The following is a 57671-nucleotide window of genomic DNA, read 5'->3' as shown; positions in this document are numbered from 1 at the left end:
GTTAAAAATAGTGCAGCACCTTTTTCTGGTTCATCTACGAACATATGCGTTACAGCTCCGGCAAATTTACCATTTTGAATAACTGGACTTCCACTCATCCCTTGTAATATGCCTCCAGTCTTTTCTAATAAACCTGTATCGGTTAATGTGAAGAGAAACTGATCCTGTTCAATATTTGTAATTTGAATTGAGAAAGATTCGACTTTTGTCCCTTTAACGGTCGTATAAATCTCAGCCTCACCGATACTAACTTTTGCTGGTTGCATAATTTCAAGTGGTTCAGTCAACACTTCTGAATAAGTGTTGTTCCATTTGCCAAAAATTCCGTAGATGCCATTTTCGTTAATTGTTCCCAAGACTCGATCGTCCTTTAAAATTGTTGAAATCTTATACCCAGGGTTCCCAGGCATACTTTTTCTAATTTGATCAATTTCTGAAAGATGAATCGAACCAGCTCTAAAAGACGGTGGTGAATTAAAGGAACTGTCAATAATTTGGTGACCTAGCGCGCCGTACTTTTTTGTTAACGGATCAACATACGTTAGCGTACCTGTTCCCTCTGTACTGTCTTTTAAGAAAGGTAGCAGTTTTTTTATTGCTTCATACGGTGATTGTACTTGAAACGTTGCACCGTCACGCAGGATGCTTAATCTGATTTCATCTTGATCCGTGCTACTTGAAAGTATTCCGTTCAAATCTTCAAGTTTCGAAACCACAATATCGTTTACACTTTGGATCTGATCACCACCGTTTAGCCAGTTGTCATCATAAAGCAATACTTCATTCGTAATGAAAACACCAGTTAAATCCATTTTTATGCCGATTGAATGACCCATCGGAATTAGCATTTTGTCATTAAGCGGAGCTGCACCCGCCATAATCGGCATAAACAGCAAGGCCACAGAAAGCGATACAATCAACTTAAGCTGTTTACGCCATTCCATGTTTCACCTCCTCATTTGTAGATGGTATTGGTATGTCCTTTTAGGGAGATGTTATGAAAGGGTAAATAAAACAGTCATAAAAAAGCAATCGTTAAGAATGCTTTTTATGACTGTCAGCGAAATGTTTTTTTTCGTTCGGCAGCGAGTGTTAAGAGTTCTTCAGCATGTTTCATCGTTAAAGGTGTTGTTTCTGCACCAGAAAGCATCCTAGATAATTCACTCGTCCGTTCAATATTATTTACATTTTCAATTTTAGTTGTCGTTCTGTCATTTTTTATTTCTTTTTTAATTAAATAATGATGATCAGCCATCGCTGCAACTTGTGGTAAATGTGAAATACAGAGAACTTGTGAATGAGTTGCAATCATAGCAATTTTTTCTGCAATTGCTTGTGCTACACGACCACTAACACCAGTATCCACTTCATCAAAAATGATGGATGTAATGCCTTGATGTTTTGAAAAAATTGTTTTCAACGCAAGCATTAAACGGGATAGTTCTCCACCAGAAGCTACCTCGACAAGTGGTTTTAAAGGTTCTCCGATATTCGTAGAAATATGAAATGCGACATTGTCATGGCCATTGATATCAAAATTTTCCCCTTCTTTACGATTAATCATAACCTTAAAAGAGGCCTTTCCCATATGCAATTGCTCCAACTGCTCCATAATTGCTACTTCTAAGTTCGTCGCAGTAGATCGTCTAATAATCGATAACTCTTCGGCTTCGACATCCAAGTCCTTAACTAATTGTACTAATTTTTCCTGCTCCGCAATAAGTCTTTCATCACGATTAAGAAGTTGATCGAGTTCATCGGTTATTTTATCACGATAAATCAATATATCTTCGATTGTATGCCCATATTTCCGTTTTAACGAAATGAATAATGCAATTCTTTCCTCTACAAATTCTAACCTCGCTGGGTCAAATTCCATATTCTCCAAAACAGTTTTCACTTCATGTGCAGTATCTTGCAAAGAATAAAAACTTGTTGCAACAGTTTCAAAATATGGCTTTAAAGACTCGTCCACATCACCGGCATCCTCTAAATCACTCATAGCAGAACCAACCCAGTCAAGCGCGCGTGAATCCCCACTAATCGATTCATAGGCCGTATTTAATCGTTCAAAAAGTCGATTAAAGTTCTGAAGTTTCCTTCTTTCACCATCTAAACCTTCTTCTTCACCAATTTCCAGTGCAGCAGCATTTATTTCTTTTAATTGAAATGAATACAAATCAATTCTCTGCGCAACTTGTTGTTCGTTATCATTTGCTGTTTCAAGTTTTTTCTTTAATCTTCTATATTGATTATAGACTTCTAAATAACTACTATAAGCATGCTCCATTTTACGACCAGCAAATTGATCTAATAAATAAATATGTCTTCGCTCATGCATGAGTTCCTGATTTTCGTGTTGACCGTGTATATCGATAATTCGCGAGCCGACTTCTCGCATCATCGCAATCGTTACAAGTTTTCCATTAATCCTACAAACATTTTTTCCATTCAAATTAATGGTGCGTCTTAAAATAACTGCGCCATCTTCTGCACCAATTCCAAATTCATCCAGCATATGAATGACTGGATGTTTTGGGTCGTCTATGATAAAAAGTCCTTCAAGTTCAGTACTTTTGGCTCCGTGTCGAATGAAACTTTGTGAACCTCTTCCACCTGACAATAACTGAACTGCATCGATAATAATAGATTTTCCCGCTCCGGTTTCCCCTGTTAAAACGGTCAGCCCTTCTTGAAAATTCACGTCAAGTTGTTCAATGATTGCAAAGTTTTTAATTGAAATTTCATTTAACATTTTCGCTCACCATCTTTCAAAGCATTGCGAGTAACCTTTCACTTACATCAGTTGTAAAGGATTCCTCTTTACAGATGATTAAACATGTATCATCACCACAGATTGTTCCAAGCATTTCTGGCCAGTTAAGGTTATCCAATAATGAGCCAATTGCTTGAGCATTCCCCGGCACAGTTTTAAGCACTAAAAAATGACTTGCACTGTCGATACTCACAAATGCATCCGTTAAAGCTCTATGTAATTTTACCTCGGTATTATATTTATGAACAGGAGGCAAATTGTATTTATAATTTCCATTTGAAAGCGGTACTTTTATTAAGTGCATTTCTTTAATATCACGGGAGACAGTTGCCTGTGTCACATCAACGCCTGATTCCTTTAAACTTTGAACAAGTTGATCCTGCGTTTCTATTTCATTATTCGTGATTATATCACGAATTCGAATATGTCTATGACCTTTATTCAAATCAACCACTCCCCCTGCTGAATATTTTATAAAATAAACATTCGTTACACTTTACAAAAGCTCCTTGTAGGCTTCGTCTATAAGTTCATTAAATACTAATTCACTATAATTTTTCTCTGGCTTAACATCTGCTGTTAAGTGAAACAAAAACTCTATGTTCCCTTCACCACCTGTAACAGGTGAAAAAGAAAAATTACGCAGACTATATCCCTCACGAAGCGATGCATCCGCTATCTTCATTAATACTTCATGATGAATTGCTCGTTCTCTCACAACGCCTTTTTTCCCAACTTTACCTTTACCAGCCTCAAATTGCGGTTTCACAAGTGCAATGACGTCGCCGCCGTCTACAATTATTTTTTTTAGCGCAGGTAAGATTAGCGAAAGCGAAATAAAGGATACGTCAATTGTTGCGAACTGTGGCTTACCGACTGTAAACTCTGCTGGAGTCGAATGTCTAAAATTCGTTCTCTCCATCACAGTTACCCGTGGATCCTGTCTAATCTTCCAAGCAAGCTGATTATAACCAACATCTAACGCATAACAGTGTAGCGCCCCGTTTTGGAGCGCACAGTCTGTAAATCCACCTGTTGATGAACCAATATCAAGAAGTATCTTATCCTTCACATCAACCTCAAAGACTTCAAGCGCTTTTTCTAATTTCAAGCCACCACGACTCACGTATTTCAAAGGGTTTCCTTTTACGAGTAATGGAGCATCCTCAAATATTTTTTCGCCCGGCTTATCGAGTCTGGTTTCATTTGAGAAAACAATCCCAGCCATAATAGAACGCTTTGCTTGCTCTCTCGTTTCAAAGAGACCTTTTTTAACGAGCAAAACGTCTACCCGTTCTTTTTGCCGTCGCTCTGTCATACAATCCCTCTTTTAGATGCTTTTTCTTCAATTAATAATTCTATATTATGTGCAAGATGTGTTACAGTCATGCCTATTTCTTCAAGTAATTCATTGGTATTACCCTGTTCAATAAACTTATCAGGAATTCCCATTCGATGAATTGTGGCTTCAGTATAAACATGGTCATGCGCATATTCTAAAACCGCACTACCAAATCCACCCGCCAAAACCGCCTCTTCGACAGTCATCAATGGAATATTATGACGCAACAATTCGGTAAGCATAACCTCGTCAAGCGGCTTAATAAATCGGGCATTAATGACTGAAACTGAAAGCCCTTTTCCGTCAAGTAATTCCGCAGCTTCAAGCGCCATTGGAATAGACGTACCAAACGTTAAAATCGCAGCATCAGTTCCCGCACGTAAAACTTCCCATGTACCAATCGGGATAGTTTTCAACTCATCATCTAGTGGGACGCCTATTCCATTACCACGTGGATAACGCATCGCAATAGGTCCTTCATTATATTCAATTGCCGTTTTCACCATATGTTGGCCTTCATTTTCATCTTTTGGCATCATAATAACTACATTTGGCATATGTCTTAAAAAAGCAATATCATAAATTCCTTGATGCGTTTCTCCATCGCCGCCTACAAGACCGGATCTATCAATGCCAATAAATACATTTAAATTTTGTCTTGAAACATCATGAAGCATTTGATCATATGCTCTTTGTAAGAAAGTTGAATAAATTGATAGGAACGGTTTCATTCCTTGTGTTGCAAGTCCTGCAGCCATTGTTGTCGCATGTTGTTCAGCGATTCCCACGTCGAAAAAGCGATCAGGAAATTCCGTTGCGAAAGATTCTAGTTTTGAGCCCACTGGCATTGCAGGCGTTATTGCAACAATACGTTTATCAGTACGGGCGAGTGTTCGTACAGTTTCAGCTACCAAACCACTCCATGATGGAGCCTTAGAAGTTGATTTCACAAAATCACCAGTCTCAATTTTATAAGGACCAGTTCCGTGCCAATTCCCAATTTTATCATCTTCAGCTGGACGATAACCTTTACCTTTTTTCGTAATTACATGAAGTAGGACAGGTCCATCAACTTTTTTCGCATATTGAAGATTACGTTCTAAATCCGCAAAATCGTGACCGTCAATTGGTCCTAGATAAGTAAAACCTAGTTCCTCGAAAAAGATGCCAGAAACGAGTAAATATTTCAAGCTATCTTTTACGCGTTCCGCGGCAGCTGCTAATTTTCCACCAACTGCTGGAATCTTTTTCAAGATATATTCTAATTCATCTTTTGCGGAATTATATTTACCCGCCGTCCGAAGTTTTCCAAGTATTGCATGAAGTGCACCAACATTTGGCGCAATAGACATTTCATTATCATTCAAGATGACAAGAATATTCGTTTTTTTATGGCCGATATGATTGAGTGCTTCAAGTGCCATTCCACCTGTAAGAGCGCCATCTCCAATAACGGGTATCACGTAATTTTTTTCACCTTTAATATCGCGGGCTACCGCCATGCCCATCGCAGCAGATAAAGAAGTCGAGCTATGTCCAGCTTCCCAAACATCATGCTCGCTCTCGCTCATTTTTGGAAATCCGCATAGACCTTTATATTGTCTCAATGTATCAAACTGGTCCGCACGACCCGTCAGGATTTTGTGAACATACGCCTGGTGACCTACATCCCATAAAAGTTTATCTTGAGGACTGTCGAATACTTTATGCAGCATTATTGTAAGCTCGACAACACCAAGATTCGGTCCAATATGTCCACCCGTAACAGATAATTTCTCAATAAGAAACGAACGAATATCTTCAGCCAATAGCTCTAGCTGAACCTTATCGAGCTGTTTTATAAAAGATGGATTAGTAATTTTAGTTAGATCCATCATTATCACACACCTTCACAAATTAATTACAATGTTCATTCATATACTTGATAACATTATATCAGTAAGCACGCCCAGTACAAGAGACTTGCACGGGAAGCAGTTACTTTATTTGTTAAAGGATTCATCCATCCCTATAAGTAATGGTGAATTCCTAAGAATATCTCTAATTAAGTTAATGACTCTTTATAGCTAGATTCTCTATGACGTACCCGGAATTAGTTTCATTTAAACTGCATGATTTCAGTACTTGCTTAACTATATTTAGTCGACATATGTATGAATTAGAAAGCTTCTAGCAAATCAATAATTTAAAACTCACGCTCAATTATATAGTCCGCTATTAGTGCCAGTAATGATTGTTCATCGTTTAAAAATTCTAGTGACTCTTTAGCGATTTTGTGATGATGTGCAAGTCTTTGTCTAGCAACATCTAAACCAAGCAATGACGGATAGGTCGTCTTATCGCTCGTTTCATCACTTCCCGCATTTTTACCAAGCATTTCCGTAGTCGATGTTACATCTAAAATGTCGTCTTGAATTTGAAATGCAAGTCCAATATTTCGTGCAAATACTTTAAGCTTTTGCATCTTATCCACATCTAGATCAGCCATAACCGCTCCTGCTTCAATACAAAACGACAGCAAAGCACCCGTTTTGTTCAAATGAATGGCTTCAAGTTGTGCGAGTGTAAGCGACTTACCTTCTCCTTCAATATCAAGGATTTGTCCACCAACCATACCGTTTGCACCTGAAGAATCTGCGAGTAAACGAATCAGTTCAATTACAGCAGGGCTTGGCGTATTTTGGAGACTAGCTAAAACACTAAATGCTAATGCTTGCAGTGCATCACCTGCTAAAACAGCGACAGCTTCACCATATACTTTATGGTTAGTCAATTTCCCACGTCTAAAATCATCATCATCCATACACGGTAAATCATCATGGATTAGTGAATATGTATGAACTAATTCAACCGCACAAGCAACCTTGAAACCATCATCTGACTTAAAGCCAAGATCTTCAAGTGTAGCAAGTACGAGTAATGGTCGAATTCTTTTTCCACCTGCATTTACAGAATAGGCCATAGAGGATTTTAATGACTCGGGGATATCATTTTCGATAAGTAACTCATCAAGTAGTTCGGTCACTTTAGGTAATTTTTCATCAATAAATGATTCAAGTTTTTCATGCATCAGTATCAGCACCTTGCGTAGGATCAAAGACAGATTTATTTCCATCCTTGTCAATAATTGAAATTAATTGTTTTTCTGCGTCTTGCAATTTATCGTGACAAAATGCAGATAGCTCCATCCCTTTTTTGTACAAATTAATGGCATCCTCTAGAGGTACTTCACCAGTCTCCAGTTTTTGAACAACTTCCTCTAGCTGTACAATCGCTTCTTCAAAACGGATTGCTTCTTTTCCCAATTAGTTTTCCTCCCTATCCTTCATAGTTATTGCACGGACAGTTGCATCGGCTGTTCCATCCGCCAAGTGAATTTTTATTTCCGCGCCGTCTGATAAGGCTGTTACAGAATTTGCTATTTCTCCATCTTTATAAACAATGGAATAACCTCTCTCCATAATATTTAATGGATTTAGAGCCTTTAACATTCGTAAAGACGTCGCAAAACGATCTGCTCTCATACGCTTATCATGCATTGCTGTGCGCATCAAACGGTCTGTTAATACTGCAACATTTCGTGTTTCTTCTTTTATGCGTTGAATAGGTGAATGATAATTAAGCATTGTCCTAAGACGCGTCAAATCAGTTTTACCGCGTGTTGGTATATTTTGACCACTTCTTACTAGCCGATCTTCAATTCCGCTTAACTTTTCAGTAAAAGGACGATACAATCGTTCAGGATATTGAAGTGGATAAGATGATTGAGCTGCTTCTAACCGTCGTTGCTCACTTTTAATTTTTGTCGACATTGCTCTATAGATTGAACGCTTTCTTGATAACAATCTATCATACAATTCATCCCTTGCCGGCACAGCAAGTTCAGCACCCGCAGTAGGTGTTGGCGCCCTTCTGTCAGAAACAAAATCAGCTATCGTCGTATCTGTCTCATGCCCAACAGCACTAATAATCGGGATTTTGCTTGAAAATATGGCCCGTGCTACTTCTTCTTCGTTAAAAGCCCATAAATCTTCAATTGAACCTCCACCACGACCGACTATTAGTACGTCTATGGATGTATCCATTCCAGCTTGTTCTATTGATTTAACAATTGAGGGAGCTGCTTGTGCACCTTGAACAACAGTCGGGAATAGGACAATCTCGGCCAAAGGATAGCGCCTTCCAATCGTTGTACATATATCCTGAATTGCCGCACCCGTTTGTGCAGTTACAACACCAATCTTTTGTGGAAATAAAGGAAGTGCCCTTTTCCATTTCGCTTGGAACAAGCCTTCCTTTTCAAGTTTTTCTTTTAATTGTTCGAACGCAAGGTATAAAGCGCCTATTCCGTCCGGTTGCATCGTTTGTGCATAGAGCTGATACTGTCCACTTGATTCGTAAACTGACACATCCCCTGTTATTAGGACATTCATGCCATTTTCAGGTCTGAACTTTAAATTCGCAGCACTTGAGCGAAACATTGCCGAACGTATACGACTTCCTTCGTCTTTCAATGTAAAGTAAATATGTCCGCTTGGATGATTTGTAACGTTTGAAATCTCACCTTTTACGTAGACATTTCGCAAATGAGGATCTGCATCAAATTTCCGCTTAATATACTTCGTTAATGACTGGACAGATAAGTAGGGATTCCCTGTCAAAGTTCCTTCCTCCTAATCCATAACAAACCGAAACGCAATCTCTAACGAAACCGACATTTCAATTTATTTCTTAATATCCGCTTTTATTTACATTGACCATTAGCAAATGCTTGTTCCGCACTGTAAAGTGTGTTTTTCAAAAGCATCGTAATTGTCATTGGTCCTACGCCGCCAGGAACCGGTGTAATCAATGAAGCAACTTCTTTAACTTCATCAAAAGCAACATCTCCGCATAGCTTTCCATTTTCATCACGATTCATGCCAACATCAATGACGACAGCGCCGTCTTTCACGTAATCAGCAGTAATAAATTTTGCTTTCCCCATTGCTACAATTAAAATATCAGCTTGTTTTGTAATAGAAGCTAAATCCTTCGTATGCGAGTGACAGTAAGTAACGGTTGCATCACGCTGTAATAATAGCTGTCCCATTGGCTTTCCAACAATATTACTACGTCCAACAATTACAGCGTGTTGACCATCAATCAATGTGTTCGAACGTTCGAGTAATTTGATGATGCCATACGGCGTACACGATAAAAATGCTCGTTGGCCAATAATTACCTTGCCTACGTTCACTGGGTGAAATCCGTCAACATCTTTAGAAGGATTAATCGCTACGATAATTTTGTCTTCATCAATATGTTCCGGTAAAGGAAGTTGTACAAGAATACCGTTAATTGAATCGTCATTATTTAGCTTTTGTATTTCGTTTAGAAGATTTTCTTCAGAAACTGTATCGGGCAGTTTAATCAATATAGACTTCATACCTGCTTCTATACTTGATTTCTCTTTATTTCTCACATATGTGTGAGAAGCTTGATCATCGCCAACAAGAATAACAGCTAGGCCAGGTGTACAGCCTTTTTCTTTTAAAACCGATACTTTTTCTTTGATTTCCGCACGGATTACTTTACCAATTGCAACCCCGTCAATCAATTTGCTACTCAATTGTCTTACCTCCATTCTTTTCTTTATTTTCAGCAAATTTTGATAGAACACCATTCACAAAGCGTCCTGATTTTTCATCACCAAATACTTTACAAAGTTCAATCGCTTCATTCAGTACAACTCTCTCTGGAACTTCATCGCTATATCTCAATTCAAAAATTGCTAGACGAAGTACAGTTCGCTCTATTTTCGGCAATCGTTCTAAGGACCAATTCGATAAATTCTCTTTTAGTGCCTGATCAATCTCTTCTTTATTTTCAATTGTACCCCTAACAAGCTTTTCGTAAAACGAGTTTTCTTGTTCGTCCATTATATACGTGATAGCCTCGTCCACTGATAGTTCTATATTATCTAGCTGAAATAGTGTCTGTATAGCTTTCTCTCTTGCTTCTCTTCGTTTCATTAAATAGTCTCCTCTACTGTAACTTTCACATATTATCATAGCATATTACAGTAAGTTTCTTCGCTTCAAGTTGAAAAGCATCATCCGTGGGGACGATGCTTTTAAAATGATGAGCCTGTTTCTGTCTCTGCTTCGAACTCGATACCAGTTATATGTACATTCACTTCATTCGTTTCAAGTAAAGTCATATGATAGATCGCATGTCGAATTTGTTTTTGAACATTTAATGCAACATCTCGAACAGAAAATCCTTTTTGTATCTTACAATAGACGTTCACAATAAGTCCATTTTCAGACCATATCGTTTTAACGCCTTTACCGTACATCACTTTGCCAAACTTCTCAGCAACTCCTGAAGCAAAATTCCCTCTTGTATTCGCAACGCCGTCAACTTCTGTTGTAGCTATGCCAATTATTACTTCTAAAACTTCAGGAGCAAGCTGGACACGTCCTAATGTGTCCACACCTGATGCCATTGTCTCAACAAATGAAGGGTTTGTCTTCTCAGCCATTTCCAAATTCCTCCCTGTTAATTCATAATGTCATATTTCTCAAGAAATTTCGTATCGAAATCTCCTGATTTAAACACATCGTTAGCCATTAGTTTTGAGTGGAAAGGAATTGTCGTTTCGACACCTTCAATAATAAACTCATCAAGTGCACGTTTCATTCTTGAAACTGCTTCCTCGCGTGTATCAGCGTGAACAATTAATTTCGCCACCATTGAATCATAAAAAGGTGGGATTGAATAACCTGTATACATTGCTGAATCTACACGAACACCGAAGCCACCTGGAGGCATATACATTGTTACTTTACCTGGAGAAGGCATAAAATTTTTCGATGGGTTTTCTGCATTGATACGACACTCAATTGACCAACCATTAATTTTAATATCTTCTTGTTTATAAGCAAGTACCTCACCAGATGCGATTTTCAATTGCTGCTGAACCAAATCAATACCCGTCACCATTTCAGTTATAGTGTGTTCCACCTGGATTCTTGTATTCATTTCCATGAAATAGAATTTCTGATTAATATGGTCAAAAATAAATTCCACAGTACCAGCACCACGGTAATTAACAGACTGTGCAGCTTTTACTGCCGCTTCACCCATTTCTTTGCGCAGTTCAGGAGTAATTGCAGGTGAAGGTGCTTCTTCCACAAGCTTTTGCATACGTCTTTGGATTGAACAATCTCGTTCACCCATATGGATAGTATTCCCGTGCTTATCGGCTAAAATCTGAATTTCAACGTGACGGAAAGTTTCTATACATTTTTCTAAGTAAACACCCGGGTTACCAAATGCAGCTGCTGCCTCATTTTGTGTAATTTTCAAACCAGAGATTAATGCCTCTTCATCCTTAGCGATACGGATACCTTTTCCGCCGCCACCGGCCGTTGCTTTAATAATTACAGGATAACCAATTTCGTTAGCAATTGCGATAGCCTCATGCTCATCCGCAACAATTCCAGTTGAACCCGGAACAATTGGTACACCTGCTTTACGCATTGTTTCGCGCGCAACGTCTTTCGTCCCCATACGTGAAATCGCATCAGAAGTCGGTCCGATAAACTCAATATTGCACGCTTCACACAACTCTGCAAAGCTAGCATTCTCCGCAAGAAATCCGTAACCAGGGTGGATGCCATCACAATTTGTAAGGTTCGCAATACTGATAACATTCGAGAAGTTTAAATAACTATCCGTTGATAATCTAGGCCCGACGCAATAAGCTTCGTCTGCAAGTTCAACATGAAGCGCTTCGCGATCTGCTTCTGAATAAACAGCAACCGTTTCAATTCCAAGTTCTTTACAAGCACGGATAATCCGTACCGCAATTTCACCACGATTAGCAATTAAAACCTTTTTCATTAGTTTATCCCCTTTCACTTCGTTTTCACTAGGAAGAGGGGTTGTCCGTATTCAACTAGTTGTCCATCTTCTACAAGAATTTCAACAATTTCCCCTGAAACTTCCGCTTCAATCTCATTGAATAATTTCATCGCTTCTACGATACAAGCAATAGATTCTGGCGTTACTTTATCGCCAACTTGAACATAAGCTGGAAGTTCAGGTGATGATGCCGCGTAAAAAGTACCGACCATTGGTGAAACAATTTTGTGTAATGTAGGATCTTCTATCACTTGTTCAGCAACTGGTGCCGCTTGAACAGATTGAGTAACTGGTGCTGGAGCATCACTCACGACTGGTGCTGGAACAGCGACAGGCTGAGTTGGTGCAGTTATCACTTGTGTGATAGACTCCCCAACATGTTGCCCACTACTCTTTCTAAGTGTTATCTTTGTACCTTCAGCTTCATATGAAAACTTTTCAATTGTAGATTGATCAATAAGTTTAATAATTTCACGTATCTCTTGTATTTTCAACATTACACATTCCCCCGACTATAATAATTTTTCATTCATTTCTATTTTAGACGTTTATGACACATAATGAAACAGATAACGCGTTTTTTTTTTTATTTTGTGGGATTAAATAAAAAAAAGACCCTTAAAAGGACCTTCGTTTCACTGCTATCTGCTATTGCGTAGTAAAGGTTGTAGATGATGCCGTCATCGTTTATTTTTCTGTTTGTTTTTGCTTTTTTTCCAAATACTCCGCACGTATTTTTTCAAGTTGCTGCTTTTTATCAAATCTGGCTGGCTTGTTTTTTTCATGATACTTTGCCACAGCCGCATGACCTTTGTTATCCAATTGATATTTCCCCACTTTGTTCACCTACTTTTCATATCTTTAAAGAGAATCTATTCAACAAATATAATATACCTTATTTTACTTTATTAGTGTACTGCCTAGCCTTGCATATATCAGTAAAAACTTAGTAAAATAATTCATAGCCCTATGTTATTCATTATATTTATCTTTACGACCTTAAATTTGCTGATTCATTTTAAAGTTATCAATCAACCATATTTAATCATATGAAATATTTTAAGAGGATTATTTGTGGTTAGTTTCTGTTAAACAGACTGTCCTACTTCAAAAAGCTTTTCCCCAATAGGTCAATCAATTTCATAATTGGGTTTTATTGCTACACCACCACAATATATACTTGAGTTGAAGCGCTCTCAAACTATATATTTCGTCATTGTAGCAGATTAAGGTCTTTATTAAATTGATTCAGGTACGTTATTAAAATAAAAAAAAGACCCTTAAAAGGGCCTTCGTTTCCTTCAAGAACCTTCCTTGAAGTCTACCTCTACTTTTCTCGCGTCTTCCCAAGTAGACATGACAAGATACGTAATTTCACCTGCCTGTTTCTTAGATTGTCCATCATCACTTAATACAGTCACTTTCACCTTACCGTCCTCAGTCCGAACAAATGCATCAGGATACCCTAGTGCTATAATTTGCATTTCTAGCATTGCTTCAGCCGAATTTCTTTTCGTAAGTTGCGCCATTTCTTCATAAGCTGCATCTTTTTCAACAGCCGTATAATCAGCTGAGTTTATTTTAGATGTAAGTTGTTCACTTATTTGGCTTCGTTCATTTGCGACTTCCATTCTCATATTTTCAAGTAAATAACTTTCTGCAAAAACCGGTGTCTGAGCAGTTCCATCCTCTGCCTTTTCCTTTAATGTAATCGCTTCATTTTTATTATCAAAAATTTGAAGCCCATCAAATGGCATAGGTGTCTTTTGTGTTACATAGTAAATTGAAATTACTGCCACTAGACTTAATAACGTTAGAAACCATACTGTTCTTTTATTAGCTCTCATTCCTGCTCCCCCTTTTTCATTTCGACAATGACAATTTTGTGTTTCGGCAACTGTATGACCGCTGATAGAATTTTTGATAACTCATTTTGAATTTTAGGGTCTGCTGCACCTTCTGCGATTACAAGGATTCCTTGTAAATTATCTGCCCTTTTTTCAATTTTATTAGTTGACAGTGAAAAATAATCGGATAACGGATTTTCTTGTTCACTTTGCTGGTAATGAAAGTATAAGGTAACTTCTCCAACTCCCTCTATTTCCATCAATGCTTGTTCGAGTGCAGCGTATTCCCGACTATCCTCTTCTAACTTGTTCTGATTCCCTCCAGTTCCAAAAATGGTCGTATTTATGAACATGATGACAAGAACGAGTATGAGTCCAAATAGAAAGGTTTGGAGTTTTCTTTTTGGCTTTTCCATAGCATCCCCATTTTCGCTCGTTATGTTGGTTTTGTTCTGTCATCCATGATCTATTTTATGCATTTTCATAGAAGGCTATGACCAAATATTGTGAAAATCGAATGAATTATCCAAATTCCCATCGCAAGTTTTATTATCGGTAGAAATTTCTCTCCTGAATCATCCGGGAAAAGAAGAAGGAGAACGGAAGACATAATCGTAATTGACAGTACACCTACTAAAAAGCTTCCACCGCCTCACCTCATTTCATTGTTAATAACTTGACCAGTACTATTGTAAAAATAGCCGTATAAATAAAAGCAAAGGCAATTAGAAATGATATCGCGCATAACACAAACAACGTTTTCCCAATATCATCAATCATGCCAGTAATGTCCTTATCAGCAAATGGTTCTATGACAGCGGCTGTCCATCTATAAAAAAGTGCAACAACTAATGTTTTAAGTGAAGGAATGATTGCAACAGTTGCGATTGTGGTTATAAGCCATCCCCCGACAAAAACACTAACGCCCGATGAATATCTGCCAATTGAACTTAAACTATCCGTCATAAACGACCCTATCAAGGGAATATTTTGCTGAATAAGTTCTTTCATAGGTTCACTTGTCATGCCTGACAGCGCCCAAGACATTGCACCACCAGCCGTAATAAAAATGGAGTAAGTCGCCACTACAGCGGAAACTACACCTAACAATGTGGTTCTTATAAGTTCAGCAAGCTTCGTAAATGGGACATTAGGAAGTAATCTGGTGGCGATATCTAAAATCAACGCCGTTGTCAACAAGGGAATTAATAGCTTTTCTGTTAAAACTATTGCGCCATTGGCAAATAACAACATGGCTGGTTGAAAGTTAAGTAAACTGAATGCCCCTCCAGCAGCAATCATGCTTGCTGTTAAAATAGGATATACGGCGATGAACATCATAGATATGGTATAAGCAATTTCGCGAATAAGTATAAAGTGAGCAAAAGCAGGCTGCAACGCCACTGTCACAACAATGATAAAAAGGAGGAATCTCGTCCAATTTTTAAACGTTGGAAATAAAAAATCAACCAACAATGCCATAAATACAGATATGACCAAAATGACAAAGCTCGATAATACGGTACCGAGAATCGTGTCAATAAAGGAGATCATAATTATACGCGTCCGATCATTTTGAAATGAGAGTAGAAAGCAAATTAATAAGCGTGGATGTTTGATTTAACCAAAGTAATAGAATGACAATCTTTACAGAAAAATGAGAGATCATCGCAAGTGATCCATAGCCTGCTTCTTTTATATGCTGAGCGATTATTTCTGAAATAAAATAAAGAATCGCACTCCCAATGAGTAATTTAGCGTACGGATTTGGTAGTACATCGAATATACTTGCGAATGTTTTGCCAAATGGAAATAGAATACTTGTTAGAAAATAAAGCAAAACAATGAGTAACAATGATGTGTATAAAATAGGCTGTAGTTGAGGTACTGCAAAGTTTATTAGCAATAGAAGTAAAAAAACGACAACTACTTGAAATAACGTAATCATTAGAGTGACATCGTGAGCCATTGAAAAAACTCCGATATTTCAGTAAAGAAAACTTTTAGAAATCGGATAAGCTCGGCAGTAATGTATAAATACGCAATGAAAAACAGAAAAAATGAGAACTCTTTTTTACCAGTTTGTTCGAAAAATACGTGCAGCAATCCGATAACTAAACCAATACCGGCGATTCTCAGCAAATCGTTTAATTCCATCCGGTACGCCTCCCATAAAACACCCTATGTAAGTCCATTCTCGTATATGCAAAAAAGCAGCCCATGATTATGGCTGCTTTTATTTTTAATAATATGTGGTTTGGTTTATTAAATTAGGCGCGTGAGACGTATTCCGCTTCTTCAGTATTAATAATTAGCTTATCGCCAACGTTGATGAAGAATGGTACTTGCACTGTTAACCCTGTTTGAACAGTAGCTGGTTTAGATCCACCACTAGATGTATCGCCCTTAATTCCAGGTTCTGTTGCAATAACTTCTAATTCAACTGTAACCGGTAGTTGTAAGCCAAGAATTTCCCCTTGGTACTGAATAATGTGGATTTCCATATTTTCTTTTAAAAACTTTAACTCATACTCAATTGTATTTCCTGGAACTTCAATTTGTTCATATGAATCATTATCCATAAATACATGTTCATCACCGTCTGCATATAAGTATTGCATACGCAAATTATCAATTCTTGCACGCTTAACTTTTTCACCAGCACGGAATGTTTTTTCATTCACATTACCTGATCGAAGGTTGCGTAACTTAGAGCGGACAAATGCTGCTCCTTTTCCGGGTTTAACATGTTGGAATTCCAGAACGCGCCAAATATCCCCTTCTACTTCAATTGTAGAACCTGTTTTAAAATCGTTTACTGAAATCATTAAAATTCCTCCATAAAAATAATTTATAAAATATGTAGTTCCTTTGGTGCGAAAGTCAGACGTTCGTTACCGGTCTCCGTAATAATAATATCATCTTCTATACGAACTCCGCCAATTCCAGGCAAATAAATACCTGGCTCCACTGTAACCGTCATATTCGGTTTCAGAATGGTTTCAGTACGGAACGATAATCCAGGCGCTTCGTGCACTTCTAGACCTATACCATGTCCTGTTGAATGCCCAAACGCCTCTTTATAGCCTTTAGAGTCAATATAATTTCTAGCAATCGCATCCGCTTTAATTCCAGACATTCCCGGCTTGATACCTCTTAACGCTAATTTCTGCGCTTCGAGTGTTACAGCGTAAATTTCTTTAAGCTTGTCTGACGGTTCGCCAACAGCGACTGTGCGTGTAATATCTGAAATATATCCCTGATATAATGCACCGTAATCCAGTGTGACAAAATCACCCGTTTCAATAATTTTATCAGTTGCTACGCCGTGTGGTAGTGCACTTCTTAATCCGGATGCAACGATAATATCAAAAGAGGATGAAGTCGCCCCTTTTTTCCGCATAAAAAATTCAAGTTCATTTGAAACATCGAGTTCTGTTATCCCTGGACGAATATGCGTAATAATATGCGCGAATGCCTCATCCGCAATATTCGCAGCTTTTTTCAGAATCGTCAATTCATCAACAGTTTTTATCATACGAAGCTCTTCGACTAGACCCGAAACTGGTTTTAACTCCGCTTCTACTTCTTTATTATACAGGTCATAAAGCCCATATGACAAATTATCTTTTTCAAAACCTACTGTCTTGATACCCATTTTTTTCACTTGTGACGCAACTTCTTCAATCATTGTTTTCTCATGCTTCACAATACGGTATCCTTCAATTTCTTTTGCAGCTTGTTCTGTATAACGGAAGTCAGTTATAAAAACCGCATCATCTTTAGAAACAAGAGCAACACCTGAAGTTCCAGTAAACTGCGTCATATAACGAATATTAAATGGATTTGTAATAAGGAGCGCATCAATTTCTTTTTGCTCCATTTGAATACGCAAATTTCTTAATTTCATCATAGCACTCTCCTTTTTTAGAACTAGAAAGGCGCATATATTCCACAATTTGCACAACACAATACGCATTAAAATAGATTTAGTGACCCTTCTAACCTAATCTATTCCATTTTATCATATTGCAAATCATTTCACACATCTCTTGAAATTTTACGCATAAATACTGAAGTTCCCACGATAAACCTAAAAACAATTGCGGTTACAGATAATAATGGAATTGAAATAGATTTAAGCGCTTTAAGAGGTGTTTCAGGCTTGTTAATCGTCCACTCTAAGGCAACAATTAATACTACGCAAAATAATATAGCAGATATAGAAGGTGGGATGTTATCCAAAAATGAAGTGATAAAATAAAGAATAGCGAAAACAATTGCGAGTCCGATAAAAAGAGATGCCCATTTTAAACTTAAAGGCATTGTCGCAAAAAACTGCACTTTCTTTGTCCACGCTATTGGTGACCACTTGATAAATTTAAATATATGTAAAAGTTTTAATGATATAGTCATAAATAAAGCGGCAAAAATTGTTGTGTAAAAAAATGTTTGATTAAACATATAAAAACCTCCTTTACTAAAAGTGTCGGATGTTTCGCATTATTTTAAACATCTTTGTGGAGGGTTGGGAAGTTTTTTAGTACAATAGATTTAGATGCAATTTGACTCGAAAGAAGGCGTGGGGAAAAATAATGGCTAAAAAACAACAACCGGCAGCCTATGGTGGTCAGGCGCTTGTCGAAGGAATTATGTTCGGCGGTAAAGAACATACAGTCGCAGCAATTCGAAGAAAAGATGATTCGATTGAATATTTTCATTTACCTAAGAAACAAAATGACTTAGCGAGGAAACTTAAAAAGATTCCGTTTCTAAGAGGACTTGTCGCATTAGTTGAATCAGCAGGTATCGGCTCTCGTCACTTAACGTTCTCAACTGATCGATATGATGTTCTTCCGGGAGAAGAAAAAGTTGAAGAGGAAGAGGAAAAGACTTCTAAATTAACAATGATTATCGGGGTTGCAGCCGTTGGTGTATTATCGTTTCTATTTAGCAAGTTTATTTTCACACTTGTACCAGTATTTATTGCACAATTATTTTATTCGGTTGCTCCAGGAAAAACCGCTCAAATATTAATTGAAACATTCTTTAAACTCACCCTATTACTTGGGTATCTTTCAATAATTTCAATGACGCCTTTTATCCGTAGGGTTTTCCAATACCACGGGGCTGAGCATAAAATAATAAATGCTTATGAAAATAAATTACCGTTAACTGTTGAAAATATACAAGCACAATCTAGACTACATTACCGCTGCGGAAGTAGTTTCATACTATTCACAGTAATCGTAGGAATGTTAATTTATTTCTTAGTACCAGCAGATCCTTTTTGGCTGCGTATCGTAAATAGAATTTTACTTATTCCAGTTGTACTAGGTGTTTCATTTGAAGTGCTTCAGATTACAAACGCAGTTCGCACGATTCCCGTGTTAAAGTATTTAGGTTATCCTGGTCTATGGCTTCAGCTGTTAACAACAAAAGAGCCAAGTGACGATCAAGTCGAAGTCGCTATCCTTTCTTTTGAAAAGTTGTTAGAAGTTGAAAAGTACGGCTCATCTGCTCTAGAGCCTACTGTAAAAGACGAAATAAAAGAAAATGTTGATCCAATATTATTGTGAAAATAAAAATCGGTATCCTAAACTCATGATGAGTAGGGATACCGATTTTTTATTATTTAAATTTCGCATTTTATTTCCGGAAAGTCCACTCATCATTTCCGTATTTACGCATTTCAATCTCTTTCACGTATTTTTCCTGTTCTTCACTTAACACTAATGGCTCTAATGATATATTTAGCGAAGTTTCGAAACCAGCACGAAAAGCTTTTACACAATCATCAATTGTCACGGGTTCTTTACTCAAACGATCAATCGCAATTGCTTTCTCCGGCAAGCTACGACGAACACGCGCCCGCAACTCTTCCGTACGAAATTTAAAAAGCGAAATTAACTTATCTTCATCCAGACTGAGTAAAATTGCACCATGCTGTAAAATAACACCCTTTTGTCTCGTTTGTGCGCTTCCTGCCACTTTTTTTCCTTCTACGACCAACTCGTACCAACTAGGTGCATCAAAGCACACACCACTCTTCGGATTTTTCAACCCTTCTCTCGATCTTTCATTATCAGGAATCGAAAAGTTTGCATCAAGACCTAAGTTTCGGAATCCTTCAAGAAGCCCACCTGAAATTACGCGATATGCTTCTGTCACCGTTTCTGGCATATTCGGATAGTCTTCGCTAACAATTACACTATATGTAAGTTCATGTTCGTGCAGCACACCTCGCCCACCAGTTGGCCTTCTGACAAAACCTAGCCCATATTCTTCAACTTTAGTCATATCAATTTCTTTATCTACACTTTGAAAATAACCAATCGATAAAGTTGCTGGGGACCATTCATAAAATCTAAGGACGGGACTAATTTCACCTTTACTATGCCAATCTAACAGCGCTTCGTCTAAGGCCATATTATAAGACGGGGTGCATTTTCCAGAATTAATAAAGTGCCATTTTGTCTTGGACATATAAAAATCCTCCTTTGTTTCAAATATCATTTCGACATCCCCATTGAACTAGTGCCGCTATACTCTTATAATAGAGTAGGAAACAGAAAGGGGAAAGTTGTTGTGGATTATCTTTACGTAATTGTCGGTGTTCTTGCTGCCTTGATCATATACTTGGTCATCACCATGCTACGCCTCAAAAAAGCCGTCACCAATTTGACGCAAGAAGAGTTCATCAAAGGTTATAGAAAAGCTCAGTTAATCGACGTCCGTGAATCAAAGGATTTCGATGCTGGCCATATCCTAGGTGCAAGAAATATTCCTTACTCACAGTTCCGTCAACGTCATAAGGAAGTACGTTCTGATTTACCAGCTTACTTTTATGATCAAAGCGGCGGAAAGAGTGCTCGTGCTGCCTTATTTCTAAAGAAAAAAGGTTATGAGCAATTATTCCATCTTCAAGGCGGATTCCGTCAGTGGACAGGAAAAGTGAAAAGTAAATAATGCTTTATGAATGCACACTGCCTGAGAACCTAATCATATAGATCTCTAGACAGAAATTAAGCCGACAAACCCTTCAAATTAAAAGGTTTGTCGGCTGTTTTTATTCTTATAGCACCGCTAAAATCCCCTTAATATTTCGGAGAATTAACCCATTATATTGTATCCACCATCGACATAAATAACTTCACCAGTTACCCCACTCGAAAGATCACTAACAACAGCCAATGTCATTTTACTAACTTCATCCTGTGTAATATTTCTTTTAAGTGGCGCTATCTCTTCCACTTTTTTCATAATTGTATTGAAAGCTGGAACACCCTTCGCGGAAAGTGTACGAACAGCACCTGCTGAAATAGCATTAACACGAATATTTTTCGGGCCTAAATCAGCTGCTAAGTACTTCACAGACGCTTCTAGAGAAGCTTTAGCTACGCCCATTACATTATATCCAGGAAGCACACGCTCAGCTCCTAGATAGCTCATTGTCACGATTGAACCGCCTTCAGTCATTAATGAACTAACTGCTTTTGAAACAGCAATTAAAGAATAAGCACTTGTATCTTGCGCAAAGGCAAATCCACTTCTAGATGTATCAATGAATTCGCCATGTAAATCTTCTGCATGTGCAAAAGCAAGCGAATGAACAAGTCCGTGAACAGTTCCTATTTCATTTTCAATCTTTACAAAAGCTTGTTGAATGCTACCATCATCATTTACATCACACTGAACAATGAGTCTAGCTTCAATACTATGTTCGCTAAGAAGTTTTTCAATACGATCCATAGAGCGCTCTTTGCGATACGTAAAAATTAAATTCGCACCAGCTTCATGTAATGTTTTCGCAATACCCCAAGCCAAACTCCTTTGATTTGCTACACCCATTATTACATAGTTTTTACCTTTAATTTTCAATAAATCGTCCATGTTTTCCTCCTAAAAAATTTAATTAATATAAAATGACTTAGCGGCTAATGTTAGCACCTGCTACTAAACTAATTATATCATAGTTTGCGCAATTGAAAAAGTGCACCGCTTGAATAAACAAGCGGCACACTTTAACTTTATAAGGAAAAACTTATTTTTTTACATAGCGAAGAACTGGTTGACGCGCCGCTTTCGTTTCATCAAGACGTTTGATGACAGTTGTATGCGGAGCATTTTGTACGATTTCAGGATTTTCTTCTACTTCCTTAGCGATTGTAATCATCGCATCGATAAACGAATCAAGCGTTTCTTTCGATTCTGTCTCAGTCGGCTCAATCATCATCGCCTCTTCAACGTTTAACGGGAAGTAGATTGTCGGTGGATGATAGCCGAAATCTAGTAATCTTTTCGCGATATCCAAAGTACGAACACCAAGTTTCTTCTGACGACGACCTGAAAGAACAAACTCATGTTTACAATGTTGCGTATATGGAAGATCATAATAAGGTTCAAGTCTACGCATCATGTAATTCGCATTAAGCACTGCGTATTCAGTTATTGCTTTCAAGCCATCAGGTCCCATTGAACGGATATACGTGTAAGCACGTAAGTATATGCCGAAGTTACCATAGAAAGGTTTAACGCGACCGATTGAATCAGGAAGATTATAATCAAGCGTATATGTGTCATCATTTTTAACTAGAACTGGGGATGGTAAGAAAGGAATTAAATCCTTATGAACACCAACTGGTCCAGATCCTGGTCCACCACCACCGTGTGGTCCTGTAAACGTTTTATGCAAATTAAGGTGAACTGCATCGAAGCCCATGTCTCCAGGACGTGCTTTAGACATAACAGCGTTCAAGTTTGCTCCATCATAATAAAGCTTACCGCCAGCCCCGTGAACGATTTCAGCCATTTCTAGAATATCATCTTCAAAAAGACCTAATGTATTTGGGTTTGTAAGCATAAGTGCCGCAATGTCGTTGCCGACTTTACTTTTAAGATCTTCAATATCTACTAAACCACGGTCGTTAGATTTTACTGTAACTGTGTCGAATCCTGCAACTGTAGCAGATGCTGGATTTGTACCGTGCGCTGAGTCTGGTACAAGTACTTTCGTACGATTGAAATCACCATTTGACTCATGGAATTTACGAATCATCATTAATGCTGTCCATTCGCCGTGCGCCCCTGCAGCTGGTTGTAAAGTTACTTGATCCATACCAGTAATTTCAGATAAGTGTTCCTGTAAATCGTACATTATTTCCATTGCACCTTGAACTGTTGACTCATCTTGGAGTGGATGAATATTTGCAAACCCTGGATAACGAGCAACAGACTCGTTTATTTTCGGATTATATTTCATCGTACAAGAACCTAGTGGATAAAACCCAGTGTCGACTCCGTGATTACGATTGGAAAGTGAAGTGTAATGACGCATGATATCAAGTTCTGAAACTTCAGGAAGGTCCGCTGGCACTTCACGCTTATATCCTTCAGGCAATAAATCTGATAAATCAAGCTCAGGAACTTCTAAATCTGGAAGACTATAACCAATTCGTCCTTCTTTTGTTACTTCAAAAATTAATGTCTGATCTTCTTTATGCATGAAGGGCCTCCGTTTCCTGCACAAACGCAGCAATTTCTGATACGAGTGCATCAATTTCTTCTTTAGTTCTTTGTTCAGTCACCGCGATAAGCGCGTGATTCTTAAGGTTATCAAACTTCAATCCAAGATCATATCCACCAAGGATACCTTTTGTGAAAAGATGTGCATTTACAGCTTTCACAGGTTGTTTATAATTCACAACAATTTCATTGAAATGTGAGCCATCAAATATTACGTCAAAACCAGCTTTTATGAAAGCTTCTTTTGCATAGCGTGTTTTCACGATATTTTGATAAGCCATTTCTTGTGTTCCGATTTTTCCAAGACCAGTCATTGCAACAGATGCTGCAAGCGCATTAAGTGCTTGGTTAGAACAAATATTAGATGTCGCTTTTTCACGACGAATATGCTGTTCACGTGCTTGCAATGTCAATACATAACCACGTTTTCCGTCCTCATCAGTTGTTTCACCAACAAGACGACCCGGTAATTTACGCATTAACTTTTTCGTTACTGCGAAGTAACCACAATGTGGTCCACCAAACGCTTCAGAAATACCAAATGGTTGTGCATCTCCAACTGTTATATCCGCACCTAGTTCACCTGGAGGCGTTAGAATTCCAAGCGCAAGTGGGTTAGATGATACAACGAATAATCCACCCGATGCATGAGCTACTTCACCAATACTTTTTATATCTTCTATTTGACCAAAGAAGTTAGGGTATTGAACAAGAATAGCAGCTACTGAATCGTCCATTAACTCATCAAGCTTTGCAGAATCAGTAATACCATTCTTATGTGGAATAGTAACTACTTCAATATTTTGCCCAGTTGCGTAAGAAAGGACAACATCGCGGTATTCAGGATGCACCGTCTCAGATATAAGCAATTTTTTACGTCGAGTATGTCCTGAAGCCAATGTTCCTCCTTCAGCAAGTGCTGTTCCGCCGTCGTACATAGAAGAGTTTGCAATATCCATTCCAGTTAACTCTGAAATCATTGTTTGGAATTCAAAAATTGCTTGCAATTCACCTTGTGAAATTTCTGGTTGATATGGTGTGTATGCTGTGTAAAACTCTGAACGAGAAATTACATGGTCAACAATGATTGGCTTATAGTGATCGTAAACGCCTGCACCAAGGAATGATGCATAACTTCGTGCATCTGCATTTTTTGCGGCAATTTTAGATAATTCTTTAGTTAGTGAAGTCTCAGATTTAGCCTTTTTTATATTATATTCGCCCTTAAAGCGTACTTTTTCTGGAATGCTTTCAAATAATTCGTCAATTGAAGAAATACCGATTACTTTTAACATTTCTTCGCGATCAGATTCCGTCATTGGAAGGTAACGATGCTTCATGTCGACTTATCCCCTTTTCTAAATTAAATTGGTTATCGTTTATAAAATGGTGTTGCGATTATAACTGCCTTTAGCACTCTCTTACGAACTTGGACAGTTACTTCTGTCCCGATTTCAGTATGCTCCGTTTTAAGAAGTGCAAAACCAATATTTTTATTGAGTGTTGGCGACTGCGTTCCAGTTGTGACTTCGCCCACTTCCTCATCACCAATAAATACTTTATAGCCAGTACGAGGAATACCTTTATCAATCATCTCAAGTCCAACAAGCTTACGTGGAACACCATTTTCTTTTTGAGATGCAAGTGCAGCTTTGCCTAAGAAATCTTCCTCTTTGTTTAATTTAACAACGAAACCAAGTCCAGCTTCTAAAGGCGAAATATCTTGTGATAATTCTTGTCCATAAAGCGGTAATCCTGATTCAAAGCGAAGTGTATCACGGGCGCCGAGACCAGCAGGTATTACACCTTCACTTTCGCCAGCTTTAAGAATTGAATCCCACAGAGCGATTACCGCTTCAGAAGGACCATAAATTTCAAAACCATCTTCACCAGTATAACCAGTTCGAGATACTAGAACCGAATGGCCATCAATAATAACATTATCCTTAAATCGGAAGAATGTAATTTCATTAAGAGGCTCTTCAGTTAGTTTTTGCAAAACCTTTTCTGCAACAGGACCTTGTAGTGCAAGTAGTCCATAGTAAGATGATTTGTCTTCAATTACAACATCTGGCGTTATATGTTTATTCATCCATTCAACATCTTTTGCAAGATTTGAAGCGTTAACAACAAGTAAATAATCATCTGTGCCGCGTTTATAGATCAGGAGATCGTCAACTGTTCCACCATTCTCATAACACATCGCAGTGTATTGAGCTTGACCATCTTTAAGTTTTGACACATCATTAGTCACTAATTTTTGTAAATAAGAAAGTGAACCTTTTCCACTTACAAGAACTTCACCCATATGTGAAACATCGAACAATCCCGCTTTTGTACGAACAGCTTCATGTTCTTCTTTGATGCTTGAAAATTGAACAGGTAAATCCCAACCACCGAAATCAATAGTTTTTCCACCATGTTCTGCATAACTTTCAAATAGCGCAGTGCGTTTTAGTGTCGTTGTCAACATGTGTTCCCCCTTTAATTTTCCATAAAAAGACAGAGGTTCCCGTTAAAACAAAGGGAACCCCTGTCCATTTACCTGAAAGTTTGACCTTGCGGCTTTCCTCGTTGGTGGCCAGATCGAACTGGCTCTCTCCAGAGATGCGTCATGTAAGAGTCTTTTTGCCTGAGAGATTCGTAATTTTTGTTACTTGCTCCTTCGGCGACGCCTAAGCGTTCTCTCCCCATACAATCATTCGCGATATTTAATTATTAGGGTCAACTAGAACCCTTTCGTGTATTATCTTAACATTTAGTTTATGTAAGCGCAATTATTTTAGTAGATTACGTTTATTTTGAAACAATAAATTCATATTTTATGTACTTCTTTGTATATCCAAGTAAGTTGAAAGAATATACACCAGGAATCATCAATTAAATTCCTGATGTATATCAATTTTCTCCACGTAACCTTTCAATTTGGAACGCTATATAGTCGGTTATATCGTGTAACGATCTCCGTTCTGTTTCAACTTTAAAATGTGCTGAATTGAGATACTTTGGCGACCGTTCTAAATAGAGATCAAGTAGTTCTTCCCGCGAGGAACGCTGCACAATTGGCCGGTTTTTATCCGATGCAATACGGCGCCATATATCAGGAAACGGCGCATTCAAATAAAAAACGAGACCTGTTTTCCTCATTATATCTCGATTTTCTTTTTTCATGGGCACGCCGCCCCCTGTTGCAATAATACATAATTCATCACGAAACGTCCTTAGATACTCCGTCTCTAGCTCACGGAAATAGGATTCTCCGTACTTTTCAAATATTTTCGGTATTGACATACCCATTTTTCGTTCGATTTCTGTGTCCATACCGTAAAATGGTAGTTTTGTCGCAAAACTTAACCTTTTACCTATTGCTGTTTTTCCAGACCCCATAAAACCAACTAAATAAACTATCTTCAATTTCATCACCCGTTTTATTAGGACAACACTAACTTAGCTATCCCGTCTCATAATCTCTATCGTTTCATTCTCATAATAAGTTTCTAGAGAATCGTATAGCCTATAAAGAGTATTATGCCATGAAACCAAGGTGAAAACAAAGAAGCTAACGAAAAAAAGTAAAATAATTGTAGCGACAAGCATGGCACCTCGATCATTCCTGATAAAGTCCAATCACAAAATCCCTCTCTTTTCGAGTCCCATTTAACAACGTAACGTCTACAACCACTGATGTTCCAATATCCTTAAATGAAGCAGTCTGCACTGTAGTCAAAAATGGAATATGACCAACGCCATTTATTCTCTTTCTAATAACAGCATTTCCAATATCAATATCAATTCTTCCTCGATCATTTAATATACGAATCCCACGCCCCCCTACATGTACATCAAAATCATAAACATTAATTAATTCTTTCTGTAAATCTACTGCAAATAACTCCCATTCACTATTCGACATTTGACTAAAATTACGTTCAATTGGCGCTTTCCAGAGAAAAAAAAGCAATACTAGTTGAGCGAACATAGCAAAAATGACAAGCTGAAACAAACTTTCAAATAATGTATAACCACGTTCGTTTAATCTCGCTAAAAATCGAGGCATTTCAACGTCACCTCAATACTCGACCTGTAATCAATACAAATCGAGTGCATTGTTATCTGCCAATTATAATCCACTCCGTCAACTTGACGGCTTCCTTCCCTTAATCCATAAGTGTGATTTTTTATCATTCCGTGATAGGCAGTTTCAGCCGCATGCATCGCTAACTTTTTTTCGTGTAGTCCAGAAGTCAATTTCGTTGCAAGCGGAAGAAGTGTCCCGAAAATAACTACGAGTATTACGAGTGTTAGTATCGATTCCGGCCAAGAATAGCCTTTCTGATTCACCAATAATCATCCTTCCGCGCTGAAATTGAAATTTAATTTCAATAATGCCTGAATTTGTAATTAGTGTAATTGATCCAAATTTAATAATATCCCCGTTAGGATGAAATTCAACTCTATCTAAATAGCTCGAATTTGATATTCTCATACCATCCGGCAGGTATGTTTCAGACATTTGTTTGCCAGGAATCGCTGTGATATATTTGGTCCTTTTCCCCATTTTAATAAATTCTACTTTTGTTGCTTTCCTGTTTGCTATTGCATAACCTTGCATGCTATGAATTGTCGAAATTAATAAATGAAGTGCATCTTCTTCAACCGTTGTACGAATCCATTTTTCACCTACTGGAATGATGATTGCGGAAAGAATGGACACGACAGATAGAACGAGGAGCAGCTCCAAAAATGTGAAACCATTTTCTTTTCTACCAAGCGGTATATAGTCATTACTTTTAACCATCTGGTGCGGGCGAAACTTTCCCATTCGTCCCAATTACTAATTTACTGCCATCGGGGCATTGTGGATTTTCAGGCAAATACTCCGCTGTTACAAGTTCTTCAAGACTAGGATAGGTATGTTTATCCATCTTGTATGCCTCCACTTGTCCTTGTACCATAGCTATGTACGCGTAATAAAACAACCAAAAGAAAAACTAACCTCAATTTAACGGGTTAGCTTGTGTTAATATATCTTCCATTTCTTGTGCTTCCTTACTCATGTTTTTTCCAGTGGAATAGAAGTTCCCTTCATTTTTAAGGTAGTCGTCATCTACTTCTTGTCCCAATCTGTAGTTATCATCTACATCCTCCCAAAATTCCCGCGCCGCCTTGTGTTCACGTCTTACTAGTTGCCTGAAATGATGTGTTTTAGATGAATGTATCTCGTCCATAGGGAAAATGGTATTAAATTCAATAATCTCATCTTCAAATGTAGGAAATAGAAACTTTATCTCAATCTCATAATCACCTATTGTTATTGACTTTAAGAGTTTCAACTTTTCATCATCCGTTATTTGTTTGTTAAATTGTATGCTATCTATAAGTAGCTTCTTCGATTCAACTTTTCCCTTTAATTTAAGAAGTGTGCTAATACTAATCTTGTCATTTTGACGGTTTAGTTCATCAATTTTGGCTTTATTTTCATCAATGGACTGCGACAACATTTCAATAACATTAGATGAACCGTCTTTCAACTGATTTTTAATTCCATCTAGTGTGATTCTATTTTCTTCTTCAAGTTGTGTACTCTGTACTGTTAGCGCATTTTTTCTATCATTCAAATTGGATGTTTCCGCTTCAATTCTTTTTGATAGTTGATTAAAACCGATATTATTAGACATTCCATCCATCACAAGGGAAACACCGACCTGATCAAATACCTTAGTAACATTGTTTATTGATATCCCCCTAATATCACATCCAAGTGATTTTCTCCTGTTTTGACATATGTAAGTGATTTTATTATTGTATCCTTGGTGTCGCACAAAACGACTACCACACTTTTCACAATACAATTTCCCGTAATAGATATCGTTCAATGTTGGTTTTCGTCCACGTTTAGATGACCTGTTTACCCTACTCTTCCTAGCTTCATTCACTATCTCCCATTCTTCTCTCGTTACAATAGAAGGAACTGCATTTACAATCCTTATCCATTCACCTTCTGGGAGGGCAACCCTCTTTACATCGGTTATATTTTGCTTTTTACTTCTGTTCATCACGGCTGTTCCATGATATATTTCTGATTTTATGATTCTTAAAACCTTATCTCCTGTCCACATCTTACCTAGTTGCGTCTTAATACCTTTTTTATTTAATTTGGTCGTTATAATATGTGCGCCTTCTGTTTGGAATCTATCATAGATAAACTTAACAGTTTTCTTCTGTTCCTCATTTATAACAATTTTATTATCGCTATTTTTTTCGTAGCCAAATGGTAGGCGGCTAGGGTTATACACACCCGCTTTAGCTACATTTTTCTTTGTGAATTTAATACGCCTACTAATATTTTCTGATTCATTTTGGGCAATCATAAAAAGTAAGCTTGTTCTCATGTGCCAATCATCATCTTTTGTGTTAAGTCCCGCATTTTCAAAAAGTACATGAACACCCTTATCTCTTAAATACTCTACTGTTAACATCCCAATATGTTGTGAACGGGAAAATCTAGTAGAGTCCTTTACAATTATCAAATTAAAATTAGGTTGCCTGCTCGAAGGAAAAAACTCATCATATCCGATATCACTTTTTTTATGGTCTAATCCCGCATCATGCATCATTCTAATAAAATCTGGTCTATGTCGCACGTTTACGCCTGTACCAACATCCGCATAAACGTCTACCAATTCATAATTTTTTTCTTCGCAATATTTTTTATAAATTTCTCTTTGGTTTTTTATAGATGATTGTTGTTCATCTTTATCCGATGATACACGAGTATATAGCACAACTTCTTCTTTCATTTGTAGTCCTCCTCGTTTCATGTTCCATATGCTTTACAACTAAATTAATTGTATCATACAAATAATGGTAGATGTGTAATCTAGCATCTATAACTAATACAGTAGGCAGAATTATATTATAAAGATGCTATCGTCTTAAAATAATCCCAGGTGTTGACATAAAGGAGGTCTGGTACTAACCGCATCAATTCATCATCAACAATCGTCATATACCCCCCATTTTGACTTGTTCCGCCTTATGCGCAATATCTCATATGCCTTAAAGTGACCTGTACGGTGCTTTAACGATGATGAATTACCCTGTAAAATCAATCTTTTATCAATTGGATATAAAAAAAGAGCAATCGCAATGATTACCCTTGAAGTTCCGCTTCATATTTTTTTATCCGTCTATATAAAGTAGCTTTTGCTAATCCTGTATTTTCTCCAAATTGTACGGCTGTTTGATTTCCTTCTTTCCATTTTTCGTATTCTACTACCCAATTATCGGGTAAATCTTTTGTAGGTCTACCAAACTTTACACCGTTTTTCTTCGCAACTGCGATACCTTCTTTTTGTCGTTGTTTGATATCTACTCTTTCCTTCTCCGCAAATGCAGATAATAAAGCAAGTATAATATCCGATACCGCACGTTGCATCACATCGTCCGTATCTTTTGTATCAAGCATCGGCTCGTTGATGAACTGTAGATTGATACCTTGCTCAACAAAGTATGCGTATTCGTCTTTTATATCTGTATATGATCGAGATAAACGACTAATTGAGTCAAAGATTACTGTATCGCCTTTCCTTGCTACTTGCTTCAATGCCATATATTGCGGTCTGTTTATATCCTTACCGCTTAGTTTATCAATAAAGATATCTCTCTCACTAATATCCTTTCCAAGCATTGTATCAACTTGTCTAGCTTCATTTTGTTCCTTACTGCTAACACGAATATAGGCGAATGTTTTTGATTTTGTCATTGTCGTAGCCCCCTTATGATATGATATTATCTTAATTATATCATAATCGTATCAAATAGTACTCTAATATATGACGCGTATCAAAAGTTGTTTCCGCCACATATGATACAATGGTGGATGTACTACCTACAAGGTTCGTGATTTAAGTTGAAAGTGTTGCATAGTGTGTACCATTTGATACAGTGTTATGGTGTCGTTCATGGTATCGAGTCGTAACGATGCAAGCACCAATCAACGTCACTTTCCGCATATGAGATAATACGGCTTCTTACTATAAATTAAATATAAGGCGGCGTTATGTGACGGTGTAGCTTGCTTTAACGATGATTATATTTATTAATTCTTATTTTAAATTTATCGTTTCGGTATGTAACAGCCGTTGATTTTTTGATGTGCTTACACGTCAAATCTTAGAAACCTCTCAGGATACTCCCATTAACTTAGAATATAAAAAACACCTTCATACAAGAATGTGTTTTAGTGACAGTATTTAGTTCTCTATAGTTTTTTCTTCCTGTTGCATCAAGATGCTAAACAATGTATGCCAATGATCGATTTTTGTTTTGGCTCTTATATATCGTGCATCATTTTTTTTAGCCGCATTAGTTTTAGATGATAGAAAACTAATTGTTTTAATAGGACTCTTTGTATTATTTACGACAACTTTTAAAATCATTGACCTTACTTCCTCGCTTGATGTTGTTTTAGTGCCCATTCCACCAATAATAGCACCTGCTCCACCTGCAAGAACTCCTCCTATAATAGCTCCTTTAATTTGAGCCTTTCTACTAGTTTGAGTTATCGTTTGTCCATCTACAACTATTTCTGATTCAAGAATATCTTCGTATTTATATGTTTCAACTTTATTATTATTAAAGTAAACAAACGCTACCTTTCTATTCTTTTCATCAAGTAGTATTTCTACACCCGAATTATTTGAAGTGAATTGTTGGGACACCCTAAAATCCTCTAGGGTTTTCCTTAGTCTCATGCGTTTCTCAGTCCTACCAACCTTCGCCTTTTTCTTTTCAACATTAATCTTACTTTGATAGAGCATAAATGCAAACCAAATACCTATCCCAATAGTACCCAGGAAACCCGTCATAGGCGACAAAGTAAAGAACCAAAAAATAATAGAAAGCATAAAAAGTATTACCAAAAAACTAGCTACATTATAATTCATAATAAACACTCCTTCTCAATTTACAATCTACGCAAACTCCCATATAAAGTTTGGCTGTAAATGCTTGATAACCCAAACCACATCGCCTAACCATTTACAGTAGTTGAATAGTTAATAGGCTAGCCATCGAATAGAATGTATATCTTCTAGTAATAAATAAAAAGAATAGCAAAAACTTTTTTTAGAATTAATATTGTCGCGACAGTTTAATCCTGGAAACTAGTTAGAATTCCATCATTAAAGTAAAGGTATTGACCTTGACCGTACACCCATTGTTCTCTTACTCCATAAGTTGAAACTGTTCTATTGACCTTTTCTGGTTTACCCCATAAAGAAGCTTCAACTTCTCCTGTAGTCATTCCGAGTGAAGGATTTTGTCCTTTTGCCTTTTCTACAAGAAGCTTATTTGCCACCTGTGCCTGTTTTGTATCTGCTATTTCGTCTATCATGCCCTTATATCCACCATTTTTAATATATGTCCAAGCCGACTGATCAATTGGCGGAGGATGGTTATATTCTGTTGTGAAAGATGTGTCCTTTATCGCCTTTTCTATTTCATCGCTTAATCTTCCATAATAATCATAATTAACTCCCATTGCTAGATTATATTGGGCTACATAAGGTAATTCATTTGATTTTAAATAATCCACGTAATGATTCATAGCAATAGCCTCTTCATGCCCGTTGAGAATGGTAGACTCACTATATAGTTTTTCTGCTTTGTCCACTTCGCCATTAATAAGTGCTTCTTCCATTAAATTTAACTTTGATATTCTTTCTGTTTTCATTACATTATTTAAAATTTTCTCGTTGTCTTTGTCTGGATTTGTCGAGCCTATAATAATTAACTTTTCGAGATTTTCATTTAGTAATGTAAAGTCTTTTTCTTCGATGATTCTATTGAAAAATTCATCACTAATTTCTATTATTCCCTCGCTGACCAATTCATTTGCTTTTACTTCTTCAATTTTCTTTCGAAAACCATCAATATTATTATCTTCTGCATAAACGTTTAATTCTTCAATAATTTTCATTTCCTCCGAATTATCGGTCACTGGATTACATGCAGTTAAAATTAAGATAGTTAAAAAAGATAATAATTTAAATCTCATTTATAGTTCCCCCTTATTTTATAGTATATTCTAAATATAATGATAACATAGTTCTATCTACTTATAACAACAAAAAACAGTAGTAACAATAACAATTGGTTCGATTGTTACTGCTACTACTGATTGATGTTGTTGTTTGTTGGTGCTACCTATCTAATTTATTTATTTATTGATGCTACTTGATCAAGTTGTTTGCTCATGACGTAGTTGTTTATTAATCTTTATTCTAAATCCATATTCTTCTCTTGTGTAGGTGGCGTATCCTAGTTGTTGTAACTTATGTAGTTTCGTATCCATCGCATCAACCTTTTTGCCTGTGTATCTTCCTATTAAATCCTCAAAATCTATCAACTCCGTCTTATCCACTTCAAGTAGCTTCTGTAGCTTATCAATTAGTTTGTTCATTTGTGCCGCCTTCTCTCTCATTATATTGGCTGTTATCTTGTGTTATTTCATTAATGTACTTATTAGGCATAGTCATAATAGAGATTGTTCTGTTCTTATATTTATTACCTAATATCATCTATCTATCCTATAGGTGAGAATCATAGGTTGTATATAGTGTATGCCCAATAAATACATTATTAACCACTATTTAGAATGGTAACAACTCTTCTTTTATGTAAACCTTGCCTCTACTGTATCTAACATCATTTCCAACCTTCTTATCTTCTGCGTCCCTCTTCTTCATAAGTGCTTCGTGAACTTCGGGTTCAACATACTTCATACGTTCATATCCACCTTTCTCATCATTAAATTGCCATGCTTGACGTGGAGCGTATGTATTAGCCATTCTGTCATCCTTATGAACACCTGTAGAAAAGTAATCCATATTATGCGTTACGTCTAGTAGCCTGTACGACCTCATTAGTGACATATATCTGGTAAGACTCGATTTAGAGATACCTGTTTCTTTTGCTAGATTTTCCATTGATACATCATAGTTCTGTTTATCAAAGTGATAGTTGCTCATACGAGCAATGTAAGCGTACAAATAGAAACCTGTGACACCTAAAGTTGTATTCCTATTAATTATTTCTTCAACTTCAATAGGTTCACCGAATCCACTTTTCTTCTTAACTTTTACCGTCTCCAAAGAGAATCTATCTTCCATACAATATGCGAATACATCAAATTCAACAGGATGAGTATTTGAAATGTCATGAAACGTACCCAAATAATCCTCTTCAATAACTTCTCCTGTTTCAGTGTCAATGCCTCTGTGAGTTCTAGATAATCCATGATTGGGAATCATAGTATAAAACCTCTTACTCATCTTCTCTTTCATATCGGCTACATATTCCTCGTATCCTTCTTCATCGCTCGGTATGAACGTCAAATTCTTTTCTTCGTCCAAATCCCATCCAATCGGAAACACTCTTGTAGACGTTGTAAACTCTAGTTCTTCAAGTATGCCACCCTTGTTGATTAGGTAGTTCATTGTGCGATTTGACTTGTCATATCCTAGCATTTCCTTTATTGTTTCGTTATCAATTAGTTTGTTATTTACAAATATTTTAGCGTTCCTATACATATACGTTATGAGGTACATATAGCTATACGCAAATGCGAGGTGTGAAGAGGGTAATTGCTTACCATCCTTATCTAGCTTTCCCTCTGTAACTTTAATCTTGTGTAGTTGATCAAATAACTCGAACGGCATGTAAATAGTATTCTCTTCTTCTTTGTAATTAACATAATCATAAATTCTCATTTCTCTTCTCCTTTTGACGGTTATTTCACCGTATTCTCATGGTTTATTAGTAATTCTTCTAGTCGTTCCGTCTTTTTGTAAAGTGTGAAAATATTACCGTCTTTAATACTGCGTCCCTTAAATATATAAGGGACACCACTTTCTTTTAGATATTCTGACATTGTAGCCGTATAGCAAAAGAAAAAGTCTTGTGTTGTAAGTTTTGTCATGCCGATTCACCTCCATTTCTTGTTAGGGCAATTTGGTCTTTATATGTGATAGCGTGAGTAATAGCCTTTGTTAAATCTCCCGTGCGTAACTCACGTATCTTTGAGTATTCCACTTCAAATTCCTGTTGAACTGTAAATTCATCAGTGGGCAGTTCAATCGGAAAACCTAAATGATGTGAAATCCAATCTATATCAAATTCAATGAATGGGTTAATACCTTTACCTGTTGGATGAAGCCTTAATTTGTTATTACTCGCTAAGACGATACCCATATCTAACTCATGATTACGATAAAACTCTTCCATGTCGGGGAATGGATTATCTTCTAGTGTCTGTACAAGTTCACCCATGCCTAATCTTTCAAGCCATTCAACTAGAACGTGCCTATATTCGGGTTTTCTGTAACCTTTATGACCACTATCAATACATAGTAGGATTTTACGTCCTTCTTCTGTTTTCGGTAGAGGTATATCATACATACTCCAAATTGTAATTAATGTTGACATACTAAACTTTTCAGAATAATTATCATTACTAACACCAAAGATATTGTTCAAGTTGACCGAATCCTTGTTGTAGGGACTATTTGCATACAACTTAGTTAAATGATTGTCGTATGTATAACCTCTATTTAAGGCTAAATCCACACCAATAGACTTGCGCGTATCTGCAATATCAATTGTTGCGAACTTCTTCCTTGAAAAGAAATGATTAATCTGATATCCGAAAACATGTTTCAGTAAAGCCGTTGAAATAAGTCCATCCATGTCATTTGATAATGTTGTATTTCTATCCTGTTTAGTAAGTGTCCATTGTGGCATTGCATCTCTAATTTCTTTTTGCATAAGAAGCGTGAATCTAACAAAATAGTTTCCTTTTTTGTTGCTTCCTTTTTCTCACAGGATTTCATAAAATCCAGAAAATAGTTGACTAACATCATCGGCTTTGTTCATTTTAGAGAAAAAGGAAGCTAAGTTGGTATCATCATCGTTTCATCTCCATTTCTATTTTTTATTTTTCCATGGCTATTGTGATATGATTCCGCCTATATATATTGATATAGCTACACCAATTCAACCACCCCCATTGTGTTATAATAATTTTGTTGACATGCTTGTCCATTGTGATATAATAAATGTAGAAGCTAGATAATCAACTTCTCACACTACACAAAAAGGTGCACGTTTATATTCTATCGGATTTATATACTACATGTATATAGGTCTATTCTATCGTTTAGTAGATTGATAGATTAAAAGGACTTCCCGACTATTAAAAGTTGGAGTCCTTTTTTTATGCTTATTTTTCTTACATACCCTTGCAACCTCACACAATCACCTCGAAACAACTCTCTATAGTTTACTACCAAAACTATCACCATCAATTTCAGACGCACATAAACACATTGTGCGAGGTCTGTGTAAAGATGTGTCATAAACCGCTATCCACTTGTGAGCATCTTAACGCGTCCTGTATCACCTGTAGCGCCCATTTATGTATTTATACCATAAGCTTACTTATGCGCTTATAACGATTGATTAGACACTCTGTAAGTCATCTATAATACTTTGTATTATATTAATGTTATCTGGTGTATATGAAATGTAACCAATGTCAAAGTAATCTTGATGTGTTTAATCAAATAACTTGCCCAAAAATTATTGTTGTTGATGTGACGATAGATTACTGATTACATGATGTACCTTGATAATGTCATTGATGATTGTTGTCATGTTTACCCCTCCAATCAATTTTAAGATACTTATAGACACAGTCTGACAGTTTGTTAAACAATGCTTAAATAACTGTAGTATTTTTGCGTATATATGCTTTAAATTGCTCACAGATAGGAGAACTACTTATTCATCGCCCGTCACTAACAATACCTTTAAACTGTTAAGTAAATCCTGTTCAATATGTGCATACTTCTCTACCTCTAAAAAGTAAGTTGTCATTGTATTTCCTCCTCTATTCGGGATGTAAATCAATTAGCTTTTTCAGACAACCTCTACAAACCTTGTTGTATAGCCATTTGTGGACTGAGGTGTTTATTACCTCCATCATAGCGATATACGCTGAGCAGCCTTTTTCATCAATAGACTTCGAATGCTTCGTTACGTTAGGAATCGCAATTAAAATTAGAACGGAGATGATTAATAAAACAATCATCATTTCTATTAATGTAAAACCTTTTTCTTCCTTTAATTTAATCATATTTAGCTCCTTTTATATTTTATCCAGCATCCCGTAAATAGGTAATAGTAAAGCTATATAAGCCGCTAAGATACATATCGCGATAATACTGAATAAAGCCGGTTGTAGAATTGATAGCCCTGTCGCAACTCTACGATTAATGGCGTCTTCAAGATGTTCACTATATAAAATTAACTCTTTAGGCAGATAGCCACTTTCGGCTCCATGCTGGGCAAATGATGAGAATTCTTTTAGTAATCCATTCGTCATTTCTATCGCAACATGGAAAGGGTCACCGTAAATGACGTGCTCATGTACATTTCTAGCAATTTCACTTAGTACAGGATCTAATTTCTGCTTTATCAGGACTTCAAGTGCTTCCTGCATCGATAAACCAGACTCCAAAAGCCCACCTACTTCTGAAGCGAATAAATGGGTCTTCCAACTGAAAAAAAGTTGTCCAACAATCGGTATAGAGCTGGCAAAACGGATTTTATTATAAGCGGTCAATTTTCCATAATAAAACGAACCAACAAGTACTACTATTCCCATTACAACGCCTGTACCGATAATAAAGTCTGGAATCTTAGCCATTATTGATGGAAGTAAGGAATTGATACCGGCTTCATCACCTTGTCGGGACGTGGCTAGTACTTCCATATTCGGTAGGAAAAACCTACGAAAACCAAAGAGTAAAATCGAAATAAACACGAACAAAACCGCAGGATAAGTTAGAAGACTTTTTAATTTCTTTTTTGTCTCTTCTGTTCTTTCTAAGCTCTTTGCCATAGCTTCCAAAGCATCCACAAGCCGACCATTTTTTTCGGCTATTGCAACTGGTAATAATGTACTCGCAGAAAATCCAAATCGCTGAAGAATTTGAGTTACATCTTGACCATCTCTTAAACCCTCATCTATTTCCTCCAATATAGTCTGGTAGTCTTTAATATGGTGAGGTATGAGAAGATTTAAGCCATCATTGAATGTAAAACCTTCTTTTAACAAAATTGATAACCTCAACAAAAACGCAGGCTGATTTTGGAGTTTCTGTTTTCGTTTAATCATTAATTTTTTAACCATTAGAATTAGCTTGCGGTTTTCCATATTTCCTGGAAAGAGTTTCAACTCTTAATTCTTCAGGATAAACGACACGCTCTCCTTTTGTGATTGAATCTGCAAGTTCCTCTAACATATTCCCCTCAATTATTTCAAACACTGCATTCGTTTCACCGTTTTTTGTCCTTACAAGTCGCTGCGATGATATACAAACTACTGTTTGTCTTAGTTCCTCTGCAGATATTCCAAAATCCATCATCCTGTAAAAACAGCCCGCTGGATCTTTTGAGTGAACAGTTGTAAAAACTAGATGCCCTGTCAAGGAAGCTTGCACCGCAATTTTAGCAGTCTCACTATCTCGGATTTCTCCAATCATTATGACATCAGGCGAATGTCTTAATATTGCCTTTAATCCAGTTGAATAACTCATTCCCGACCTCTCATTCACCTGAATTTGAAGTAGATGCGCATGATTATTTTCAACAGGATCTTCAAGTGTTATCACGTGTCTATCAAGATTATTAACACAATGAGCAGTCAAAGAATAAATCGTAGTCGTTTTCCCGCTGCCCGTTGGCCCATTAAGCAGAATTAGGCCTTGTTCCTTGGAAGCGGCACTGCGTAATTTATCGGCCCATTCCTTTTCAATACATAATTGATCAATTGAAACAATTCTATCGTGTTTTTGTATTCGGATAACAACGCTTTCTTTGTAATGTATAGCTGGAATTGTGGAAACACGGAAGGAAAGATTCTCTCCTTGCATTTGTTTGTGGAAGGAACCACTTTGGGGTTTTCGCTTATCGCTAATATCAAGTGAAGATTGAAACTTCAGATATGAAATCATTCGATTCGCCAACTGCTGGGGTAAAGTTCCAAATTTAGTTAGCTTGTTATTTTTTTTAAAGAGTACGTCATAACTTTCTTTCATAGGCACGAGATGAATATCAGATGCTTCATAAAGAATCGCTTTTTGTAATAAACTCATACATCTTTTTTCAACAACGCTCTCATGCTTCTCCATTTAACACCCTCTCTTAAACCGAATATGTGTTAATTCGGCCAGTTTTTAAGTACATCCCAAAATATATTCATGAAGCCTAACAACGGATGACTGCTATCCGTCTTAACTAAATTATACAATGGCTATAATTTAAATGGAATACTTTCAAGCAAGGTCGAATTGTGTATAGGGATTTAGCTAGTATTTTAAAGTTATTACACGCTTAATCGCGATAAGATTTCTTCCTATAATAACTTTTTTAATGCAATCCTTTTTATAAAGTTAGAACACTTTTAGGATATACACGTCTTTGTCACAATAATTTCATGATTTGAGTTTACTTCTATAGCTGTTATCCTCTATAATGAATATGAGTTTATTGTATTGTTATTAAGGAGGGACGCACACATGGATAACATGTTTAAGCTATTAGGCTGGTGGACAGGTATATTCGCAGTGCTATTTTTTGTAGGTGACATGATGACGGCTTCACTTCTTTTTGTTGCGAATACGATCTTCTTCCTACTACTCGGTTATTTAAACCTGACAGAACGTATGTATATGTACATGTTTGCAGCATACCTAATGGTGTTTATGGTTGGATTTAGTTATTACTCAACATTTATTCACGTACCAGGTGCTGGACATTAAATCGTACATACAAAAAACAGCCTTTATTGGCTGTTTTTTTGTTTCTTATTTGATTTAATTAAAAACCATTTAAGAATGGATTTGAATCCATTTCCATTTGAGGAGTAGTCGAATCCCCGTGGCCTGGGTAAATTATAAAATCATCATCTAATGTTAATAATTTATCATGGATTGCAGTTAAAAGCGTTTGGCTATCTCCGCCTGGTAAATCTGTTCGCCCGACACTTCCTTGAAACAAGGTATCCCCAACTACCGCAAATCTACTTTGATTAAAAATAAAGACTATACTTCCCGGTGAATGACCTGGTACATGGCGCACTTCAAATTCAAATGGCGCAATTTTCATCATTCCCTCTTCATTTATAAAATAATCTGCTTGTTCATTCTTAACGAGTGGTAATCCTGGGTATCGAGTAGAGCCATTTTGTACTGGATCCGTCAATGTATCTTTTTCAATTTCATGAATATAAACCGGAATCTTAAAATGACTCCTAACAGCATCAACTGCACCTATGTGATCGAAATGTCCATGCGTTAGTAGAATTGCTACGGGCTGCAGTCCCGCGCTGTCAATCGCCGCAATAATTCTTTCCCCTTCTTCACCTGGATCTATAATTAAGCAGTTTTTTGCACTATCTTGGATAATATAACAGTTTGTTTGAATTGGCCCTAGTGGATATGTAGTTATTTTCAACAAAATATTCGCCTCCCTTCTCTTTATTTTACTCAACACGATTGACGAATTCAAACAATCGTCACTAATTCCACTCGACAAATTACGCTTCAGACATTATAATAGAGGAGGAATCTTGCTATTATCGGCATTCATTTTTTCCATGTTGAAAGGAGTGTCTTTACGATGAATTTATTAATGGTTATTTTTGGTCTGATTGGTATTTTTGCAGCGATTGGGACGGTTCAAGCAGTGAAAGAACGCAATCTCTTAAGTATTGTCTTTAACTTTGGAGCTTGTGTTGTTTTCGGAGGCTTTACTATCGCTACAATCGTTACACAAGGATATCCGGTATACTTGCATTAATAAAAAAACCTTTGCGCATTATTGCGTAAAGGTTTTTTTATTATTTTAGCTCCAAAAAGTTAATAACATTCTTCTTTTCCAAATTGATTAACAACTCTTTATTTTGCCCAAATAAACAATTTCCTTTATCTGGTGAACAACGGAGTGGTCCAATAGCTACGTCTTTCACCAATACATCTAGTTCGCCACCATTAATAGTTACAAGCTCGTAAGACACCTCTCCAGCCTTCCCTGACACCTTCCCCTCACTCGGAGCTGACGTAACCAAAGCTGATTGAGATAGCCAAGATATATCCGGAATAACCCATTCTCCAAAGTTGCTTACAACGGGCATCTTCCAGCTCGATAAAACTGTTCCTGATTGATCAGAAATCGTAAATAAAGCATTTTCATCTTCACTTACTTGAACCGTTAATATCGAATCTTTATATGTATCTAAATAAATAACTTTACCAAACCCAGAAAGTTCCGTCTCCTTTGTTAAATAATCATAAATCGACAAGTTAGCACCTTCTAAAGCCAGATCCTTATTATGAATAATTGCGATTTTTTCTTTTCCTAACCATTTTGGAAAAGGATCTTCCATTGGAATCATATTGAATCCCCCTGTAGCCCCATTGTATAAGAATACATCGTAAGACCAGTCTTCATAAAAAGCAGTTAATAAGACGAGAGTAGGATCTAATTGATTCCATTCAATTGCTAACTCGGAGGAAGCGATTGAAATTTCATCAAGAACTTTTCCTTGTAAGGAGATAATTTTTACAACCGCGGATGAAGTATCGGTTGTCGTATGTAATAAGATTGTTTTTTTTGAAGGATGAATGAGAACGTCCGCAATAATAGTATCTTCCTTGTATACCGTATCAATTGCACCAGTCACTATGTCAAAAGTTTTCACAGCATAATAAGCATCTTCTTTTTCAACGAAAACGATTTTTGTATCAGTTAGCCAATCAGCAATATATTGGAATGATGCCGAACTTAAGGACATTTTTTTTATAATAACTTCCGCTTTTTCATCTACTATAGTAGGTGAAGAAGGATTTTTGTTCTTTGATTGATCAACAATTTCTACAGGTTTTTGCGCACAGCCTACTAGTAATAGTAAGACTAAGCTATAAACCACTATTATTCGCTTCAACTCTCTCATCCTTCCATTATAATTCTTGATTATAGACATACCCATAAGAAAAACTTTTAAAAAAAGACTGCACAGAGATTCCTGTGCAAGTCCTTTTGTATAACTTTACTTTTTATCCTGAACAGATGTTTTATCTTCTTCTTCTTCTTTAAAGCGCAGTAAATCTCCATTAATAATCATATCGGAGTAATCCAGCTCTGTGGTTGAACGCTCAATGTATGGTTCACAAGCCCCGTTATCGACAGGTTCGCCTGTTATAGCATCATAACAAACTTCTTGAGCGTATACATTTTTATCTGTTACAAAACGTCCATCACGGAAAGTGACAAATGACTCGTGATCAGGTGAGAATATATCCGAACCGAGATTCATATCATCTTTCGTTTCAATTCCTAAAAGGTGTAGTAGCGTTGGTCGTAAGTCAATTTGACCTGCAACTTCATCCATTGTTTCACCTTTACCATATCCCGGGATATGGATATAAAGTGGGACCCTTTGAAGTTTAGCGTTATCAAAAGGTGTTAATTCCTTATCCATATACATACCCATAGCCTTATTATGATTTTCTGAAATACCATAATGGTCACCATACATTACAATTATAGAATTATCATATAAGCCTTTTTCTTTTAAATCTTCAAAAAACACCTTTACAGCTTCATCCATATATCTAACAGTTTGAAAGTAATTATTTAAAGTTTTAGAGTTTGAATCATAAGCAGAAATTAGTTTATCTTCTTCATCTAATTCAAACGGGTAATGATTTGTTAATGTAATTAATCTTGAATAAAACGGTTGTGGCATGTCCGCCATTAAATCTACCGATTGATTAAGGAAGGGAATATCCTTCATACCCCAGTTGACCGCTTCACCTTCGCCTACTGTATAACTATCAACATCATAAAATTTATTTACATCAAGCGCTTTGTACATAATATCTCTATTCCAGAAGCTTTTGTTATTCGCATGCATTACATTTGTAAAATAATCATTTTGTCCAAGTCGGTGCGCAAATGAGTTATAAGTATTTCCACTATGCGTGAAAAATACTGCTCCACCGTTTCTAGGATACAAAGAGTTCTCCATCAAAAATTCTGAGTCTGAAGTCTTACCCAGTCCAGTTTGGTGGTAAAAATCTGAGAAGTAAAACGTATCTTGATCCGTAGATAATTCGTTTAAGAAAGGTGTAATTACCTCACCATTCATTTCTTCATTGATTACAAAAGATTGAAGTGATTCAAGCGAAACAACAATTACATTACGATCCTTTGCAATTCCGAATTTCTCTTTATCTGGAGCCGCATAGTTTGCATTGATATAGTTCCCTACTTCTACAAGTTCACTGCCATCAGCTAAAGCGCGCTGTGCATGTGATTTAGACTGCATAATAACATCATAAATATGGTAATTATACGTACCAATATTTTTCACAAGAAGCTCCCGATCAAATGCGCGTGTAAGTAGTTGTGGTCTTTGTGTTTCTGCAAGACCAAGGTTTAGCATCATGACAGCAGCAGCCATTATAAAGTATACCTTACGTTTAGTTTTACTTTGTATAGTAGAAACTTCAATTTTAGGAATAAATCGGATTGCCAATAAGACAATTAACACATCAGTAAAAAAGAAAATGTCTGTTAGATGCATATTCCCTGTAACTGAAGACGTTAAGTCTTTAAAGTTACTCGTTTGAAATAACACCGGTAATGTAATAAAATCATTGAAAAAACGATAAAATACAGCATTACTGAACATAACAACTGAAGTTAAAACACTAACCGTTAATATATATATGTTGCGTTTCTTCGTACTCTTCATAAATAATGCGATGCCATAAACAAATAGTAAAAAACTGAGTGGGTTCAAAAACAAAATGAACTCCTGCATTACATTATCAATTTTCATACTAAAGCTTGCATGATAACCAATATACGTTGTAATCCATGTTGCGACTATCGCAATAACGAGTACGGAATGCGTAGGCCAAGAAAATTTCTTCATTCCTTCTCTTCCTTTCAATTTAAAAGTATATCAAATTTTATAGCGTCTCATTTACATACATAAACTATTAGACGTAATACTTATCAAAAAGTTTCATTAAAACATAAATAAGTTCTAAAGATTCATTGTATTTCGTTCTAATTACCCAATTTGGATGCCTCGCTTCGCAATATCAGAACCGCGTTCAAGTAATCTTCTTTAGGCAATAAACCTGCATCAAATAAATCCTTTACTTCTGACCGCATAAGATCTAAATCATCGATTCTGTTCCCTGTATACACAAATATGCCGAACCTTTTAAGTAATTTTATTACACCCAAAACATCATTCACAGTAATCAACAACTTTTCCACATGTGATTATCCGTTTATCAGTAATGATTAATTCAACAGGAATATCATGCTGTTCAACTGGAATCAAGTTACACATCTGCTGTTCAAAAGCGAGTGACAATTTATGACCATCGTAATCCTTCAAATAACGATCATAATACCCACCACCGAAACCAATTCGAAAACCTTCATCTGAGTAAACAACACCCGGTACAAATTGAAGGGCAATTTCTTTTTTTGAAATTAATCGAGTCTTTTCTATAATCGGTTCGAGTAAATCCATGTAAGTTATTTCTAATTCATCAAACGAAGTTATACAATAAAAATCCATTTCTCGCGATTCCTTGAGGCATTTTGGCACAGCGACACGTTTCCCTAATGCCCAAGCCGCCTCAATAATAGGCCGAGTGTTTACCTCAGGAAAACGGGAAATTGTTATACCAATTGTTTGCGCAAGTTTAAATTCGTTGGTGCTAACTACGTTACTTTTAACATCTTCACAGAATTTAGTATACTCATCTTCACTTAGTCTATTTAGATTTTCTAACATTTCTATTCTAATCTTATCTTTCATCTTCACTAAATATACCCCATTCCAAGAAAGTGAAACAGTCATGTGTCTTTCATTGTTCTGTCGCACAATTAATATTATTACATTACGATGATTATTGGAGTGGCAATACGGGGATAAAAAAACCAAAACCGGAAAAGGTTTTGGCCTGAGCAATTATTTCGTTTCACGGTGCAAAGTTTGCACTCTTTCACGTGAGCAGTATTTCTTCATTTCAAGACGTTCCGGATTGTTACGTCTATTTTTCTTTGAAATATAATTGCGCTCACCGCACTCGGTGCAAGCAAGAATAATATTTACGCGCATTGTAGTCCCTCCCACTCATCAGTCTGTAAAATAAAATATGAGCATGATTTATACGACTTTTTAATTATATCACGTAGCGCTTCAATGTCAAAAGAAAGTATCAAATATATATATTTGAAGTCCTATGTTAATATAGATTATAATACTTATACTTATACTTATACTTAGGAGTGATAAAGTGGACATTCCATTGATTTTAGTCTCCATAGGACTTGTTGCAGTAATCGTCTCGTTTTTTGTAGGTGGTTCTGCTCGAAAATATTCGGAGGATTTGGAAAAGATTTCTATTAGTTTACATCAAGAAACAAATGGTTTAAAAAAGAGACTTAGAGCAGTTGAAGAAGAATTAATGATTGGCATAGGTAATTCACGAACAAGTAAACCAAATCAGCCAACTGGTAAACCTGTGCATGAGATTATTGTAAATCAAATTCTATCATTACATGCACAAGGGTTTTCTACTGATGATATCGCAAAACGTTCATCATTAAAACATGCAGAAGTGGCTGCCGTACTGCGTTCGAAAGGTGTGAATTAAATTGTTAAGCGATTTATTGCGCACCATTGGTACAGCTTGTATTATCGCGGGCGCCTTTCTCTTTTTCAACGGCAGTACATTAGAGGAATCTAGTGTTGAAAACGAAAATAACAAGCTCAAATCAGAAATAAACGAACTTCAAACAACACTGGAAAGAACTAAAATCGAATTAGCAGACCTTCAACTCACTTCCGCTACTGAAAATAGCATTGTTGATAACGCAGCAGCATCAAACGATAAGATAAACGAGGGACAAAGTTCACCTACTCAAGAGATTGTGAAAACTGTATTATCCATTACGCCAGGTATGGATTCTTCAACGGCCGCTTTAACATTAGAACGTGCGGGTGTGATTGTACAGGCTTCAAACCTAGAAAATTATCTTGTGAAAAATAACTTATCTGGAAAAATTCAAATCGGTGAATATGAGCTTAATTCATCAATGGCAAATGAAACTATTGCAGCACTCATTACAAAAACAAATTAAAATGCACTTACCTCGTTTATTGAGGTAAGTGCATTTTATTATTAATCTTCATTCTCTTCTTCAAAAGGAGGTTGAATTTGCTGAACGACATCAGACTCTACCCCTTGCTCAATTCTTTTTGCCTTCAATTCAAAATATTTGTCTACTGCTGCTGCAACAGTCTCATTTTGTGCGGGTCTATTTGCACGATTAGAAGTAGAAATATGTGGATACAATACCGCATAGGCAATTTCTGGTTTATCAAAAGGCGCAAAGCCTACATGGGATAAATTTAATGTATTATAAAATTTACCGTCTATGGAAATACTAGCCTGAGCTGTACCTGTTTTACCTCCAGCATCATAGGATTTACCTTGGAATAAGTTATGTGCAGTTCCATTTTTACCATAATAAGTATAATTCATTCCACGTTTCATTTGATTAATTTCTGCATCAGTATTATTTATTCGATTTAAAACTTGAATACCATTTTCCTGAAGGAGTGGACCGAAATGCTTACCGTCTTCAGATGGTGCATGCACTTCTTTCAAAACACTTGGAGCAATCCTATAACCACCATTTGCAATAGTAGAAACATATTGTGCCAATTGTAATGTGGAATAAGTATCAAACTGGCCTATTGCCAAATCCAATAATAATCCTTTATGGGCAGGTTCACTTGAATGTCCTACAGCTTCTCCGGGTAAATCAATACCTGTTTTCGATCCGAGTCCGAATGAAGAGAATGAGTTGCGTATGATATCAAAGGCTTTATTATCCGTACCCAATGATTGACCTCTTCTGTAAGTACTTCCACCGATCGCAATTGCAGTCTTGAACATATAAACGTTGGAAGATCGACCAATTGCTTCAATATCTGTCAGCGGGATTTTTCGAAAAGTAGGGTTAAATAAAGAACTTTTATTTCGCGTTCCTTTAATATCTAACATTTCATCTATCTTTGTTTCACCAACTCGTACTGCACCTTCTTGATAACCGGTAAGAACTGTAGCCATTTTAACCGTTGAACCAGCTACATAGACATCTGTAAAAGTACCAAAGGAATAATCTCTAACTTCTAATTTTCCAGATTCTTTATTCCTTACAACTTGTTTCCCAACGAGTGATAAAACCTCTCCATTATTCGGATTTAACATGACGAGAAATGCGCGGTCAAAAGCTTGTGTATTAGGACCAGCTTTTACCTGCAATATTTTTTCCGTAACTATTTTTTCGAGTTCTGTTTGTAACTCGCTATCTATCGTTAAAACCAAATCTTTTCCAGGTTCGCCTTCTCTAACTGTTTTCGTTTCAATCACTTTTCCTGTACGATCTTTAACGTTTTTAACAATTGATTTTTGGCCCTGCAATAATTCTTCGTAATACTGTTCAATAAAACTTCTTCCTACGCGGTCATTTCGCGAGTAATCACGTGCTAAATAATAATCTAAACTAGACTTAGGTATTCCTTCTGTCGGGTTCGTTGTTGTACCCAGTATTGTATTACTTGATTTTCGCACACGTTCCCAGTCAGTCGTCGTATTCACGCCTGGGAGTTCTCTAAGTCGCTCAGAAACTGTCGCAAACTCTTCTTCAGTTACATCTCCACTTTTGACAATTTGCGGAGAAAATGCATAACCCGACATCATTTCCCTATAAATTGCTAAAACTTTTAATTCACTTTCTGAAAATGAATTAAGTTCCTCGTCTGTTATACGATCTCGCGTTAAACGATTAACCCTTTGTAGCTTTTCTTTATTCGACAATTCATTGTCATCATTAATTTCTTTATTCTCATTTTCTGAAACCTTTTTAATAGCTAATTCTTTATTTTTTAATATCCAAAAATCTTTTTTATCGCCTATTGTTGTCTTGTTTTTATCCTGGTCAATTAACAGCGCAAGTTTTTCCGCGACTTCAAGCATTTCTTGAGCTGATGTACCAGTAACTTTCGTATATGTAATCGCATTTTTCGGGTCATTATTAACAAGAATACGACCTTCCCGATCGAAAATCCGTCCTCTTGGGACACTTGTATTTACTGCAATCTCTTCCGTTCTTTCTAACTTACGTACATAGTCTTCATTTTTCACAATTTGTAAATAACCAAGACGCAGGATCAGTAAGGAAAATAATATAAATATAGAAAAGAATAAAAAGTTCATTCGAAAAGTCAAACTCTTTCGTTGACGTATTTTTGCCTGGTCGACTTTCCGTACTTGTTTGCTCAAAGGTATATCCCTCTTTCCTTAATATTCATTTTGAATTATACCACCTCAAATAGAAAAAGCACATACCTTGACGTTAAAGGTGTGTGCTTTGTTCCTTAAATTGAAATTATTTTTCGTAACGTTTTGCAACTTCATCCCAATTAACAACATTCCAAAATGCAGCAATGTAGTCAGGACGACGGTTTTGATAGTTTAGGTAATAAGCATGTTCCCAAACATCAAGTCCTAGTAAAGGCGTTTTGCCTTCCATAAGTGGTGAATCTTGGTTTGGTGTAGACATTATTTCTAGCTCACCGTTGTTAAGTACAAGCCATGCCCAACCAGAACCGAAACGAGTTGCGCCAGCAGCAGCGAATTTTTCTTTAAATGTATCAAGGCTACCGAATTTTTTATCGATTGCTTCAGCTAATGCGCCAGTTGGTGTTCCGCCGCCATCAGGTGAAAGTAGTTGCCAGAATAATGAGTGGTTAGCATGTCCGCCACCATTGTTGCGAACTGCCATTCTTTTTTCTTCTGGAACTGCATTAAGATTAGAAATTAGGTCTTCTACTGATTTACTAAGAAGTTCTTCATGTCCTTCTAGTGCGTTGTTTACGTTTGTAATATAAGTATTATGGTGTTTAGTGTGATGAATATTCATCGTTTCTTTGTCGAAATGTGGTTCAAGTGCATCGTATGCATATGGTAATTCTGGTAATGTATAAGCCATTAGTCCATTCCTCCTCAAAAATTATGGTAATTAGTCTACTTCTTAACAATAGCAAATTTTAAAATAACCTTCAATTAAAGTGGACTATTGGCAGCTTCAGATTTACACAATCTTATCTAACGAAGAAAATAAATACTGCAATCATGACAGCCATAACTACACCTTTAGTAACAACCGAAGTTAAAAATCCAATTAAGGATCCAATTCCTGTCATTAACGCTTGCTTGAAACCGGAACGTGAGACCAAAAGTTCAGCTAGTATAGCTCCAATAAAGGGTCCAAGTAGTATTCCTGCAACCGGAATTACAAACGGACCAAAGAGAAGGCCAATCGTACTGCCCCACATACCAGCCTTAGATCCACCAAACTTCTTGACGCCTACAAGATTCCCCAACATATCTGCCCCAAATAACAATATGACAAAAAGAATTTGGATAATCCAAAACAAATAAGATAAACCATCAAAGCTTGCAACAAAACCGTACAGTAAGAATCCAAAAATCATAAATACTGCTGAAGGAATTATAGGATAAACTAGTCCGGCATAAGCAATCACAAAGAAGACAATCGCAATAATAATTCCAATTACTTCCATACTAATCTAACACTTCCTTCCTTCATTTCTGCATTATAAACTACGGTTACCCAAAATTGCTTCTGCGATATTTACTGAGTGATCGCCAATTCTTTCAAGATTAGAAACGATATCAACAAAAACCATACCTGCTTGTGCAGAACAAGAACCTTCGTTTAAACGCATTATGTGATTCTTTCTAAACTTGCGTTCCATCTTATCTATTAAATCTTCCTTCTCAGCTACCGTTCGAGCAATTTGCAAATCGTTTAAATCAAGAGCTTCTATCGCTTTTTGAACAGTTTCTATCGTCAAAGTAAACATTTCAGATAAATCATCCATAGCATCAGCCGTCAACTTAACACGATTAACATCTCTGTAATCAATCAGTTCAATAATATTTTCAAAATGATCGCCAATTCTTTCAATATCACGCACTGTATCCATAAGCATGAAATGACGCTCAGATTCAATCGGTGAAATACTGACTGCTGAAACTTCAATTAAATAATCTGTAATTTTACGATCTAAGTTATTAATCGCATCTTCTATTTGATAACCCATTTCAGCATGTTTTTTATTTCCAGTCTTTAAATATTCATAAGCAACCGATAAACCTTCTACACTAAAATTACCCATTCTAATAACTTCTTCTTTTGCTTGTCCAATCGCAACTGATGGCGATTGCTCTATAAAGTGTCTATCCAGGTGCTTCGGTTTATACTCAATCAACACATCTTCACCAGGAATAAGTTTTGTTACTAAGTAAGCCCAAGTACCGATTAAAGGGAACTGGATAATCGTATTCGCAATATTAAATGAACCATGTGCAAAAGCGATTTGCATTTTACTTTCAAGTGAAAGTATTGAAGAAAGCCATTCTACGTAAGCGGTAAATGGAACGAGCAGGAGCAAAAATACCACTGAACCAATAATATTAAACAAAACATGTGTTGCAGCGGCACGCCTAGCGGCAACTGAAGCACCAATTGAAGCAAGTACAGCTGTAATTGTCGTTCCAATATTATCCCCGAAAAGAATTGGAAGTGCTGCACCTAAATCGACAAGGTTCTCTGAGTATAGACCTTGTAATATACCTACTGTTGCACTTGAACTTTGCACAATCAAAGTAAATAAAGTACCGACAATTACACCTAATATTGGGCTGTCGCTCATCGATAGAGTTAGGTTTGTAAATGATTCTAATTCTCTTAATGGTTCCATTCCGCCGCTCATTAAATTCAGACCAAGGAACAGCCCACCAAAACCAAAGACTACTTCGCCAAAGTTTTTAACTGAACTTTTCTTAAAAAAGAAAATCAAGACTGCTCCAACACCCATTATTGGAAGTGCATATGCACCTACATCTAGCCCAATTATAAACGCTGTCACAGTTGTACCAATGTTGGCGCCCATAATTACACCAATCGCTTGTCTTAGCGTCATAAAGCCTGCACTAACAAGTCCAACTGTAATAACTGTTGTACCCGAACTTGATTGAATTAAAACTGTAACGATAATACCTACCAGAACACCCATAAACGGATTCGTTGTAAACCTATCAAGAATATCACGGAGTCTATCACCTGCTGCTTTTTGTAGCCCGTCTCCCATATACTTTATCGCGAATAAGAAAATACCTAGTCCGCCGAAAAACTGGAAGAGCATCTCCTGCCAGTCTAATTCCATTATGTATCCAGCCCCAATCATACAATATGCTTTATAACATCCTATTATGGGAATTACAGTACTGATTGTAAATAGATTGTAATGAATCTTTACATTACCTTAACAATTGGTTTTAAAATTGTCATCAATCTGTCGAATCTTCTCCTCTCCATATCGATGTAAACTAATGGTAGACTATTTATAGAATAAGGAGGTCGAATTGTGAAGTTTCATCAAATATTACGGGCAAGTCTTTACGAGCCAAAAAAACTTGCTGCTTTCCGCTTATTAAGCATAGGGAAAGTGTTTACTTATGTGTTCATTTTTATAAGCATTTTCACAATTATTTCATTTACAAGTTTTTTAACAGACGATACTGCTTTATTCGAAAACTCACCTGATTTATTAGAACATGCTGAAACGATTGGTTGGCTTATCTATCCAATGGCATTTGTTTTACAATTTGTTATTATGACGTTTTACTTCTTCATTAGGGTAAGTATTTTCGCTTATATAGGCTCATTAATTCTATCTTGGACAAAAAGACGCGGAGAACTTTTGCAAATTTGGCGAACATCCGCAATCGCTATGACTGTACCTGTTCTAATTTCAATTGCCTTTAGCTTTTTTCCAGAAATCAAAAACTATGGCCTAATTACATCATCAGTTGTTCATTTACTGTATATCGCCGCCGCCATAAAATATTATCCCAAAAAGCCAAAACAACAGTTATGAATAAATTTCTCCTTCGCGCATAGAGTGGCTGAAGGGGGAATTTCCATGAGAATACTACTAATCGCAGTTGTTTTGTTCATCGTTATTAACTTTATCCGAATTGATCTTGCGGAAGGGACAATCCCTATGGCGTCATTTAACACTATTCAAGAACCATGTATCGAAGAAACCTTCTCCATCTCTGTAACGTCAGTTGAAGGGGATACCATTGAATCTTTGTTTGCACTTTATCCAGATCCGAAAACGAACTTTATCGACAGATTAACTGAATTTTATACACTGAATCCACATCTGAAATTACAAAAGATTATAGGTGGAGAGAAATTATTACTCCCACTTTCACATTTACAGACTGAAAGATGTCCTGATGTAACATCTTAAGTGTTTTCCTTGTCTTTTCAGCTAATTGATTGATAAAATATAAGAAGTGATACGGCTAAGGCCTATTAAGGAGTGAACATTCATGAGTGAACTTATACACAGATCTAAAACACGTCCAGTTCGTGTGGGTAATTTAACAATTGGTGGCAGTGACGAATTATTTATACAAAGCATGACAACTACTAAAACACATGATGTCGAAGAAACAGTAAAAGAAATTTTACGTTTGGAAGAAGCAGGTGTTCAGATAGTTCGAGTTGCTTGTCCGGATGAACGTGCAGCCTATTCTATCGGCGCAATTAAAAAACGAATTAATATACCACTAGTTGTCGATATTCATTTCGACTATAAACTTGCACTTATCGCTATCGAACAAGGTGCAGATAAAATCCGTATTAATCCTGGTAATATCGGGAAACAAGCTAAAGTAGAAGCTGTCGTCAATGCTGCAAAAGCAAAAGGAATTCCAATTCGGATAGGCGTTAATGCAGGGTCGCTTGAAAAGAAAATTTTAGAAAAGTATGGCTATCCGACTGCTCAAGGAATGGTAGAAAGTGCGCTTCATCACATTAAGATTTTAGAAGATCTCGACTTTCATGATATTATCGTTTCGCTAAAAGCATCCGATGTAAATCTTGCGGTCGAAGCCTATAAACTTGCAGCTACTGCTTTCGATTATCCATTACACTTAGGTATTACGGAATCAGGTACATTATTTGCAGGTTCAATTAAAAGCGCTGCAGGACTTGGCACATTACTTTCAGCAGGGATTGGAAATACTCTTCGCGTTTCACTTAGCGCAGATCCAGTTCAAGAAGTAAAGGTCGCACGTGAGTTATTGAAAGTGTTTGGTCTTTCTTCAGATGCTGCGACACTTATCTCTTGTCCAACATGCGGACGTATTGAGATAGATTTAATTACTATTGCGAACGAAATTGAAGAATATATATCTCATATCAAAGCACCGCTTAAAGTTGCCGTTCTTGGTTGTGCAGTAAATGGTCCCGGGGAAGCACGCGAGGCAGATATCGGCATTGCAGGCGCACGTGGGGAAGGTCTTTTATTCATGAAAGGCAAAACAGTGCGTAAAGTTCCTGAGGAAACAATGGTTGAAGAATTAAAAATGGAAATCGACAAACTAGCAGAAGAATACTTCGAGAAGAAACGTCAAGAAGAACTATTGCTACAGACCGAAGGAGCAAAGTGAAGAATATTCGCTTTGGAATTGATATCGACGGTACATTAACATGTCCGACTTCCCTTTTACCTCATATCAATAAACAATTTGGCCTCAACCTCATCCTTGATGATATAAAAGAATACGACTTAACAAAGGCATTCAAAGTCGATGAAAAACAGTTTTTTGACTGGTATAAAACTGCAGAAGAACATATTTATGATACGTCTCCACCTCAAGCTTTAGCCAAAAGTATTTTGGATCAATGGCAGACACAATTCGAACTCTATTTTATATCTGCCCGTGATAAAAATGTATATGACACGACTACAAATTGGTTTCAGCGAGAAGCCATTCCATATGACGTAATAGATTTAATTGGAAGTCATCATAAAATTGAAACTGCAAAAAAACACGCTGTACATGCCTTTTTTGAGGATAAACATGACAATGCAGTTGAAATACATGAGGAACTTGACATTCCAGTCATTTTATTCGATACACCTTATAACAGGATGCCTATACCAAAAGGTGTTATTCGTGTGAATAATTGGCAAGAAGCAAATGACCAGATTAAACGTCTATTCCCTTTAAAAGAAATTATAAATAATTAAAAAAACGGTGTTGAACTCAGTTTTCGAGTTCAACACCGTTTTTAACTTGCTATACATTTTGGACATCTACCGTAAACTTCAAATTTATGTCCTAAAATTTCATAACCTGATAAATTAACAACAATCGTATCCATCGGACAATCGGGAATACTCCGCGTTTCTCCACAAACTGTACATATGAAATGGTGATGATGTACGCCAGGTTCACAATGCATCCTGAAGTGGCGCTCTCCTGACAGTTCTGTTTCTTCAAGAATCCCTAACTCAGTATAAGTTGTTAAATTCCGATAGATTGTATCAAAACTAATACCAGGGTTATCGGCTTCCATGAAACTCTTCAATTCCCCTGCCGTTAAGTAACGATTGTTTCTCGAAAAAAAATCCAGTATAACTTCACGATTTTTTGTTCGTTTAAATTGATTTTCTTGAAGGATTCTCCATGCCTCATCAAGTGTCATACCAATTCCTCCTTCACTACATGTCCTTTACGCCCACTTCGAATTTTCTTCCAAGCCAGCGTTAACATCAAAATAATAATAGATGTAATGACAATCGTTCCGCCTGGTGCAATATCCAAATAATAAGCAGCAATCAGACCAATAATAACGGCCATTTCACCAAAAATAATCGAGAGAATCATAGCACCTTTAAAGCTTTTAGCTAACTGAATTGCCGCAGCGACAGGAACAGTCATTAAAGAAGAAACGAGTAATATACCAACAATTCGCATCGATGCACCGATAACAAGTGCAGTAATAATCATGAAAAACATCTGAATATATTTAGCATTAATTCCCGAAACCTTTGAAAATTCACTATCAAATGATAAAACAAAAAGTTCTTTATACAGTAAACGAATATATCCAATAACAATAATAGCAATGATGATTATAATTAAAAGATCTTGCCTACTTACTGCCGAAACAGAGCCAAATAAATATCCTATTAAATCAGAACCAAAACCTTTAGACATTGAAATAAAAATTGCACCAAAACCAATGCCTGCTGATAAGATAATAGGAATCGCAAGTTCCTCGTAGTTCTTATACGTACCCCTTAACCTCTCAATTAAAAGCGATCCGCCTACCGCTGTACCAATACCTAAATAGATCGGGTTAAGCGCAGAGAAAAATAATACTTGCTGACTTAAATAAAGGCTTCCCGCAATCCCTGCAAGCGCCACGTGACTAAGCGCATCAGCGATTAACGCAAGCCGCCGAACTACGATAAATAACCCTAAAAGTGGTGCAATTACCCCAATGATTAAACCAGACAAAAAAGCATTTTGAAGAAATTCATACGATAAAATTGCACTAATCATCTAGTCCCCTCCTCATGCTGGTGGACACGTCTTACTGGATGACCGTACCATTTGGATATATCAGCTTCTTCCATATTTTTAAAGTCAGATTGTACACCGTGAAAGTGAAGCGAACGATTTAAACACGCTATATGTGTTGCAAGATCAGTTACAAGATCGATTTCATGTGTTACAAGAACAATCGCAATTCCATGTTCACGGTTTAATTCATTTAACATAGTATAGAAAGACGCAACGTTTTGCTGGTCTATCCCAACAGTCGGCTCATCCATTACCAAGAGCAATGGATCTCCAGCAAGTGCCCTCGCAATAAAAACACGCTGTTGTTGTCCACCTGATAACTGACCAATATTTTGATTAGAATATTTCTCCATACCTACAATTTTAAGCGCATCAATTGAAATTTGAATATCATTCTTTGAAAAACTTTTAAACAAACCTTTTTTTCTAGTTAATCCACTGCGAACAACTTCCAATACTGTTGCTGGAAATCCAGAATTAAAACTATTTGATTTTTGCGAAACATAACCAATTAGTTCTCTCTTATTAAACTTTTCAACGTTTTCGCCAAAAAGTTTTACTGTCCCTTTATCAGGTTTTAAAAGTCCCAGTAGGATACTGAGTAATGTCGATTTACCTGAACCATTAGGACCAATAAGCGCCCAAAATTCACCTTCTCTAACTTCTAAATCTATATTTTCTAGAACAGGCGTCTGTTCATAACTAAAGTTTACATCTTTAATATCAATCAACAATTTTTTCATTTGTAGTTCCTTTCTCCATAACAGGAATCATTACGATTCCTAATGGCATTATAAACTATGACGACGCGATATACAATACATTGAGAAAGTAGGTTGGATAAATGGATTATCTTCAATTTATTAATCAGGTGAAAATGAATAGCGATGCTGAAGTAAAAAAAATATCGGCATCATACGGAATCGATCTTTCGGAATCAGAAATAAAAGCACTAAGACCATTGTTGGACGAAATTTCGTTTCATTGGTTATTCACAGGAATCCCCGAAACTTTTATGCTGAAAGTACAAAACATAATCGGTTTCGAGAAAACTGAAATATTATTTCATATGTACTTAGACGCTTCAAAGTGAAAAATATCCGACTACAATGAAAACATTGTAGTCGGATATTTTCTTTATACTTGTAAAAGCTCAATTTTTGCTGGTTGAAACTCTTCAGACTTGAGCATCTCAATTTCAAACTGATAAGGTGCTGTCTTTTTCTTTGGATCTAAGCCGACAAATGGTGTTTCAAGAATTTTTGGGACATTACTAAACTTTGGATGATGAACAATAAAGTTTAGTGGATCAAAACCAATATGACCAAAACCGAGGTTTTCATGTCTGTCCTTCATCGCACCACGCTCATTCTTACTATCATTAACGTGAATCACAGAAATACGATCCGCACCAACAATTTTATCGAATTGTTCAAGAACGCCTTCAAAGTCATTGATAATATCATAACCCGCATCATGCACATGACAAGTGTCAAAACAAACTGACAAGCGCTCATTATGTGTAACACCGTCTATAATTCTAGCAAGTTCCTCGAAAT

At 36.6% G+C, this 57671-nt stretch carries 66 protein-coding genes, 1 pseudogene and 1 riboswitch (2 of these 68 only partly in view); of the genes and pseudogenes, 11 read left to right on the top strand and 56 right to left on the bottom strand.

Features of this window, described 5'->3' with window-relative positions; genetic code table 11:
- The 22 genes from AC3RV6_RS07875 to AC3RV6_RS07770 form a co-directional block, all read right to left on the bottom strand.
- A protein-coding gene (locus AC3RV6_RS07875) for a SpoIVB peptidase S55 domain-containing protein (protein WP_489748897.1) crosses the window boundary here: on the bottom strand, positions 1–944 show its 5' portion. The gene continues 25 nt to the left of window position 1, outside the view; 944 of the gene's 969 nt are visible here — the first part of the coding sequence; its start codon is at positions 942–944; its stop codon lies off the left edge, out of view.
- A 113-nt stretch (positions 945–1057) separates the two neighbouring features.
- Entirely contained in the window at positions 1058–2755 is a 1698-nt protein-coding gene (gene recN, locus AC3RV6_RS07870) for a DNA repair protein RecN (protein ID WP_489748896.1), read from the bottom strand.
- Positions 2756–2771: 16 nt separating this feature from the next.
- Positions 2772–3221 (bottom strand): transcriptional regulator AhrC/ArgR, encoded by a 450-nt coding sequence (gene ahrC / locus AC3RV6_RS07865; protein ID WP_489748895.1) that lies wholly within the window; start codon positions 3219–3221, stop codon positions 2772–2774.
- 51 nt (positions 3222–3272) lie between these two features.
- Entirely contained in the window at positions 3273–4094 is an 822-nt protein-coding gene (locus tag AC3RV6_RS07860) for a TlyA family RNA methyltransferase (protein WP_489748894.1), read from the bottom strand.
- Positions 4091–5992, bottom strand: coding sequence for a 1-deoxy-D-xylulose-5-phosphate synthase (dxs, locus tag AC3RV6_RS07855; RefSeq protein WP_489749214.1), 1902 nt, complete (start codon positions 5990–5992; stop codon positions 4091–4093). The genes AC3RV6_RS07860 and dxs overlap by 4 nt, the downstream gene beginning before the upstream one ends.
- Positions 5993–6303: 311 nt before the next feature.
- Positions 6304–7188, bottom strand: coding sequence for a polyprenyl synthetase family protein (locus tag AC3RV6_RS07850; protein WP_489748893.1), 885 nt, complete (start codon positions 7186–7188; stop codon positions 6304–6306).
- The gene (locus AC3RV6_RS07845) at positions 7181–7423 is read right to left on the bottom strand and encodes an exodeoxyribonuclease VII small subunit (protein ID WP_489748892.1); all 243 of its coding nucleotides are present in this window, start codon (positions 7421–7423) and stop codon (positions 7181–7183) included. Before AC3RV6_RS07845 ends, AC3RV6_RS07850 begins: the two co-directional genes overlap by 8 nt.
- Entirely contained in the window at positions 7424–8779 is a 1356-nt protein-coding gene (xseA, locus tag AC3RV6_RS07840; protein ID WP_489748891.1) for an exodeoxyribonuclease VII large subunit, read from the bottom strand. It lies immediately after the preceding gene.
- Positions 8780–8862: 83 nt separating this feature from the next.
- Complete coding sequence (gene folD, locus AC3RV6_RS07835) at positions 8863–9729, bottom strand: bifunctional methylenetetrahydrofolate dehydrogenase/methenyltetrahydrofolate cyclohydrolase FolD (RefSeq protein ID WP_489748890.1); 867 nt, start codon at positions 9727–9729, stop codon at positions 8863–8865.
- Positions 9722–10132, bottom strand: a complete 411-nt coding sequence (nusB, locus tag AC3RV6_RS07830; protein ID WP_489748889.1) for a transcription antitermination factor NusB — start codon at positions 10130–10132, stop codon at positions 9722–9724. Before nusB ends, folD begins: the two co-directional genes overlap by 8 nt.
- A gap of 101 nt (positions 10133–10233) precedes the next feature.
- Positions 10234–10644: an Asp23/Gls24 family envelope stress response protein gene (locus AC3RV6_RS07825; protein ID WP_489748888.1), complete on the bottom strand. Its 411-nt coding sequence runs from the start codon at positions 10642–10644 to the stop codon at positions 10234–10236.
- Between the two features lie 17 nt (positions 10645–10661).
- Entirely contained in the window at positions 10662–12008 is a 1347-nt protein-coding gene (gene accC / locus AC3RV6_RS07820; protein WP_489748887.1) for an acetyl-CoA carboxylase biotin carboxylase subunit, read from the bottom strand.
- 14 nt (positions 12009–12022) lie between these two features.
- On the bottom strand, positions 12023–12526 hold the full coding sequence (gene accB, locus AC3RV6_RS07815) for an acetyl-CoA carboxylase biotin carboxyl carrier protein (protein ID WP_489748886.1): 504 nt from the start codon (positions 12524–12526) through the stop codon (positions 12023–12025).
- A gap of 190 nt (positions 12527–12716) precedes the next feature.
- Positions 12717–12866: a hypothetical protein gene (locus tag AC3RV6_RS07810; protein ID WP_489748885.1), complete on the bottom strand. Its 150-nt coding sequence runs from the start codon at positions 12864–12866 to the stop codon at positions 12717–12719.
- A 464-nt stretch (positions 12867–13330) separates the two neighbouring features.
- The gene (locus AC3RV6_RS07805) at positions 13331–13876 is read right to left on the bottom strand and encodes a SpoIIIAH-like family protein (protein WP_489748884.1); all 546 of its coding nucleotides are present in this window, start codon (positions 13874–13876) and stop codon (positions 13331–13333) included.
- Positions 13873–14292 (bottom strand): hypothetical protein, encoded by a 420-nt coding sequence (locus tag AC3RV6_RS07800; protein ID WP_489748883.1) that lies wholly within the window; start codon positions 14290–14292, stop codon positions 13873–13875. The genes AC3RV6_RS07805 and AC3RV6_RS07800 overlap by 4 nt, the downstream gene beginning before the upstream one ends.
- Positions 14293–14533: 241 nt before the next feature.
- The gene (locus tag AC3RV6_RS07795) at positions 14534–15430 is read right to left on the bottom strand and encodes a stage III sporulation protein AE (RefSeq protein ID WP_489748882.1); all 897 of its coding nucleotides are present in this window, start codon (positions 15428–15430) and stop codon (positions 14534–14536) included.
- A 16-nt stretch (positions 15431–15446) separates the two neighbouring features.
- Entirely contained in the window at positions 15447–15845 is a 399-nt protein-coding gene (locus AC3RV6_RS07790; protein WP_489748881.1) for a hypothetical protein, read from the bottom strand.
- Positions 15824–16033: a SpoIIIAC/SpoIIIAD family protein gene (locus tag AC3RV6_RS07785; RefSeq protein ID WP_489748880.1), complete on the bottom strand. Its 210-nt coding sequence runs from the start codon at positions 16031–16033 to the stop codon at positions 15824–15826. Before AC3RV6_RS07785 ends, AC3RV6_RS07790 begins: the two co-directional genes overlap by 22 nt.
- Positions 16034–16146: 113 nt before the next feature.
- Complete coding sequence (gene efp / locus AC3RV6_RS07780) at positions 16147–16704, bottom strand: elongation factor P (protein ID WP_489748879.1); 558 nt, start codon at positions 16702–16704, stop codon at positions 16147–16149.
- A 23-nt stretch (positions 16705–16727) separates the two neighbouring features.
- Positions 16728–17789, bottom strand: a complete 1062-nt coding sequence (locus AC3RV6_RS07775; RefSeq protein WP_489748878.1) for a M24 family metallopeptidase — start codon at positions 17787–17789, stop codon at positions 16728–16730.
- Between the two features lie 128 nt (positions 17790–17917).
- On the bottom strand, positions 17918–18340 hold the full coding sequence (locus tag AC3RV6_RS07770) for a hypothetical protein (protein WP_489748877.1): 423 nt from the start codon (positions 18338–18340) through the stop codon (positions 17918–17920).
- Between the two features lie 131 nt (positions 18341–18471).
- Between AC3RV6_RS07770 and AC3RV6_RS07765 the strand changes: the two genes are divergently transcribed.
- Positions 18472–19455: a DUF1385 domain-containing protein gene (locus tag AC3RV6_RS07765; RefSeq protein WP_489748876.1), complete on the top strand. Its 984-nt coding sequence runs from the start codon at positions 18472–18474 to the stop codon at positions 19453–19455.
- A 70-nt stretch (positions 19456–19525) separates the two neighbouring features.
- On the opposite strand, the gene AC3RV6_RS07760 is transcribed toward AC3RV6_RS07765, so the two are convergent.
- On the bottom strand, positions 19526–20362 hold the full coding sequence (locus AC3RV6_RS07760; RefSeq protein ID WP_489748875.1) for a lipoate--protein ligase family protein: 837 nt from the start codon (positions 20360–20362) through the stop codon (positions 19526–19528).
- Positions 20363–20464: 102 nt separating this feature from the next.
- Here AC3RV6_RS07760 and AC3RV6_RS07755 point away from each other — a divergent pair, with 102 nt between their 5' ends.
- Positions 20465–20845, top strand: a complete 381-nt coding sequence (locus AC3RV6_RS07755) for a rhodanese-like domain-containing protein (RefSeq protein ID WP_489748874.1) — start codon at positions 20465–20467, stop codon at positions 20843–20845.
- 144 nt (positions 20846–20989) lie between these two features.
- Here the strand turns inward: AC3RV6_RS07755 and fabI are convergent, their stop codons facing one another.
- The 19 genes and pseudogenes from fabI to comGA all read right to left on the bottom strand — a co-directional run bounded on the left by fabI (position 20990) and on the right by comGA (position 39657).
- The gene (fabI, locus tag AC3RV6_RS07750) at positions 20990–21769 is read right to left on the bottom strand and encodes an enoyl-ACP reductase FabI (protein ID WP_489748873.1); all 780 of its coding nucleotides are present in this window, start codon (positions 21767–21769) and stop codon (positions 20990–20992) included.
- Between the two features lie 151 nt (positions 21770–21920).
- Positions 21921–23381 carry an aminomethyl-transferring glycine dehydrogenase subunit GcvPB gene (gene gcvPB, locus AC3RV6_RS07745; RefSeq protein WP_489748872.1) on the bottom strand — a complete coding sequence of 487 codons (1461 nt, stop codon included), beginning with the start codon at positions 23379–23381 and terminating at the stop codon, positions 21921–21923.
- Entirely contained in the window at positions 23374–24741 is a 1368-nt protein-coding gene (gcvPA, locus tag AC3RV6_RS07740; RefSeq protein WP_489748871.1) for an aminomethyl-transferring glycine dehydrogenase subunit GcvPA, read from the bottom strand. The genes gcvPB and gcvPA overlap by 8 nt, the downstream gene beginning before the upstream one ends.
- Before the next feature lie 32 nt (positions 24742–24773).
- Complete coding sequence (gene gcvT, locus AC3RV6_RS07735; protein ID WP_489748870.1) at positions 24774–25874, bottom strand: glycine cleavage system aminomethyltransferase GcvT; 1101 nt, start codon at positions 25872–25874, stop codon at positions 24774–24776.
- A 137-nt stretch (positions 25875–26011) separates the two neighbouring features.
- Positions 26012–26103: riboswitch (glycine riboswitch) on the bottom strand.
- 196 nt (positions 26104–26299) lie between these two features.
- A complete protein-coding gene (locus tag AC3RV6_RS07730) occupies positions 26300–26815 on the bottom strand; it encodes a shikimate kinase (RefSeq protein WP_489748869.1) in 516 nt (171 codons plus the stop codon).
- Positions 26816–27008: 193 nt separating this feature from the next.
- Positions 27009–27458, bottom strand: a complete 450-nt coding sequence (comGF, locus tag AC3RV6_RS07725) for a competence type IV pilus minor pilin ComGF (protein WP_489748868.1) — start codon at positions 27456–27458, stop codon at positions 27009–27011.
- A gap of 144 nt (positions 27459–27602) precedes the next feature.
- Entirely contained in the window at positions 27603–28223 is a 621-nt protein-coding gene (locus AC3RV6_RS07720; protein WP_489748867.1) for a prepilin-type N-terminal cleavage/methylation domain-containing protein, read from the bottom strand.
- A complete protein-coding gene (locus tag AC3RV6_RS07715) occupies positions 28192–28326 on the bottom strand; it encodes a hypothetical protein (protein WP_489748866.1) in 135 nt (44 codons plus the stop codon). The genes AC3RV6_RS07720 and AC3RV6_RS07715 overlap by 32 nt, the downstream gene beginning before the upstream one ends.
- Positions 28327–28398: 72 nt before the next feature.
- Positions 28399–30201, bottom strand: a complete 1803-nt coding sequence (locus AC3RV6_RS07710; RefSeq protein ID WP_489748865.1) for a recombinase family protein — start codon at positions 30199–30201, stop codon at positions 28399–28401.
- Between the two features lie 353 nt (positions 30202–30554).
- A complete protein-coding gene (locus AC3RV6_RS07705; protein ID WP_489748864.1) occupies positions 30555–31166 on the bottom strand; it encodes a recombinase family protein in 612 nt (203 codons plus the stop codon).
- Positions 31167–31656: 490 nt separating this feature from the next.
- The gene (locus AC3RV6_RS07700; RefSeq protein WP_489748863.1) at positions 31657–32349 is read right to left on the bottom strand and encodes a hypothetical protein; all 693 of its coding nucleotides are present in this window, start codon (positions 32347–32349) and stop codon (positions 31657–31659) included.
- A gap of 206 nt (positions 32350–32555) precedes the next feature.
- Positions 32556–33461, bottom strand: a complete 906-nt coding sequence (locus AC3RV6_RS07695; RefSeq protein ID WP_489748862.1) for a hypothetical protein — start codon at positions 33459–33461, stop codon at positions 32556–32558.
- A gap of 183 nt (positions 33462–33644) precedes the next feature.
- The gene (locus AC3RV6_RS07690) at positions 33645–33866 is read right to left on the bottom strand and encodes a hypothetical protein (RefSeq protein WP_489748861.1); all 222 of its coding nucleotides are present in this window, start codon (positions 33864–33866) and stop codon (positions 33645–33647) included.
- 190 nt (positions 33867–34056) lie between these two features.
- Entirely contained in the window at positions 34057–35175 is a 1119-nt protein-coding gene (locus AC3RV6_RS07685) for a hypothetical protein (RefSeq protein WP_489748860.1), read from the bottom strand.
- Between the two features lie 20 nt (positions 35176–35195).
- Positions 35196–35384 (bottom strand): hypothetical protein, encoded by a 189-nt coding sequence (locus AC3RV6_RS07680; protein WP_489748859.1) that lies wholly within the window; start codon positions 35382–35384, stop codon positions 35196–35198.
- Positions 35381–36229 (bottom strand): hypothetical protein, encoded by an 849-nt coding sequence (locus AC3RV6_RS07675; protein WP_489748858.1) that lies wholly within the window; start codon positions 36227–36229, stop codon positions 35381–35383. The genes AC3RV6_RS07680 and AC3RV6_RS07675 overlap by 4 nt, the downstream gene beginning before the upstream one ends.
- Before the next feature lie 1254 nt (positions 36230–37483).
- Positions 37484–37598: pseudogene (locus tag AC3RV6_RS07670) on the bottom strand (prepilin-type N-terminal cleavage/methylation domain-containing protein); the annotation flags it as partial.
- A gap of 12 nt (positions 37599–37610) precedes the next feature.
- Entirely contained in the window at positions 37611–38642 is a 1032-nt protein-coding gene (gene comGB, locus AC3RV6_RS07665; RefSeq protein ID WP_489748857.1) for a competence type IV pilus assembly protein ComGB, read from the bottom strand.
- A gap of 7 nt (positions 38643–38649) precedes the next feature.
- The gene (gene comGA / locus AC3RV6_RS07660) at positions 38650–39657 is read right to left on the bottom strand and encodes a competence type IV pilus ATPase ComGA (RefSeq protein ID WP_489748856.1); all 1008 of its coding nucleotides are present in this window, start codon (positions 39655–39657) and stop codon (positions 38650–38652) included.
- 387 nt (positions 39658–40044) lie between these two features.
- Between comGA and AC3RV6_RS07655 the strand changes: the two genes are divergently transcribed.
- Positions 40045–40287, top strand: coding sequence for a DUF2626 domain-containing protein (locus AC3RV6_RS07655; RefSeq protein ID WP_489748855.1), 243 nt, complete (start codon positions 40045–40047; stop codon positions 40285–40287).
- 58 nt (positions 40288–40345) lie between these two features.
- Here AC3RV6_RS07655 and AC3RV6_RS07650 read toward each other — a convergent pair whose 3' ends face one another.
- Entirely contained in the window at positions 40346–40984 is a 639-nt protein-coding gene (locus AC3RV6_RS07650) for an MBL fold metallo-hydrolase (RefSeq protein WP_489748854.1), read from the bottom strand.
- Positions 40985–41146: 162 nt separating this feature from the next.
- Between AC3RV6_RS07650 and AC3RV6_RS07645 the strand changes: the two genes are divergently transcribed.
- Entirely contained in the window at positions 41147–41326 is a 180-nt protein-coding gene (locus AC3RV6_RS07645) for a DUF2759 domain-containing protein (RefSeq protein ID WP_489748853.1), read from the top strand.
- A gap of 40 nt (positions 41327–41366) precedes the next feature.
- Here AC3RV6_RS07645 and AC3RV6_RS07640 read toward each other — a convergent pair whose 3' ends face one another.
- From AC3RV6_RS07640 to rpmG, 5 genes are all read right to left on the bottom strand, one after another.
- Entirely contained in the window at positions 41367–42470 is a 1104-nt protein-coding gene (locus AC3RV6_RS07640) for a YqgU-like beta propeller domain-containing protein (protein ID WP_489748852.1), read from the bottom strand.
- 105 nt (positions 42471–42575) lie between these two features.
- Positions 42576–44468 (bottom strand): LTA synthase family protein, encoded by a 1893-nt coding sequence (locus AC3RV6_RS07635; RefSeq protein ID WP_489748851.1) that lies wholly within the window; start codon positions 44466–44468, stop codon positions 42576–42578.
- A gap of 137 nt (positions 44469–44605) precedes the next feature.
- Complete coding sequence (locus tag AC3RV6_RS07630) at positions 44606–44800, bottom strand: YqgQ family protein (RefSeq protein WP_489749213.1); 195 nt, start codon at positions 44798–44800, stop codon at positions 44606–44608.
- Complete coding sequence (locus AC3RV6_RS07625) at positions 44793–45374, bottom strand: 5-formyltetrahydrofolate cyclo-ligase (RefSeq protein ID WP_489749212.1); 582 nt, start codon at positions 45372–45374, stop codon at positions 44793–44795. Before AC3RV6_RS07625 ends, AC3RV6_RS07630 begins: the two co-directional genes overlap by 8 nt.
- 153 nt (positions 45375–45527) lie before the next feature.
- Positions 45528–45677: a 50S ribosomal protein L33 gene (gene rpmG, locus AC3RV6_RS07620; RefSeq protein ID WP_489748850.1), complete on the bottom strand. Its 150-nt coding sequence runs from the start codon at positions 45675–45677 to the stop codon at positions 45528–45530.
- Between the two features lie 178 nt (positions 45678–45855).
- Here rpmG and AC3RV6_RS07615 point away from each other — a divergent pair, with 178 nt between their 5' ends.
- Both AC3RV6_RS07615 and AC3RV6_RS07610 read left to right on the top strand, forming a co-directional pair.
- Complete coding sequence (locus tag AC3RV6_RS07615; protein ID WP_489748849.1) at positions 45856–46215, top strand: hypothetical protein; 360 nt, start codon at positions 45856–45858, stop codon at positions 46213–46215.
- Position 46216: 1 nt separating this feature from the next.
- Positions 46217–46702 carry a hypothetical protein gene (locus tag AC3RV6_RS07610; protein WP_489748848.1) on the top strand — a complete coding sequence of 162 codons (486 nt, stop codon included), beginning with the start codon at positions 46217–46219 and terminating at the stop codon, positions 46700–46702.
- Between the two features lie 41 nt (positions 46703–46743).
- Here the strand turns inward: AC3RV6_RS07610 and AC3RV6_RS07605 are convergent, their stop codons facing one another.
- The 4 genes from AC3RV6_RS07605 to AC3RV6_RS07590 form a co-directional block, all read right to left on the bottom strand.
- The gene (locus tag AC3RV6_RS07605) at positions 46744–48846 is read right to left on the bottom strand and encodes a peptidoglycan D,D-transpeptidase FtsI family protein (RefSeq protein ID WP_489749211.1); all 2103 of its coding nucleotides are present in this window, start codon (positions 48844–48846) and stop codon (positions 46744–46746) included.
- 172 nt (positions 48847–49018) lie between these two features.
- Positions 49019–49621 carry a superoxide dismutase gene (locus AC3RV6_RS07600; protein ID WP_489748847.1) on the bottom strand — a complete coding sequence of 201 codons (603 nt, stop codon included), beginning with the start codon at positions 49619–49621 and terminating at the stop codon, positions 49019–49021.
- Between the two features lie 112 nt (positions 49622–49733).
- The gene (locus AC3RV6_RS07595) at positions 49734–50216 is read right to left on the bottom strand and encodes a DUF456 domain-containing protein (protein WP_489748846.1); all 483 of its coding nucleotides are present in this window, start codon (positions 50214–50216) and stop codon (positions 49734–49736) included.
- Positions 50217–50249: 33 nt separating this feature from the next.
- The gene (locus tag AC3RV6_RS07590) at positions 50250–51884 is read right to left on the bottom strand and encodes a Na/Pi cotransporter family protein (protein WP_489748845.1); all 1635 of its coding nucleotides are present in this window, start codon (positions 51882–51884) and stop codon (positions 50250–50252) included.
- A 201-nt stretch (positions 51885–52085) separates the two neighbouring features.
- On the opposite strand from AC3RV6_RS07590, the gene AC3RV6_RS07585 reads away from it, so the two are divergent.
- From AC3RV6_RS07585 to AC3RV6_RS07570, 4 genes are all read left to right on the top strand, one after another.
- Complete coding sequence (locus AC3RV6_RS07585) at positions 52086–52598, top strand: DUF1189 family protein (RefSeq protein ID WP_489748844.1); 513 nt, start codon at positions 52086–52088, stop codon at positions 52596–52598.
- 45 nt (positions 52599–52643) lie between these two features.
- The gene (locus AC3RV6_RS07580) at positions 52644–52979 is read left to right on the top strand and encodes a hypothetical protein (protein WP_489748843.1); all 336 of its coding nucleotides are present in this window, start codon (positions 52644–52646) and stop codon (positions 52977–52979) included.
- 82 nt (positions 52980–53061) lie between these two features.
- A complete protein-coding gene (gene ispG / locus AC3RV6_RS07575; RefSeq protein ID WP_489748842.1) occupies positions 53062–54186 on the top strand; it encodes a flavodoxin-dependent (E)-4-hydroxy-3-methylbut-2-enyl-diphosphate synthase in 1125 nt (374 codons plus the stop codon).
- Positions 54183–54770: a 5' nucleotidase, NT5C type gene (locus AC3RV6_RS07570; protein ID WP_489748841.1), complete on the top strand. Its 588-nt coding sequence runs from the start codon at positions 54183–54185 to the stop codon at positions 54768–54770. Before ispG ends, AC3RV6_RS07570 begins: the two co-directional genes overlap by 4 nt.
- Positions 54771–54811: 41 nt before the next feature.
- Here AC3RV6_RS07570 and AC3RV6_RS07565 read toward each other — a convergent pair whose 3' ends face one another.
- The 3 genes from AC3RV6_RS07565 to AC3RV6_RS07555 are packed head-to-tail and all read right to left on the bottom strand — an operon-like array spanning position 54812 to position 56855.
- Positions 54812–55228 (bottom strand): Fur family transcriptional regulator, encoded by a 417-nt coding sequence (locus AC3RV6_RS07565; protein WP_489748840.1) that lies wholly within the window; start codon positions 55226–55228, stop codon positions 54812–54814.
- Positions 55225–56091 (bottom strand): metal ABC transporter permease, encoded by an 867-nt coding sequence (locus tag AC3RV6_RS07560; RefSeq protein WP_489748839.1) that lies wholly within the window; start codon positions 56089–56091, stop codon positions 55225–55227. The genes AC3RV6_RS07565 and AC3RV6_RS07560 overlap by 4 nt, the downstream gene beginning before the upstream one ends.
- The gene (locus AC3RV6_RS07555; RefSeq protein ID WP_489748838.1) at positions 56088–56855 is read right to left on the bottom strand and encodes a metal ABC transporter ATP-binding protein; all 768 of its coding nucleotides are present in this window, start codon (positions 56853–56855) and stop codon (positions 56088–56090) included. Before AC3RV6_RS07555 ends, AC3RV6_RS07560 begins: the two co-directional genes overlap by 4 nt.
- Before the next feature lie 101 nt (positions 56856–56956).
- Here AC3RV6_RS07555 and AC3RV6_RS07550 point away from each other — a divergent pair, with 101 nt between their 5' ends.
- On the top strand, positions 56957–57205 hold the full coding sequence (locus AC3RV6_RS07550; protein ID WP_489748837.1) for a hypothetical protein: 249 nt from the start codon (positions 56957–56959) through the stop codon (positions 57203–57205).
- A gap of 44 nt (positions 57206–57249) precedes the next feature.
- Here the strand turns inward: AC3RV6_RS07550 and AC3RV6_RS07545 are convergent, their stop codons facing one another.
- Positions 57250–57671: the 3' portion of a deoxyribonuclease IV gene (locus tag AC3RV6_RS07545; protein WP_489748836.1), read on the bottom strand. 484 nt of this gene lie beyond the right edge of the window; the window shows 422 of its 906 coding nt (coding positions 485–906); the start codon falls outside the window, past its right edge; its stop codon occupies positions 57250–57252.

It is taken from the genome of Sporosarcina sp. So3-204, from assembly GCF_058068165.1.
This window is presented reverse-complemented; position numbering and strand designations above follow the sequence as displayed.

Bases quoted from the DNA above. Each gene is read 5' to 3' on its own strand.
- AC3RV6_RS07775 (WP_489748878.1), bottom strand. From the start codon at position 17,789: ATGATGAAATTAAGAAATTTGCGTATTCAAATGGAGCAAAAAGAAATT.
- AC3RV6_RS07580 (WP_489748843.1), top strand. From the start codon at position 52,644: ATGAGAATACTACTAATCGCAGTTGTTTTGTTCATCGTTATTAACTTT.
- AC3RV6_RS07795 (WP_489748882.1), bottom strand. From the start codon at position 15,430: ATGATCTCCTTTATTGACACGATTCTCGGTACCGTATTATCGAGCTTT.
- AC3RV6_RS07770 (WP_489748877.1), bottom strand. From the start codon at position 18,340: ATGTTTAATCAAACATTTTTTTACACAACAATTTTTGCCGCTTTATTT.
- AC3RV6_RS07760 (WP_489748875.1), bottom strand. From the start codon at position 20,362: ATGTCCAAGACAAAATGGCACTTTATTAATTCTGGAAAATGCACCCCG.
- AC3RV6_RS07565 (WP_489748840.1), bottom strand. From the start codon at position 55,228: ATGACACTTGATGAGGCATGGAGAATCCTTCAAGAAAATCAATTTAAA.
- comGB (WP_489748857.1), bottom strand. From the start codon at position 38,642: ATGATTAAACGAAAACAGAAACTCCAAAATCAGCCTGCGTTTTTGTTG.
- comGF (WP_489748868.1), bottom strand. From the start codon at position 27,458: ATGCCTCGATTTTTAGCGAGATTAAACGAACGTGGTTATACATTATTT.
- AC3RV6_RS07715 (WP_489748866.1), bottom strand. From the start codon at position 28,326: ATGGATAAACATACCTATCCTAGTCTTGAAGAACTTGTAACAGCGGAG.
- efp (WP_489748879.1), bottom strand. From the start codon at position 16,704: ATGATTTCAGTAAACGATTTTAAAACAGGTTCTACAATTGAAGTAGAA.
- nusB (WP_489748889.1), bottom strand. From the start codon at position 10,132: ATGAAACGAAGAGAAGCAAGAGAGAAAGCTATACAGACACTATTTCAG.
- AC3RV6_RS07555 (WP_489748838.1), bottom strand. From the start codon at position 56,855: ATGAAAAAATTGTTGATTGATATTAAAGATGTAAACTTTAGTTATGAA.
- AC3RV6_RS07785 (WP_489748880.1), bottom strand. From the start codon at position 16,033: ATGGAATTAAACGATTTGCTGAGAATCGCCGGTATTGGTTTAGTTATC.
- AC3RV6_RS07635 (WP_489748851.1), bottom strand. From the start codon at position 44,468: ATGAAGAAATTTTCTTGGCCTACGCATTCCGTACTCGTTATTGCGATA.
- AC3RV6_RS07700 (WP_489748863.1), bottom strand. From the start codon at position 32,349: ATGAATTATAATGTAGCTAGTTTTTTGGTAATACTTTTTATGCTTTCT.
- AC3RV6_RS07655 (WP_489748855.1), top strand. From the start codon at position 40,045: ATGGATAACATGTTTAAGCTATTAGGCTGGTGGACAGGTATATTCGCA.
- accB (WP_489748886.1), bottom strand. From the start codon at position 12,526: ATGTTGAAAATACAAGAGATACGTGAAATTATTAAACTTATTGATCAA.
- AC3RV6_RS07550 (WP_489748837.1), top strand. From the start codon at position 56,957: ATGGATTATCTTCAATTTATTAATCAGGTGAAAATGAATAGCGATGCT.
- comGA (WP_489748856.1), bottom strand. From the start codon at position 39,657: ATGGAGAAGCATGAGAGCGTTGTTGAAAAAAGATGTATGAGTTTATTA.
- AC3RV6_RS07805 (WP_489748884.1), bottom strand. From the start codon at position 13,876: ATGAGAGCTAATAAAAGAACAGTATGGTTTCTAACGTTATTAAGTCTA.
- ispG (WP_489748842.1), top strand. From the start codon at position 53,062: ATGAGTGAACTTATACACAGATCTAAAACACGTCCAGTTCGTGTGGGT.
- dxs (WP_489749214.1), bottom strand. From the start codon at position 5,992: ATGGATCTAACTAAAATTACTAATCCATCTTTTATAAAACAGCTCGAT.
- AC3RV6_RS07860 (WP_489748894.1), bottom strand. From the start codon at position 4,094: ATGACAGAGCGACGGCAAAAAGAACGGGTAGACGTTTTGCTCGTTAAA.
- AC3RV6_RS07560 (WP_489748839.1), bottom strand. From the start codon at position 56,091: ATGATTAGTGCAATTTTATCGTATGAATTTCTTCAAAATGCTTTTTTG.
- fabI (WP_489748873.1), bottom strand. From the start codon at position 21,769: ATGGACGATTTATTGAAAATTAAAGGTAAAAACTATGTAATAATGGGT.
- AC3RV6_RS07705 (WP_489748864.1), bottom strand. From the start codon at position 31,166: ATGACAAAATCAAAAACATTCGCCTATATTCGTGTTAGCAGTAAGGAA.
- AC3RV6_RS07605 (WP_489749211.1), bottom strand. From the start codon at position 48,846: ATGAACTTTTTATTCTTTTCTATATTTATATTATTTTCCTTACTGATC.
- AC3RV6_RS07710 (WP_489748865.1), bottom strand. From the start codon at position 30,201: ATGAAAGAAGAAGTTGTGCTATATACTCGTGTATCATCGGATAAAGAT.
- recN (WP_489748896.1), bottom strand. From the start codon at position 2,755: ATGTTAAATGAAATTTCAATTAAAAACTTTGCAATCATTGAACAACTT.
- AC3RV6_RS07645 (WP_489748853.1), top strand. From the start codon at position 41,147: ATGAATTTATTAATGGTTATTTTTGGTCTGATTGGTATTTTTGCAGCG.
- AC3RV6_RS07590 (WP_489748845.1), bottom strand. From the start codon at position 51,884: ATGGAATTAGACTGGCAGGAGATGCTCTTCCAGTTTTTCGGCGGACTA.
- AC3RV6_RS07625 (WP_489749212.1), bottom strand. From the start codon at position 45,374: ATGAAAGATAAGATTAGAATAGAAATGTTAGAAAATCTAAATAGACTA.
- AC3RV6_RS07675 (WP_489748858.1), bottom strand. From the start codon at position 36,229: ATGCAAAAAGAAATTAGAGATGCAATGCCACAATGGACACTTACTAAA.
- AC3RV6_RS07850 (WP_489748893.1), bottom strand. From the start codon at position 7,188: ATGCATGAAAAACTTGAATCATTTATTGATGAAAAATTACCTAAAGTG.
- AC3RV6_RS07790 (WP_489748881.1), bottom strand. From the start codon at position 15,845: ATGGCTCACGATGTCACTCTAATGATTACGTTATTTCAAGTAGTTGTC.
- AC3RV6_RS07595 (WP_489748846.1), bottom strand. From the start codon at position 50,216: ATGGAAGTAATTGGAATTATTATTGCGATTGTCTTCTTTGTGATTGCT.
- gcvPA (WP_489748871.1), bottom strand. From the start codon at position 24,741: ATGAAGCATCGTTACCTTCCAATGACGGAATCTGATCGCGAAGAAATG.
- AC3RV6_RS07695 (WP_489748862.1), bottom strand. From the start codon at position 33,461: ATGAGATTTAAATTATTATCTTTTTTAACTATCTTAATTTTAACTGCA.
- accC (WP_489748887.1), bottom strand. From the start codon at position 12,008: ATGAAAAAGGTTTTAATTGCTAATCGTGGTGAAATTGCGGTACGGATT.
- rpmG (WP_489748850.1), bottom strand. From the start codon at position 45,677: ATGCGCGTAAATATTATTCTTGCTTGCACCGAGTGCGGTGAGCGCAAT.
- gcvPB (WP_489748872.1), bottom strand. From the start codon at position 23,381: ATGCATAAAGAAGATCAGACATTAATTTTTGAAGTAACAAAAGAAGGA.
- AC3RV6_RS07765 (WP_489748876.1), top strand. From the start codon at position 18,472: ATGGCTAAAAAACAACAACCGGCAGCCTATGGTGGTCAGGCGCTTGTC.
- AC3RV6_RS07800 (WP_489748883.1), bottom strand. From the start codon at position 14,292: ATGGAAAAGCCAAAAAGAAAACTCCAAACCTTTCTATTTGGACTCATA.
- AC3RV6_RS07600 (WP_489748847.1), bottom strand. From the start codon at position 49,621: ATGGCTTATACATTACCAGAATTACCATATGCATACGATGCACTTGAA.
- gcvT (WP_489748870.1), bottom strand. From the start codon at position 25,874: ATGTTGACAACGACACTAAAACGCACTGCGCTATTTGAAAGTTATGCA.
- AC3RV6_RS07825 (WP_489748888.1), bottom strand. From the start codon at position 10,644: ATGGCTGAGAAGACAAACCCTTCATTTGTTGAGACAATGGCATCAGGT.
- AC3RV6_RS07720 (WP_489748867.1), bottom strand. From the start codon at position 28,223: ATGGGAAAGTTTCGCCCGCACCAGATGGTTAAAAGTAATGACTATATA.
- AC3RV6_RS07680 (WP_489748859.1), bottom strand. From the start codon at position 35,384: ATGACAAAACTTACAACACAAGACTTTTTCTTTTGCTATACGGCTACA.
- AC3RV6_RS07685 (WP_489748860.1), bottom strand. From the start codon at position 35,175: ATGAGAATTTATGATTATGTTAATTACAAAGAAGAAGAGAATACTATT.
- AC3RV6_RS07690 (WP_489748861.1), bottom strand. From the start codon at position 33,866: ATGAACAAACTAATTGATAAGCTACAGAAGCTACTTGAAGTGGATAAG.